A 56,035-nucleotide genomic window follows, 5' to 3' on the forward strand; every position below is an offset into this window, starting at 1 on the left:
GAAGAGCATTTGCGCACGCACCTTGCGCAAACCGCGCTGCTCCAGAGTGACCAGATCCAGCGGTATTCCGCCCTGCGCGGCTACGCTGCGGGCTCAGAGCCTTCGCCCGCAACACGCCCGGTGCACAAAGGGCACCATTGAGTTCTTGCAACTCGCTCACCGCTGGTTGGCGCGAGGCATCCAAGTGTGCTGAGTTGGAAATCCACTTCATAAAGACGCCCAGAATCGCCGCCATACTGCGTAGCAAATCCTCGCGATAGCTACGGCTAGCGCTGTGGCTTGCGCCTTGCCTGGCGACGATTTCGACATCTTTATTTCATCAACGAACCTCCAACTCAGGACAAGAGCTTTCATTCACGTGGTCCTCTCGCGCTTTCGCCTTCCTTTCACGCCCCCTCCGTACAACCACAGTGGCCGGAGCCCAGCGCAGGCGGCATGATCGGGGCATGAAACTGCTGTTGGTCGAGGACGATTTTGATCTGGCCGGTGCCCTGAGCCGCAGCCTCGTGGCGCGCGGTTTTGAGGTGCTGTGCTGCGCCGACGGCAAAGAGGCCCTGGCGGCGGCGCGGCGCACGGCCTTTGATGTGATCACGCTGGACCTGTCTTTGCCGGGCCTGGACGGGCTGGAGGTGCTGCGGCGCCTGCGCGATGGCGGCAGCACCACGCCCGTGCTGGCGCTCACGGCCCGGGCGGCCGTCACCGACCGCGTGGCAGGGCTGGAGGCGGGGGCGGACGACTACCTGGCCAAGCCGTTTGACCTGGACGAGCTGGTGGCGCGCCTGCGGGCCCTGACACGCCGGGTGGGGCGCGACGGGCAGTTGCGCTGTGGTGCGCTCCACCGCGACCCGGCCAGTGGCGCGTTCTACAACGAGGCACTGCCGCTGGAGCTGTCGCAGCGTGAGGCAGAACTGCTGCGCCTCTTGATGTCGCGCATCGACCGCGTCGTGAGCAAGGAAGAGCTGCGCACCCAGGTATTTGCCAACACCGATGAGCAGGTGCAGGCCGATGCGGTGGAGGTGGTGGTGCACCGCCTGCGCAAGAAGCTGGTGGGCACCAATGCCGAGATCGTGACCCTGCGCGGCGTGGGCTACCTGCTGTGTGATGCGGACAGCATGGCTGCCCAAAAAGGCGACAAGGTCGACAAGACCGAGAAGGGCGGGGCGCTCCGGTGAACACGCCGTGGTGGCAGCGCTGGCCCTGGCGCCCGCGCGGAGGATCGCTACAGCGGCTGATTCTGGTGGGCCTGCTCGTGCCGCTGTGGGCGCTGGTGGCCCTGGTTGCCACGGTGCAGGTGGTGCAGCAGGTACGGCACAACGCAGCCGCGCAGGATGCCGTGCTGCACAGGGCGCTGACAACCTGGCCGACGGTGTTGCAGCCGCAGGCCGGTGCATCCGCCATGGAGCAAGGCCCCGCGGTCTGGTTCCGCGAAAGCAGCCTGGACGGCGAGCGCCTGGCGGGCAGCGCCGACCTGCCGCGTGTACCGCCCTCTGAGCCCGTGCAAGGGCAGGGCAGCGTGCACTTTTACCTGGCGCAGGTGGGCGACCAACTGGTGCGCGTGGCCGCTACGCTGCACCAGCCGGCGGTGGCTGGGGGCGGGCAGGGCGCCGCCCCGCCGGTGGTGCGCCAGGTGGCGCGGCCGTTCAGCGAACGCGTGCCCAGCGTGGCCCGCCTGATGGATGAAGGCGCGGGTTTGCGCCCAGTGGTTCTGCTGGCCCTGGCCATGACGGCGGTGGCGATGGTGCTGGCGCGCGTCGCGTCGGGCTGGCTGCTGCACGCGGATGTGTCGCTCACTCCGCCAACCCAGCCGGGTGCAGGCGGCACCGGCCAGGGCTACGAAGGCCCGTCAGAGCTGGCGCCTGCCGTGCAGCATTTTGGTGAGCTGCAGCAAAGCCAGAGCCGATGGATCGAGGAGCAGCGGCGTTTTCTGGCCGACGCTACGCACCAGCTGCGCACCCCCATGGCGGTACTGCGCACGCAGCTGCAGTCGGCCATTGCGGGCGATGTGCTGGTGGCTGATGCGCTGCAGCAGATGCTGCACACGGTAGACCGCGCCTCGGGCCTGGCCAACCAGCTGCTGAGCCTGAGCAAGGTGGAGCAGCTTCAGCGCATGGGCGAGCTGCCCAGCGTGGATTTGAACGCCATGGCCCGCGAGGCCGTGATGGAGCTGGCGCCACTCATCGCCGCCAAGCGGCTGGACTTTGCGCTGGAAGGCCCCGAGGATCTTTTGGCCCCAGGCGACGCGGCGCTGCTGGGCGAGCTCATGCGCAACCTGCTGGCCAACGCCATCCACCACACGCCCGTGCATGGGCGGCTGGGGGTGCTGCTGCGCAACAGCACCGGGCGGCGCGAACTGCTGGTGTGGGACGAAGGCCCTGGCATTGACGATGCCGTGCGACAACGGTTGTTCCAGCCGTTTTCGGCAGGGCAGGGCGGGGTGGGGCTGGGGTTGTCGATCTGCCGGCAGATTGCCGAGGCGATGGGCGCCCAGGTCATGCTGTTCAACCGCATGGACGCAGGGAAGGTCATCGGTGTCGATGCCGTTGTTGCCTGGGAAGGTTGAGATGTCCGTGAAGCAGTCATCTGCCGCGCATGGCATCGAGTTCCGGGATGTCAGCAAGCGGTACGGACCATTGCCCAGCGCGCCGATGGTGGTGGACCACATCAGCTTTGTGGTGCCCCGTGGCACGCTCACCACCATCCTGGGGCCCTCGGGCTGCGGCAAGACGACCACGCTACGGATGATTGCCGGGCTCGAATCGCCCACTGCAGGCCGCATCTTCATCGACGGGCAGGACGTGACAACCCTTGGCCCGGCGCAGCGCAATGTGAGCCTGGTGTTCCAGAGCTATGCACTGTTCCCGCACCTGAACGTGATCGACAACGTGTGCTACGGCCTGCACGGGCTGCACCTGCGCCCGCCGCAGGTGCGCGACAAGGCCCGCGCCATGCTCGACACCGTGGGCCTGCAGGGCCTGGACCTGCGCAGGCCCCATGAACTTTCGGGGGGGCAGCAACAGCGCGTGGCCCTGGCCCGGGCGCTGGCGCTGGAGCCCGCCGTGCTGCTGTTTGACGAGCCGCTGTCCAATCTGGACGCCCGCTTGCGGCGCGCCATGCGCGAAGAGATCCGCGCCCTGCAGCAACGCCTGCGCTTGACGGTGGTCTATGTGACCCACGACCAGAGCGAAGCCTTGGCGGTCAGCGACCAGATTGTGGTGATGGACAAAGGCACCATCGCCCAGTGCGGAGCGCCCAGCACGCTGTATGAGCAGCCCGCGTCCGAGTTTGTGGCGGGCTTCATGGGCGAGGCAATGCTGTTCGAGGGGCACATCCATGCGCTCAATCCGGCGGATGGGGAAAGCCCGGCGGCTGGCAGCCATGCCCGGCTCGGCCCTTTGCGCGTGCCATCGCCAGCATCTCTCGCCCCCGGCCCGGTCAAGATCGCCGTGCGGCCCGAAGCCTGGGTCATCGGCCCCGCAACCTCCAGCGGGCTGGCCGCCCGGCTGACCAAACGCACCTACCTGGGCAGCGTCATGGAATACACCTTTGCGAGCGCGCTGGGCGAGATCTTTGTGGTTTCGCCCCAGGTGAAGCTGCCGCTGGATGTGGGCGCACCGGTGAGCCTGACGCTGGCAGACCACGGGGTGTCGGTGGTGGCGGGGTGAGATGCCCTATGGCACGGACAATCCACCACGCACCGGCACACCGACTGCCGGGCATGAAATATTCAAGCAAAAATGGGCACTGGCGCTTGATGGATAAGCGCAAGCAGCTACAAAAACAATAGTGACCAGCGGATGCCAGCGTGGTGACCCGGGCCACAATACGGGCCTCCACCACCGCACGGCCACCGGTTTTTCACCTTGAACTCTCCCGTTTTCACCTCGCTGATCCCCGTCATCCTGTTCATCGCCATCGGCTTTTACGTGGGGCGGCGCGGCTGGATTCGGGCCGCAGCGGTAAAGGACCTGGCCAACCTCGTGTTCATGGTGCTCACGCCCGCGCTGCTGTTTCGCACCATGAGCACGGTGCACATCGAAGACCTCAACTTCGGCCCCGTGGGGATCTACTTTGTGGCGTTTGGCGTGGTGTACACGGCCACGTTGGCGGTGCTGGGCTTTACCAGCCTGGGCGCGGCGCGGGCGCTGGCCAACACCTTCAGCAACACGCTGATGATCGGCGTGCCGCTGGTGGGCCTGGTGTTTGGCGATGCGGGGCTGGTCACGCTGTTCACGCTGATCTCGGTGCACTCGCTCATCCTGCTGACCGCCGCCACCGTGGTGTTTGAACTGGCCGCCGCGCGCGAGCATGCAGGCCGGGAGGGCTCCGCGCAGCAGCCCATGTGGCGCACCGTGCTGCAGGCCGTGCGCAACGGTATCGTGCACCCGGTGCCGCTGCCCATCATTGCGGGCCTGCTGTTTGCGCAGACCGGGCTGGTGGTGCCGCAGGTGGTTGACAAACCCCTGCTGCTGCTGGGCCAGGCGCTGGGGCCGATTGCGCTGCTGCTGGTGGGGGTGACGCTGGCGTTTACCAAGGTCGGCCACCACTTCAAGGCCGCACTGCGCATTGCGCTGGTCAAGTGTGTCGTGCACCCCATCGTGCTGGCCACCCTGGGCTGGGCACTGGGCCTGTCGGGCATGCCGCTGGCGGTGATGATCGTGGCAGCATCGCTGCCGGTGGGGGCCAATGTGTTCCTGTTTGCGCAACGCTATGCGGTGGCCGAGGATGAGGTGACGGCGAGTGTGGCGGTGTCTACGGCGCTGGCGTTGGTCACGATGCCGGTGGTGATTTTGGCGGTGACGCGGTGGGTGGTGGGCTGAATTTGATGGGCTGATGATCTGCTCGGCGGTTTTCTGCTGCCGCTTGTCGGTCAGGGTACGGCGAGAAATCCGAGCGCCTTCATGACGAACTCGGCGTGGAACTGGAAAACCCCGCCATGGCCCGCGTCGGGATAGATGATCAGTTGGCTGTTGGGTAGCCGCCGTGCCAGGTCGTGCGTGTTGATCGTCGGGACCATCCGGTCGTTGTCACCGTTGACAACGAGCACCGGCTGCCTGATTTGGGAGAGATCGGCAGGCGCCTTCTTGCCCCAGGCGCTCAGGGCCTGCAACTGGGCCACGTAGGCGCTCACGGTGATGTCCTTGTCACGGTTGTCCGTGCGCTCCGAGAGCCGTTTCAGGAAAGCCTTGCCGGCTTCGATGCCGCCGGGCGTGCGGGTGAAGAACAGGAACTGCTTGGGGTCCTGGCCCGTGAAAAGGCCTCGCAAAAGGTCCAGATTGGCCACCCCTGCAACGGAGCTGATGCCCTCGCCCCCAGCCGGGCCGGTGCCAGCGAGGATCATTTTGCGAACCAGATCGGGCTCCTTCAAGGCGATCTCTTGGGCAATCATTCCACCCATCGAGAAGCCGAACAGATCCACCTGCCGGTAGCCCTTGGCCTTGATGAAAGTGATCGCGTCATCGGCCATCTGCTCCATGGAGTTGGATGGCGAGCCGCTGGATGCACCCACGCCCCGGTTGTCGAACGCGATCACGTGGCGCTGGGCGGCAAGCCCATCCACCACGCGGGGGTCCCAGTTGTCCAGCACCGCCGCCAGATGGACCAGCAGAATCAGCGGCGTCCCGCCGTGGTGCTTGCCCAGTTCACGGTAGGCAAAGTCCACCCCGCCCGCAGAGATGGACTGGGTGGGCGCAGTGGCCCAGGTTGACCGCTCTGGGCTGGCTACTGGCGCGGCGCGCATGGTGCCTCCAGACACGGCCTGTTGGGCATGTGATGGAGTGGATGCAAACGGGGCAGCCAGCGCAAGCAGCGCAGCTGCCGTTTTTTTCAGGAGGGGGTTCATGGCGGGCTTTCGGTAGGCCAAAGACACAGGGGCGGGTATCGGGGCTTACTCAGCCCATGGGGTGCAGGTAGGTCGGCGTGGGCGCGGTCATGCCGTTTTTGACCAGCATGGTGAGTTCGTCCGCCAGGACTTCGTCCAGACCCGCTTCGAGGCCATCCAGCGCACGCTGGACGATTTTTTCAGGGCTCGACTTGGGCACATCGAATCCCCGGGTAAGGTCAGTGTCCACATATGCCATGTGCAGGCCGAGCACCTGGGTTTTCTGGGCCAGCAACTCGTTGCGCAACGCGTTGGTGAGCGACCAGGCGGCAGACTTGCTGGCGGAGTAGGCGGCCAGCTCTCCGCCGTTCACCCAGGAGGCGACCGACAGCACATTCAGCAGGGCACCGCCCCCGTTGTCCTTCAGGATGGGCGCAAACGCCTTGCTCATGCGCAGCACAGAGAAGAAGTTGGTCTCGAAGATGCGGCGTGCGACTTCTTCGCTATCGTCAGCGAGAAATCCCCCTGGCTGGGCGATGCCCGCGTTGTTGATGAGCAAGGTCACATCCCCGGCCTGCGCGACGGCACTGGCGACTTCGTCGGGCTTCGTCACATCAAGTTTCAGCGCCTGCACACCGGGCAGGGTGACGGAGGCCGGATCTCGGGCGGCTGCATAGACTTTGCGGGCACCCCGGTTCAAGAGTTCACGTGCAAAGGCCAGCCCAATGCCACGGTTGGCGCCCGTCACGAGGGCTACGGCGTTTTCAATCTTCATAAAAAACTCCAGTTCAAAAATCAAGATTTCGTTGCGCAGGGCAAAGCCAAGCCAGGCGGGCCATGTCTGCCTTGTGCCCTGCTTGGCTTTGCTCTGATTGGCTTTTGGGTGACTACCGCACCTTGATCACGACCTTGCCTTTGGCGCGGCCCCCCTCGACGTACGCAAGTGCGTCATTGGTGGACTCAAACGAGAAGACCCGGTCCACCACAGGCCGTATCACCCCGGCCTCCACCAGGCGCGTGATCTCGCGCAGCTGACTTCCGTTGGCCCTCATGAAGAGGAACGAATAGCCGACCCGGCGCGCCAATGCCCTGCGCCTGACGCCTGCACTCAGCAGCCGCACGACCAGCTTCACGAACCAGGGGGCCTTGATCGCACTTGCGAAATCGGGATCTGGCGGGCCGGAAATGGAAATGAGCTTTCCACCGCCCTTGAGCACTCGCAGGGATTTTTCGAGGGTCTCGCCGTCCTGGCTGTTCAGTACGACGTCGTAGTCGCGCAATACGTCTTCAAAATCCTGCGTCTTGTAGTCCACCGCGACGTCGGCCCCCAGGGCCTTCACCAGTGCGGCATTGGCCGTGCTGGTGGTCGTGGCCACCGTGGCACCAAGATGCTTGGCCAGCTGGATGGCAAAGGTCCCCACGCCGCCAGAGCCCGCCTGGATAAAGACCTTCTGGCCCTTTTTGATTTGGGCCTTCTCGACCAACGCCTGCCAGGCCGTCAGCGCCACCAAGGGAAGGGACGCTGCTTCTTCCATGGTGATGTTCTTCGGCTTGAGCGCCAGCGAGGCCTCTTTCACCGGCACAAATTCAGCAAACGTACCGATGCGAAAGTCGTCCGGCCGTGCGTAGACCTCATCACCCACTTTGAACTGCCGCACGCGGGGGCCCACCTGGGTGACCACGCCAGCCACGTCGTGGCCCAAGACGAGGGGCAGTTTGTAAGGCAGGATGAGCTTGAACTCTCCACTGCGGATCTTCGAGTCCAGAAGATTCACACCCGCAGCGTGGACCTGGACCAGGACTTCGTCGTCGCGCAGCTCCGGGGTTGGCAGCTCGGTCAATCGAAGATCCCCTTTTTTGCTGTAGCGATCAATGACAAATGCTTTCATGGTTTTCCTTACTCCTGGCGTATCCAGGTTGGTGAACGGCCCACTGGCGACGATCAAATTGTGTCTATATGATTTTCGTCATATTTCAGATCGAGACAAGGACCGCATCACCTTCGTCAAGTTAGCGCGCGCCAGTCTCGCCAGAGGAGATCTGGCCAGTACGGACTGCATCTGCCGCCTGTGCCCGGATGGCTGCGCGGTCAGCCACAGACTTGTAAGACTCGGCTTTGGAGCCCGAAGGGATCTGGCTTCGGGTCATGGGTACTTGTGCAGCTTCTGCGGCGACCTCAGCCCGCGTGCGGTTGCCCTCAAACTGGGTGGCAAATTGCGCCGGGTCCAACTCAGCAGCCTGTGCGCCGACTGCGGTGAGCGTTGCGACTACTGCGACGGAGAGAAAGCGAGAGAAGGTGTTCATGCTGGATATCTCCTAGGGAATGAGGCTCACGCGCCTCAGAAAATGCTGAATGCCAGGCTTTTCGGCGAGTCACTCAGCGTGGTTTGCGGTGGAAGGGTTGGTGGTCAAGGCAATCAATAGGGCGTTTCAAAGTTCGACGGCTGAAAGATTTCATGATGATCATCATATTTCTGTACAAACAAGAACGTCGAAACAGGCCAGAGAACAAGCCCTCGATAGGCTGATTTTCGACTTTTCCAATTCATCTCAGTTTCTAATATGATGCTCATCATAATTTAACCCCAAAAAAATGGAAGCTATTTTTGCGACTCTTCACCACTGGAGCGGGCGTACTTGAAAGCAGCTTTGCTGAGCCTTCCAGCCAGCGAAGGATCGTCTACGGCGCGCGCCAGGGAAACGGCTCCCACCATGGTGGCAACCAGAAAAAGTGCTCGCTCGTGGGCTTCTGGTGTTCCCCAGGTGGGCAACTGTCGTGCGATCACATCCACCATTTCTTTCATTCGCCGGGTGGCTGCACGCCGCACCTCGGGGGCTTGGCGGGCCAGCTCCGAACTGAGGGCTGCCATAGGGCAACCAACATCCGGATTGTTGATATGCTGTTCCGACAAATAGGCCCCCAGCATAGCCTCCAGCGCTTGATCGGCTGGAACCGACGCAGCTGCAGACTCGGCGAGCCCAACGGTTTCTGCACCCGCTCTGTCTGTGGCTTCCGCAAGCATCGCCTCCCGAGAAGGGAAGTGGGAATAGAAGCCACCATGCGTGAGGCCTGCGTCCTTCATGATGTCCGCAACGCCCGCTCCGCTGAATCCATTGCGCCTGATGGCACGCGCCGCCGCCGCCACGATGCGCTCATGGCTTAGCTCTTTGCGTGATGGGGCTGCGTTCTTCATGCCCTCACTGTATCACGAATTATGATGGCCATCATAATTTTTATCCACCAACGGCTTTTCCAAGTCACAGGCTCTTGAGGTCAAGAGATGCTCATGGCGCCGCGACGTGAAGAAAAGATACGACGAAGTGGCTTGGACTCAGGCGTCTTGGGGGCCGTGGCACGCCACGCAGAGCTTGTTGCCGTCCGGGTCTCTGAAATATGCGCCGTAGTAGTTGGCGTGGTACTGCGGCCTCAGGCCGGGCGGCCCGTCACAATGCCCCCCGTTTGCCAGGGCCGCAGCGTGCACTGCATCCACCTGCGCGCGGGTGCTGGCGACAAAGGCAGTCATCTGGCCGTTGCCCGGTGCGTGTTCGCCTTCAAAAGGACGGCCGATGAGAAAAAGGGGGCGCGGGTTGGGGTGGCTTTGCCATCCGGCCCAAGGGTGGGCGGTATCCACAAAACGCGGCGCGATGCCCAGCGCTGCCATCACGGGCTGGTAGAACGCCAGCGCGCGGTCGAAGTCGGTGACGCCGATGAAGATGTGCGAAAACATCGTTGGCCTCTTGCAGGTCTGTTGTTGTCCCTGGGTGGGCCCCAGTCAGGGCGCCAGCCGCTCCCGTACCCACTCCCCCCCATCCATCCGATACCGCAACCGGTCATGCAACCGGCTTTTGCGCCCCTGCCAGAACTCCCACTGATCAGGCTTGAGGCGATACCCGCCCCAGTGGGGCGGGCGGGGTGGTTTCAGCATGAACTGCGCGCCGTATTTGGCGGCGTTGGCCACCAGCACGCCCCGGCCAGAAATGACCTGGCTTTGCGGGCTGGCCCAGGCGCCGATGCGCGAATCCAGCGGGCGGCTGGCAAAGTATTCGTCGCTTTCTTCGTCACTGACCTTTTCCACCACGCCCTCGATGCGCACCACACGTTCCAGCTCTACCCAGTGGAACTGCAGGGCTGCGTAGGGGTTCCCAGCAATCTGGCGGCCCTTGCGGCTGTCGTAGTTGGTAAACCAGACGATGCCGCGCTCGTCATAGCCCTTGATCAGCACGATGCGGGTGCTGGGGCGCAGGTCGCTGCCCACGGTGGCCAGGGTCATGGCGTTGGGCTCGGGCACTTCGGCACTGATGGCTTCTTTGAGCCACTGGTCAAACTGCTGCAGAGGGGCGGCGTGCGAGGCGTCTTCGTTGAGTTCGGCGCGCTCGTAGCTCTTGCGAAGGTCGGCGATGGAGGTGGTCATGGGCCAATTGTGCATGCGAGGGCAGGGTGGTTGCCAGCCACGGCGGGCACGCTCTACAGAGGGCGACGGCCGGGCGGGATCCGGGTAACGTGGGGTCTTCGGTGGCCCCGGTTGTCGTCGAATAACTATTCGCTTATATTGCCGCATCGATGAAACCCAAAGACGACGAAAAACAGCGCGCCATTGCCCAGGCCACCTTCGAGCTGGTGGCCCAGACGGGCCTGAGCGGCCTGACCTTGGCCGACATTGCCCGCGCGGCGGGCATTGCCACCAGCACGCTGTATGTGTACTACCCGTCCAAGGATGAACTCATCAGCCAGCTTTACCAAGATGCCAAGACGGTCACGGCCGCGCGCATCATGGAGGGCATCGTGCCCGGCATGCCCTACCGCGCCCGCGTGCGGCGCGCCTGGGGCAACCTGCTGCGGCATCGGCTGGACCAGTATGCCGAGGTGGTGTTTCAGGAGCAGTACTACAACTCGCCCTGGTTCACCGAGGGCAACCGCGAATTCTCAACCCGTCTGATGGCCGGTTTTTTTGCGTTGATGGAAGAAGGCCAGCAGCAAGAGATCCTGAAGGCCGTGCCCATCCCGCTGCTCACGGCCAGCCTGGTGGGGTCGGTGCGAGAGACGGGCAACCTGATCCGCACCAAGGTGCTGCCCGATGAGGAGGCCGTGCACCAGATGGCTTTTGGGCTGTGCTGGGACGCCCTGAAGGCCTGAGCAGGAGATTGCGATGAATTTGTCTACCTGAGGTTGATCTTTTAATCGAATTTATATTCTCTTAAAAATGCAACTCACCACGCTCCAACCGTTTCATGGCCGATGGCGTCGCTGACACCATCCCGCTCTGTTCAACCGCCTCCCACCACACAACAACACCTTCCCCACGGAGAACCCCACGATGCCTACCCTCAACATCAATGGCAAAGACACGGCTGTCGATGCCGATGAATCCACCCCCATCCTCTGGGCCCTGCGCGACACGCTGGGCATGACCGGCACCAAGTTTGGCTGCGGCCAGGCTTTGTGCGGGGCCTGCACGGTGCATCTGAACGGTGCGCCCATTCGTTCGTGCATCACGCCCATTTCGGCGGCGGCAGGCCAGAAGATCACCACCATCGAGGCGGTGACCACCAATGACAAGGTGGGCAAGGCCGTGCACGCCGCCTGGGTCAAGCACGACGTGGCCCAGTGTGGCTACTGCCAAAGCGGCCAGATCATGAGCGCCACCGCACTGCTGCAGGGCAAGAAAAAACCCACCGACGCCGACATTGACGCTGCCATGGCGGGCAATGTGTGCCGCTGCGGCACCTACGTGCGCATCCGCGCGGCCATCCATGACGCTGCCAAGACTCTGGCCTAAGAACACCGAGCAGGAGAACACTATGCATTTCGACGCTCAAACCGCCCGCGCCCATATGCCAAAAGGCCTGGTAGCGCTTATGAATCAGGCGCAAGGCGCTATCAATACAGAAGCAGACGTAGCCTCCCACGAAGGCGTGGCGCGCCGCACGTTCCTCAAGGTGTCTGCGGCATCCGGTTTTGCGCTGGGTGCGTTTCCGCTGATGGCCAGCGCGCAGGGCGCCGGGGCAGCGGCCGCAGGCCTCAAGCCGTTCGAGCAGCCTTCAGCCTTTGTCCGTATCGACGCCGATGGCACGGTCACCGTCACCATCAACCGCCTGGACTTTGGCCAGGGCGTGCAGACCGGCCTGCCCATGATCCTGGCCGAAGAGCTGGATGCCGACTGGAGCAAGGTGCGCAGCGTGCACGGCGATGCCAACCAGGCCTATGCCGACCCGATGATGGGCATGCACCTCACGGGTGGCTCCAACTCCATCAAAAACTCCTACACCCAGTACCGCGAACTGGGCGCGCGCACCCGAGCCATGCTGGTCTCGGCCGCTGCCGCGCAGTGGGGCGTGGATGCCTCGGCACTGCGCACCAGCAACGGTTTCGTCGTCGGCCCCGGGGGCAAGAAGCTGGGCTACGGCGCGCTGGCCGAAGCGGCCATGAAGCAGCCCGTGCCTGAAAAGGTCACATTGAAAGACCCCAAGCAGTTCCGCCTCATCGGCAAGCCCACGGGCCGACTCGACGCCAAGGCCAAGTCGAGTGGCCAGCAGGACTACGGCATTGACGTGCGCTTGCCTGGCATGCTGACGGCCGTGGTGGCGCGCCCGCCGGTGTTTGGCGCCAAGCTGAAGTCGATGGACGACAGCGCCGCCAAAGCCATCAAGGGCGTGAAAGCCGTGCTGCGCGTGCCCACCGACCGGGGCGGCGAGGGCGTGGCCATCGTGGCCGATGGTTACTGGCCCGCCAAGCAGGGCCGCGATGCGCTGAAGGTGGAATGGGACACCAGCGCGGTGGGCAAGCCAGACACCACGGCACTGCTGGCGCAGTACCGCGAGCTGGCCACCAAGCCCGGCAACGTGGCCATGCAGGCCGACATGGCGCCGCTGGCTGGCGCTGCGCACAAGATCAGCGCCGAGTTCGTCTTCCCCTACCTGGCACACGCACCGATGGAGCCCCTCAACTGCACGGTGAAGCTCGATGGTGACAAGGCCGAACTCTGGATGGGCACGCAGATGCCCGGCCTGGATGCGATGGCCGCCGCCAAAACGCTGGGCCTGCAGCCGCAAAACGTGAAGGTGAACACCCAGATGGCCGGTGGCGGCTTTGGCCGCCGCGCCATCCCCACCAGCGACTACGTGGTGGAAGCCTGCGGCGTGGCCAAGGCGGCGCGCACGGCGGGCATCACCGCACCGGTGCGCACGCTGTGGAGCCGCGAGGACGACATCAAGGGCGGCTACTACCGCCCCATGCACGTGCACCGCGCCGAGATCGGGTTCGACGCACAAGGGAAGATCCTGGCGTGGGACCACACCATCGTCGGCCAATCCATCACCAAGGGATCGCCGTTCGAGGCCTTCATGGTCAAAAACGGTATCGATGCCACGGCCGTGGAGGGCATGAAGGAGCCGTACAACGTGCCCATGAAACTGTCGGTGCACCACCCCGATGTGAACGTGCCTGTGCTGTGGTGGCGCAGTGTGGGGTCTACCCACACCGCCTACGCCATGGAAACCCTCATCGACGAAGTGGCGCGCACCACCAAGCAAGACCCCGTGGCCTACCGCATGGCCCTGATGGGCGACAAACACCCACGTCACAAGGCCGCATTGCAACTGGCGGTGGCCCAGTCGGGCTATGGCAAGAAGAAGCTGGCTGCTGGCCGCGCCTGGGGCGTGGCGGTGCACGAGTCGTTCGAGTCGGTGGTGGCCTATGTGGTCGAGGCGTCCGTCAAGGACGGCGCGCCCAAGCTGCACAGCATCACGGCCGGCGTGCATTGCAATCTGGTGGTCAACCCCAAAAGCGTGGAAGCCCAGGTGCAGGGCGCGGCGCTGATGGGCCTGTCGATGTGCCTGCCCGGCGGCGCCATCACGCTGAAGGACGGCGTGGTGGAGCAAAGCAACTTTGGCGACTTCGCCGTGCCGCGCATCACCGACATGCCCCAGGTGACGGTGCACATTGTGCCGAGCGCTGATCCACCGAAGGGCATGGGCGAGCCTGGGTTGCCGCCGCTGGCACCTGCGTTTGCGAATGCCATTGCCCAACTAACGGGCAAAACGCCGCGCGAGCTGCCGTTCAAGCTGGCTTGAGTGCAGCGTGCATCCGGGGGGCGGGTGCCTCACCCCCCGGGTGCTCCTGATGCAGCGGCCATCTTGACCAGCTCCAGAAACGCCCGCAGGGTGGCCGTGGGCTGCCTGCGGCTGGGGTAGTACAGGTAGAAGCCCGGGATGGGTGGGCACCAGTCGTCCAGCACGCTCACCAGCGCGCCGCTGGCCAGGGCCTCGCGGGCGTAGGGTTCGTACAGGTACGCAAACCCCACGCCCGCCAAGGCCGCCTGCAGGATGAGCGGCATGTCGCCCACGGTCAGGCGGCCTTGCACATCCACCGCGATCTTTTCGCCGGCCTTTTCAAACTCCCACGCATAGCGCGCTCCGCTCGGAAAGCGGATGCGCACGCAGGGCATCTGCATCAGATCGCGCGGGTTGCGCGGCGCACCCACCCCCGCGAGCAGGGCAGGGGACGCCACCACCATCAGCTGCTGCTGCGGCCCCAATGGCAGGGCCACCATGTCCTGCTGCAGGCGTTCTCCGTAGCGGACGCCTGCGTCAAAGCCACCTTCGACAATGTCGACCAACCCGTCGTCCAGCACCAACTCGACCTCGGCCTGCGGGTGCTGCGCCAGAAACTGTGCAACCAGCGGCCCCAGCACCAAATCGCCCGCCGAGCGCGGTGCATTGATGCGCAGCAGGCCCTGCGGGGTGTCGCGGAACACGTTGATGTCGTCAATGGCAGCAGCAATATCCTGCAAGGCGGGCCCCACACGATCGAGCAACTGGCGCCCGGCTGGCGTCAGCGCCACGCTGCGCGTGGTGCGGCTGAACATGCGAACACCCAGCCGCTCCTCCAGCGAACGCACGGCATGGCTGATGGCCGAGGCCGACAGGCCCAGCTCTTGCGCGGCGGCCCGAAAGCTCAGGTGGCGCGCGATGGTGCTCAGGAGTTTGAGATCTGCAAGGTCCAGGCTCATTATTGAAATCAGTTCATTGATGTGTGCATTTTCAGGCCATTTATATATTCCATTTTCAACAATAAGCTTCCCGCTGATTTGCTACACCACAGGAGAGAACATGCAAAACAGCGAGTGGAATCTGGCCGGAAAAACTTATCTGGTGAGCGGAGCGTCTTCGGGCATTGGTGCCGAAACCGCCGTGGCGCTTGGGCGCCACAAAGCCAATGTGGTGCTGGCCGCGCGCCGCACGGCCGAATGCGAAGCGGTGGCCGAGCGGGTGCGTGCCGCCGGTGGACAGGCCTGGGTGATGGCCCTGGATGTGACCGATGAGGCCAGCGTACAGCGCAGTGTCGAGGCCACAGTGCAGCACTTTGACCGCCTGGACGGCGCCTTCAACAACGCAGGCGCCCTGGGGGTCGCGGGCCCTTTGCACACCCTGAATGCAGCGGATGTGCAGGCGGTGCTGCAGGCCAACACATTGGGCATCTTCTATGCAATGAAGCACCAGATTGCCGCAATGCTGAAGACGGGTGGCGGGGCCATCGTGAACAACCTGTCCATCTCGTCCCAGGTGGGGTTCAATGGCATCAGCGCCTATACCGCTAGCAAACACGCGGCCCTGGGCCTCACGCGCAATGCGGCGATGGAGTATTTTCAGCAAGGCATCCGCGTGAACGCCGTGAGTCCGGGGCCCACCGTCACTCCCATGGCACTGGCCGCCTTTGGCAACGAGGATGCAATGCGCAGTACCTTGCAGGCATCAGTGTCTGGCCGCCCGGCAGCCCCAGCCGAGATGGTCGGGCCGGTGCTGTTTTTGCTGTCGGATGCAGCCAGCTTTGTGAGCGGGCACAACCTAGTGGTGGATGGCGGATATACGCTGGCTTGAGTCCCGTCGCAGTGCGGCGGACGGCCTAGAATCTCGCCCGCTGTGCGCCGCACGGTTCATTGTCCAACGCAGGTCCTATCTCCATGTCTCTCGATCCCTCGTCTCCCGTGGTCCTGGTGCTGGCCTCCGGCCGGGGCGATCGGTTTGTGGCATCGGGCGGGCAGGTGCACAAGCTGCGCGCATTGCTGGCGGGGGTACCGGTGCTGGAGCACACGCTGGCCGCCGTGCGCGCCAGCGGGCTGGCATGGCACCTGGAGGATGTGGGCCATCCGGGCATGGGCGATTCGATTGCGGCGGCGGTGCGGGCCACGTTCCATGCGGCAGGCTGGCTGGTGTTGCCGGGAGATCTGCCTCTGGTGCGGCCTGACACCCTGCAAATGCTGGCCCAGGCCGTGGCGAAGAGGGCGGTGACGGTGCCGTTCTTTCACGGCGAGCGCGGCCACCCCGTGGGATTTGCTGCGCAGTGCTTGCCGGATCTGCTGGCCCTGTCGGGCGAGCAAGGTGCCGCCCGCGTGGTGCGCAAGTTTGCTGAGCAAGGGCAGGTGCAAAACCTGGCGGTGGAGGACGAGGGCACGGTGACGGACATTGACACCGTGCAGGATCTGGCGCGCGCCGAACGCCTCCTTGCCAGCCGTCCACCGGCCTGATCTGCCAAAAACCAAACCCGCCGGCCATCTCTGGCGGGCGGGTTGCGGGGGAGGGGCGGTTCAGGCCCAGGAGCCCGTAGCAGCCTCTTTGTTTATGACTTGGCGGCAATGACCGCACAGGCCAGACGGGGACCGGCATTGCCAGTGGGCTGGGTCTTGTAGTCGTCCGGGTCGCGGTGCACGATCAGGCCCTTGCCGACGATGTCATTGGCCGTGCTGCCGACGCGGATCGTGCGTGACTCAAAGCTGAAACTGGCCACGCCATTGGCATCGGCCTTGAGGCTGGGCAGGTCGCCCGTGTGGTGGTCGCCCATGCCGTGGTGGCCGTGGGATTTGCCGCCGGGGTTGAAGTGGCCGCCGGTGCTCATGCCGTCGCCGCTGCTGCAGTCGCCTTTTTCATGCACATGAAAGCCGTGCTCGGCATTGGGCTTGAGACCGCTGATGGAGCCAGACACCTTCACCACGTCGCCCGACTGCACGAACGTGACCGTGCCAGCGGTGGTGTTGCCGCGCGTGGGTTCGAGTTTGGCGGTGGCGCTGGGCCCTGAGGTATAGGCTGCACAGCCCGCCAAGGCCAGCGCCGTAACGGATGACAGGACAAAAGCGAAACGGATCTTCATGACTCAAACTCCTTAGAACAATGAAACCACCCGGTATTTAACCTGGCACCGAGGCGCAGTCTCCCCGTCGGGCCCATGCGCGTCCAGCAAAGATGTGCACTATGCCTCTTTTTGGGCCAGCGCAATCAAACGGGCCAGGGCCCGGTCATGGATGCCGTGCCTGCGCAGCTCGTCATACGTGGCCTGGGCGTAGTCCCGCGTGGTGCCATAGCGCCCACAGGCCTGCTCAAAAATACGGCAGTACTCGTGGTCGGGCAGCTCGCCCGTGTGGTTGGGGCTTTTGCGCGACAGGGTGAAGGCCAGCGCGCGCACCGGGCCGTGCGGGGTGTGGCAGGTGAGCCAGCGCGGGTCGTACACGGCGGTGATCATCTCTCGCTGCCACAGGTTGATCATGACCTGCCGCGCATGCGCCTTGTCCACACGGAACACCATGCCCCGGCAACTGCCGCCCGACAACATGCCGAACACCAGGCCCGGGCATTCGGGCGTGCCCCGGTTGATGCGGCTCCACATCTTGAGCGCCCGGTGCCAGCCATGCACCTTGGCCGGGCGGCGCTCGGCATAGTCGAAGTCCGGGCGCCAGATGAGCGAGCCGTAGCCAAAGATCCACAGGTCTTCGTGACCACCCCATTCGTTCAGGGCGCGCTCCAGCATGGGGGCCGGATCTCGCAGCGGGGCGGGCAGGTTCGTCATGGGTTCACTCTACAATCGAAAGCTTCGCTTTAACGCTCTGGGGACTTGTGTTTACGGGTTTCGCTACGGCCCCAGCATCCATTCTTTTTCTTAATCACTGCAGGAATCTCCAATGTCTAGTTCTGACGACGATAGCCAACAACGTTTTGCCCTGGGTTTCCTGTTCGCACTCATTGCGCTGGTAATCTCGGTGGTGGTCGGCACCGTGGTGGTCAAGCGCGTGGGCGCTTCGGGTGCCGCCAAGCCTGCTGCAACGGCCGTTGCAAGCAGCACGCCAGCTGCAACAGCGGCCGCAGTTGCTGACGACGCTGCCAGCGTGCGGGTTGAAAACGGCGTGGTGAAGTTCTACTTTGCCACTGCCAAGGCCGAGCTGGCGGCTGGCGCCAACGAAGCCCTGGCCGACGTGGTCAAGGGTGTGACCGAGGGCAAGAAGGCTGTGATCTCGGGCTTTCACGACGCCACGGGTGACGCAGCCCTGAACGCGGAGCTGGCCAAGCAACGCGCCTTTGCAGTGCGCGATGCGCTCAAGGCCCTGGGCGTGGCGGAAGACAAGATCGAGCTGAAGAAGCCTGAAGAAACCACCGCCACCGGCAGCAACGCCGAAGCGCGCCGCGTGGAAGTGGCACTGGGCGCTTGATGCCTGCGTAATGACCTGCAGCAGGTCGCTCCATAAAAAAACCCGGCAGTGCCGGGTTTTTTATTGAGTCAAATTTGCATCTAGCGCTTATCCATCATGCGCTAGCAGCTATACATTTGATAGTGATGGTTAACGCAAGCCTGCGCCACCAGCCCCCTCGGTGCGCTGGATCAATTCAATCTTGTAGCCATCCGGGTCGGTCACAAACGCGATCACCGTCGCGCCGCCTTTGACCGGGCCCGCTTCGCGCGTCACGTTGCCGCCCGAGGCCTTGATCTTCTCGCACGCCGCGTAAGCATCCGGAACACCGAGGGCGATGTGGCCATAGGCAGTGCCCATCTCGTAGCTTTCCACGCCCCAGTTGTAGGTCAGCTCGATCTCGGCCTGGCCGGGGTTGCCACCTTCGAAACCGAGGAAGGCTAGCGAGTATTTGTACTCGGGGTTCTCGGACTGGCGCAGCAGTTGCATGCCCAGGACGTTGGTGTAGAAATCAATCGAGCGTTGAAGGTTGCCAACGCGCAGCATCGTGTGGAGGAATCTCATCCCTTCGATTGTGCAGGCAAGTCGAAAACCAGGCAGGTGGTGGTGGCGTGGGCGTACAGCGTACCGTCCGGCCCCACCAAGCGCGCTTCGGCCGTGGCCAACTGGCGCCCGCTGTGGATCACCCGGCCTTCGGCGCGCACACGCTGCACCTTGGGCGTGATGGCCTTGACCAGGTTGATGCCCAGCTCGGCCGTGGTGTAGCCGCGCCCGGGTTCCATGCGCGTATGGATGGAGCAGCCCAGGGCCGAGTCGAGCAGGGTGGCAAACCAGCCGCCGTGCACGGTGCCCATGGGGTTGAGGTGCTCAGCGCGGGGCGTTCCCTGGAAGATGGCCGTGCCTTCGCCCACTTCCACGATCAAGAAGTCCAGCGTCTTGGCGATGGCGGCGTAGGGCAGTTCGCCGCGCAGCATGGCCTGCATCTGCTGCAGGCCGTTCAGATGGGCGATCTGCTCGCGCCGGGCCACGCCAGGGCCGGGTCCTGCATCCAAGGTGGCGAGGATGTCGCGCTCTTGTGCAAGCCAGTGTTCCAGTTGGTTGTGCTGTGTCATGGGGGTGTCCGGGTTGTTAGCGGGGTTGAATTGCATGAGTTGCATATGCAATTATTGCAGATACAATTAAATCCATGCAAGCCGAACCAACCACCCTGGCCCCCGTGCTGCCACGGGGATGCACCAACTTCAAGCTGCGCCAGCTGATGCGCCGCATAGCCACGCACTACGACGCCGAAATGGCGAAGTGCGGGCTCAAGACCACGCAGTATTCGCTGCTGTCGCATGTGCTCACGCTGGGGCCTATCCGCCCGGGCGACCTGGCGGTGGCCATGAAGATGGATGCGTCCACGCTGACGCGTAACCTGCGCCCTCTGGTGGATGCAGGATGGGTCACGTTGGAGGCGGGCGCCGATGCTCGCAGCCGCCTGGCCCACATCACCGACGCAGGTCGCGAAAAACGTGCCGAGGCGCAGCGCCACTGGAAGGCTGCGCAACTCGCGCTGAATGAAACGCTGGGCGTGGAGCGCGTGATGGCCCTGCATGCGCTGGTGGACGACTCTCTCGATTTGCTGGCAGCACTGCCAGTGCAGGAGGCTGGGCATGACGAATAACGACACCCCTCCGGTCGTCGCAGCCAAGTCCACCGCGCCACTGGCACTGTGGCTCGTGCTGCTGGCCGCCGCTGGCGCCTTTGCGCTCACCATGGGCACGCGCCAGACCATGGGCCTGTTCCTGTCGGCGCTCAACACCTCCACGGCATTGGGCATTGGCAGCATCAGTCTGGCCTTTGCGTTTGGCCAGCTGTGGTGGGGGCTGACGCAGCCGTTTGCAGGGGCTGTGGCCGACCGCATTGGCACGGGCCGTGTGATCCTGCTGGGCGTGGCGCTGGTGGCGCTGGGCACTTTCATCACGCCGTACATGACGACCACGGCCGGGCTGATTTTTGCGATTGGCGTGCTGGCCGCAGGCGGCGCGGGCATGGCCGGGCCGTCGGTGCTGATGGCGGCCACGGCGCGGCTGGTGCCCGCCAGCAAGCGCGGGCTGGCCAGTGGCATCGTGAACGCGGGGGGATCGTTCGGGCAGTTTGTGATGGCGCCCATTGCCATCAGCCTGACCGCTGCCGTGGGCTGGGCCAGTGCCATGCAGTGGCTGGGCGTGCTGGTGCTGCTGGCGCTGCCTGCGGTGTGGGTGCTCAAGGGCAATTCCAATGCGCTGGCGGCACAGGCTGCCGCTGCATCGGGCCAGAAGGCACTGACCGCGCGCGAGGCCATTGCCCAGGCGCTGGCAACGCCCAGCTACCGGTACCTTGCGGTGGGCTTCTTGGTGTGCGGGTTTCACGTTGCCTTCCTGGCCACGCACCTGCCAGGGGTGATTGCTGCCTGTGGATTGGCGCCCGAGGTGGGCGGCTGGGCACTGGCGGTCATCGGGCTGTTCAACATTGTCGGCAGCCTGGCCATGGGCTGGGCCGTGGGGCGCTGGCGCATGAAGTCGCTGTTGGCACTGCTGTATGCCACGCGGGGCCTGGCGGTGCTGGTCTTCTTGTTCGCGCCCAAGACACCCATGGTGGTGCTGATCTTCGCCGCCGTGATGGGCGTGACGTTCCTCTCCACCGTGCCGCCCACCGCCGGGCTGGTGGCCAAGATGTTCGGCACGGCCAACATGGCCATGCTGTTCGGCATCGTGATGCTGTCGCACCAGGTTGGCGGCTTTTTTGGCGCCTACCTGGGCGGCAGCGTGTTCCAGGCCACGGGCAGCTATGACTGGGTCTGGTACATCGACATCGTGCTGGCCGTGGGCGCGGCACTGATCAATCTGCCCATCCGCGAGGCGCGATTGGCGCGCCGGGCCGCCTCCGCCGCCTGAGCCCACAAGGCATCCATCCCCTTGAATGAAAGCCAATGACATGACGGACATCCACGCCCGCAGCGCCTCCATGGCAGGAAAATCTCCGATCTATCTGGACGACCTGGCCGTGGGCGACCTGTTCAAAAGTGGCGAACACGCCATGGATGAAGCGCAGATCACCAGCTTTGCCGCCCAGTTCGACCCGCAGCCGTTTCATCTGGATGACGCCGCCGCGCGTGACACGCTGTTTGGCGGCTTGGCCGCCAGCGGCTGGCACACGGCGGCCGTGACCATGCGCCTGCAGGTGACCAGCGGACTGCCCATTGCGGGCGGCATCATCGGGGCAGGGGGCGAGCTGAGCTGGCCCCGGCCCACGCGCGCCCACGATGTGCTGCATGTGGTGAGCGAAGTGGTGCAGATACAGCCCTCCAAGTCCAAGCCCGATCGCGGCATGGTCACCGTGCGCAGCGAAACCCGCAACCAGCACGGCGATGTGCTGCAGCTGTCTACCGTGCGCATCGTGGTGCCGCGCAGGCCTGCGGCCGATGGGGCAGGGGCTTGATGTGACCGATGCCCTGAACCCCCGCACCCGCATGCTGCTGGAGGCGCCCATAGCGCCCACCTTGTTGCGGCTGGCCGCACCCAACGTGCTGGTGATGCTGGCGCAAGCGGGCGTCGGGCTCATCGAGACCTACTTTGTCGGCAAGCTGGGCACCGATGCGCTGGCGGGCATGGCGCTGGTATTCCCGGTCGTCATGCTGATGCAGATGACTTCCGCCGGTGCCATGGGCGGCGGCATTGCGTCGGCCATCGCGCGTGCCTTGGGCGCTCGGCGACGGGACGATGCCGACGCCCTGGTGCTGCACTCCTTGGTCATCGCGGCGGTGTTCTCGCTGATCTTTACGGTCGGCGTGATGGGAGGAGGGCGCTGGCTTTACACCCGGATGGGCGGCACGGGTGGCGCGCTCGATGCGGCGCTGGTCTATTCCAACTGGGTGTTCGCGGGCGCGTTTCTGGTGTGGCTGTTCAACACCCTTTCGGCGGTCATTCGGGGCACGGGCAACATGGCCGTGCCTGCCTATGTCACGGTGCTGGGCGCCTTCGTGCTGGTGCCGCTGTCACCGTTGTTGATCTTTGGCTGGGGCCCCGTGCCCGGCCTGGGCATTGCCGGCGGGGCCATTGCGCTGATGGCGTACTACCTGATCGGCAGCGTGGTGCTGGCCGCCTATCTGTGGTCGCCGCGCAGCCTGCTGCGGCCGTCGTTGGCGCACATCCGGTTTCGCTGGGTGCTGTTCAAGGACATCCTGCGGGTCGGGTTGGTGGGCACCGTGTCGACCGTGGCCACCAATGTAGCGATTGGGGCGACCACCGCGCTGGTCGGCGGTTTTGGCACGGCGGCCATTGCCGGGTATGGAACCGCATCGCGGCTTGAGTACCTGCTGGTGCCCCTGGTATTTGGCCTGGGCGCGCCGCTGGTGGCCATGGTCGGCACCTGCATCGGCGCGGGCCAGCGTGAGCGCGCCCTGCGCGCCACCTGGATCGGCGCGGCCATGGCGTTTGTAATGGCCGAGGCGATTGGTCTGTGGGCGGCGGCCTTTCCCCATACGTGGCTGTCGCTTTTCAACAGCGACCCCGCCATGCTGGAGGCGGGCGCGCTGTATCTGCGTACCGTCGGGCCTGTGTATGGCTTTTTCGGCCTGGGCCTGGTGCTGTACTTTGCCTCGCAAGGGGCAGGGCGCCTGCTCTGGCCCGTCATCGGCAACATCACGCGCCTGGCGGTGGCCGTGACTGGCGGCTGGCTGGCGCTGCGCTGGGGTGGTGGTTTGGCGGCGGTGTTTGCCGCACAAGCCGTGGCGCTGGTGCTGTACGGCGTGGTCAACGCCTGGGCGATTGCAGGTGGCGCCTGGTTCGGTCCGGTCGGTTGGCCACGCAGCATGGCGGGCCTGCTGCGGCGCATGCCACAGGCGTAGAAATATAGCCAGAATTGCTGCTAGCGCTTACCCATCAAGCGCTAGCAGCTATCAATTTAGTAGTATTTCGTTGAATCAGACCGGAACGGTGTAGTTCAGAGTCATGCGGCCACCATCCACGGTCACGATCTCGCCGGTCACATAGCTGGCGGCGTCGCTGGCCAGCCAGGCCACCACGTCGGCAATCTCGGACGGCTCGCCCAGCCGCTTCATGGGCGTGCGGCTCATGATTTTGTTCTTGGCCTCATCGCTGGTCAGCACGGCCTTGGCGGCCAGCTCGGTGGCGATGGTGCCGGGCGCCACGGCGTTCACGCGGATGTTCCTGTCGGCCAGCGCCAGCGCCATCACGCGTGTTAGCTGGTTCACGCCGCCTTTGCTCACGTTGTAGCTCGCGATATTGGGGATGGTCAGCACACCGTTGACCGAGCTCATGTTGACAATGGAGCCGCCACCCGATGCCACCATGGCCCGGGCCACGGCCTGGCCGACGAGGAACGAGCCCTTGAGGTTGACCCGCAGCACGGCATCAAAGTCGGCTTCGGTCACCTCCAGAAAATCCGCAGCACGGAAGATGCCAGCGTTGTTCACCAGCACGTTGATGCGCCCGTGGGTGGCCAGCACCTGGGCGACCAGCGCATCCACCTGCGCCTTGTCGCCTACGTCGCAGCGCACATACAGCGCGCCCAGTTCCGCAGCCAGGGCCTGGCCGCGTGCATCGTCCACATCCACGATCACCGGTTTGGCACCTTCAACTGCAAACCGGCGGACGCAGGCTTCACCAATGCCTTGCGCGCCACCGGTAACGATGCAGACGCGGCCTGTGTGGCCAAAGTGGATGGAAGACCGGAGGGATGGGGCAGGGCTTGTAGGATTCATGGGCGTGGATGGTAGCGGGTGGGGGAGGAGGGTGGAGCCGGAAACCTGCATTAGCTTCGAGTTACCGCCAGTGCGCGGGCCCAAGGGCGATCAATGCCTGTTCTCGCTTTCTGCGGGGTTTGCAAGGAAGCCCCGCATACCGTCAGCGCACCGGCTGCGGGGCACCGACCCACTCCGGCGGCGGCTGCCACGCCCGGATCCAGCGGATCAGATCCGGCAGCGGCATCGGCCTGGCAATGCCATAGCCCTGCAGGCCATCGCACCCCAGATCGCGCAGTGCCCCGGCATGGGCCGTGGTCTCCACACCTTCCGCCACCACGGTGCGGTTGAACGCATGGGCCAGGCTCACGATGCCGCGCACCAGGGCACGATCGCGCTCGTTGTCGAGCATCTCGCGCACGAAGGACTGGTCGATCTTCACGATCTGTGCGGGCAGGCGTTGCAGATAGGTGAGCGATGAGTAGCCCGTGCCGAAGTCGTCGATGGAGCATTGCACACCCAGCTCGTCCAGCCCCTGGATGACATAGGCCACGGCCGAGAGGTCGTTGAAAGTTTCGGTTTCCAGCAACTCGACCTCCAGAAAGGGCTGGGGCAAGGATGGGTGCCGCTTGAGCAGTCGCGCGACTTCTTGCTGAAACCGGCTGTCGATCAGCGTGGGCACTGCGATGTTGATGCTCAAGGGCAGGGGGCATCCCTGGGTGACGAGCGTGTGCCCGGCTTTGAATGCAGCGTCCAGCACCCAATAGTCCAGTTTGCCGGAAGCAGGGGTGCCCACAATGTCATCCATAAACGCACCCGGCGCCAGCAGCCCCCTCTCGGGATGGTGCCACCGGATCAAGGATTCGGCACCAATCACCTGCCCATCCGAGATTCTGACCTTGGGCTGAAAAAACAGCTCCATCTCGCCTTGCAGCAGGGCGTCCTCGACCAGCTTCGCCGTGTGCCTGCGCGCTTGCAGCCGCTGGCCCTGCTGGATGTCGAACACCGCGATCCGGTCCTTGCCTTGTTCCTTGGCCGCATACAGCGCCAGGTCTGCATGGCGTAGCAGACCGTCAGCGTCCCCCAGATCATCGGGATAGAACGTGACCCCGGCGCTGCAGGTCAGGCGCAGTTGCACATTGTCCAGAACGGCCGTCCGCGCGAGCGACTGGCGCAGGCCCTCGAGCCGCTGCAGGGCGGCTTCGGTGTGCGCGCAGTCTTTCAGTGCCACGGCGAATTCATCGCCGCCAATGCGGCCAATGAGGTTGTCTGGTCCCGCCTCGGCCCGCAGGCGCTGCGCAAATACCCGAAGGAACTGGTCCGCCAGGGGCTGCCCCCATTGCTCGTTGAGGTCCTTGAACTGGTCGATGTCCAGCAAACACAGGGCCAGGATGCCATTGGTTTCGATGCGTTTCTGGAGGGTCGCATTCAGCTCCTTGGCAAAAAGACGGCGGCTGGACAGGCCGGTGAGGGCGTCGTAGTTGCCAAACTGCTGCAGGGCCTGCTCCAGGCGGCGCTGCTCGGTCACATCCTTACCCACAGAGACCCATTTGCGCACGACGCCGTCCGGGTCCTTGATGCCTTCGATGGTGACCTCCGAGACAAAGGCTTCGCCATTTTTGCGGCGCCTGACCAGTTCGCCATGCCATCGGCCGTCTCGCTCGATGGCCTGTGCGACGCGGCGCAGGAATGTGGATTCGCCCCCTTCGTCGAGGCGCAGGACGGCAGATGACTTGCCAATCAGCTCCTCGCGCGAGTAGCCCAGCACGTTGCTGTAGGTCGGGTTGACATCCAGCACGGTGCCGTCTGGTTGCACGATGGCAATCGTGTCCTTGCTGTTGACGAAAACGCTGGCGGCCTGCCGCGCTTCGGCCAGCATGGTCTTCAAGGTCTCGGCTGTCTGCTCCAGGGTCTCTTCGCGCTGGTTGAGTTTTTGCGTGTTGTCCAGTAGGAACCCCAGCAGCACCGTGCCGATGGGGTAGATCACCACCACAGCCATCCAGGAGCGCGTCGTGACTGCTCGCGCAATCTCTGGCGGCAAGGTCTGTATCGCCAGCATGCCGCCGGCCGCCAGGCTCAAGCCGAGTCCGATTAGCCAGACCCCATCGGAAAAGGCTCCAAAACGCTGCGGAGAAAAGTAAGGCCTGTGGCGCTGCCAAAGCCACCCGATGCCCGTGGTCAAAACAATACCGACCATGGCCGGGCCGCTGCCGATGCCGCCCAGGCTGAGCCGGTAGGCGCCGAGCACCACAGCGCACAGCACAGCACCCAGCGGCGACAGATAGGCGCCGGCCAGGCCCGCCATCACCAACCTGGCGTCAACGATCACGCCTTCGGCCAGCCGCAAAGGCACGAGCATGGTCAGGATACCGATGACTCCAAACATGAGCCCTGTGATCCAGGGCAACCATCGTTGCCGCGCCTTCCTGATGCCCAGGTCGGGATGGCGCAGGCCACTCAGGACAATGCTGTACAACGCGGCCAGAAAACACAGCAGGCCCGCGTTCATTCCCATGTCCCGAATCAAAGACGTGGTGTCGATGTTCATGGCGCCTTCTCGTGCGATTGGTGGGCCATCATAAGGAATGGCACGGTCCGATGTGACGCTATCTTCTTCAGTAGATACGATGTATATTATGTTAAATAACAAACATTCTATCCACGGTCTTTTGGCAGACTTCCCGGTTATGCAATCCAGCGTCCTGGCACCACGACGCTGCCCAGCACAAAAGGCGTAACGCTAGTTCTCGGGGCCCAAAACCTCTCCATTGGGGCCCCACGTTACCTGCGTCAATCCGGGTTCCATGGCTTCCAATCGACGGCGCTCCAACTCCGTCGCACTGAGTTGCCCCAATTCATGCCGCCCCACGTCGGCAAGTTCACTTTCATGGCGCAGTTGATCCGCTCTCTCCAGGGCTGAGCGGACGTGACCAAGCAGGTCTTTTTCATCCCAGGGTTTCAACAGATAACGAAAGACTTCTGCGTCATTGACGGCTCGCATCAGGTTCTCCGAATCGGACGACGCGCTTAAAACCATCCGGACTGCCTTGGGCTGAATGGTTCGCACCAGACCCAGAAACTCCACGCCAGTCATGAGCGGCATCCTAAAGTCCGAGATCACCACGTCGAAGACGGTCTCTCTCAGTCTGGCCAAGGCAACTTCCGGATCCACGGTCTCTTCAATGCGGAGCTCAGAACCGAGTCCCGCCCGCAGACTGCGCTTGATTGCAGCCAAGACGTGGTGTTCATCATCGAGCAAGAGAATTCTCTGCATGGCTGGCTCCCTCTCCGTTACGGTTTTATGGGCAAGATCATTTCCACATCGTCCCGCCCTTCGCGCAATCGCAACCGCTTGATCAATTCGGCGGTGAGCACGTGATCGGAGGCAAGCAACACGGCGCCTTCGCTGGACAAAAGATCGCGCGCCAGAATCATGCCGGGTCGAAGTTGTGCCGTTCGCAGCATGCGCGGCGGAGCGTCTGCAACGGGCGCAGCCTTCAGGAGCATCTGCAGGAACACATCCACCACTTCGGGATGAAACTGGGTTCCCCTGCCCCTGGCAATCATTGATCGTGCGTCTGCAGCACTCAGGGGAGTGGAGCTGAGATGTCCGATCTGCAGATCATCGTAGGTATCTGCCACAGCGAGGATGCAGGCCCCCATTGGAATCATCTCCCCGACCAGGCCATCAGGATATCCGAGCCCATCGTGCCGCTCGTGGTGGCTGCGGATGATGTTGGACACCGTCTGCATGTCATCCAGCGCCATCAATGCCTGCTCTCCCAGAACGGCATGCCGTCGGTATTGCGCAGTTTCTTCATCGGAAAGCTTGGGGACCGGTTTGGCCAACAAGGTGTCAGGCAAGGCAATCTGCCCAATGTCATGCATGAGCCCTGCGATGAACGCGTCCTGTTGATCCGCTTCCGCCATGTTCATGGCCCGTGCGGTGCGACGGGCCAGATCCGCCACACGGCGCGAGTGGCCGGAGAGTTGCCCACCTCGCCACTCCATGAGGTTGGAAAACACCTTGATGGAGGTAAGGTAGTTTTTCTTGATTTTTTGACTGAGCTGGAGCAACTCGCTGGTGCGCGCCGCAACCTTTTCCTCCAGGGTTTCATTCAATTCCATCAAGGCCTGGTTTTTGGCCCTGAGCAGTTCTTCCAACCGGGTTTTTTCGTCTTCCAGGGCATGCCGCTCAAAAATCTGGTGAGCCGTGGCAAGCACCTCACCGTCATCCCACGGCTTGGTGATGTACCGATAGACTTCCCCGCTGTTGATGGCCGCGATGGTTGACCCAATGTCAGCGTAGCCTGTGAGCAGTACGCGTGTCGTTTTGGGCCACCGCACCCGTATCTGCTCCAGCAACTGGGCCCCGCTCATGCCGGGCATTCTCATATCGGAGAAGACCAGATCCACAGGCTCTTGCTCCAGGTGCGCAATGGCTTGGGCACCACTCGTGGCCGTTGTCACCTGGTATCCGCTGCCACGAAACAGCCGCCTGAGCGAGGCCACAATGTTAGGCTCGTCGTCCACGCACAGAATGCGCCAGACGCGCTGACCACCGCCCTGCAGGCTGGCGCCCTCCTCTTGCAAAGCCGCCCCTGACAAGGCGGTGACGTCGATAGGGGAATTCACACCTCAAGCCTCCTGCGGGTGCTGAATCGGCAGCGTGACACGAAAACGAGTCCCAACCCCCTGCTCGCTGAACACGTCAATGCTGCCAAAGTGCTTCTTGACGATGCCATAGGAAAGAGACAGTCCAAGCCCGGTCCCTTTGCCCACCGCTTTGGTGGTAAAGAACGGGTCGAAAATTCTTCCCAGATTCTCTTTGGCAATGCCTTCGCCGGTATCCTGTATTTCCACCCACACCCGGCTGTCGTCAGCGCCGGTGCTGATGGTGATGACGCCCCTGTCTGCCTGGATGGCGTGCGCAGCGTTGACCAGGAGGTTCATGAAAACTTGATTGAGTTCAGAGGGAAGGCACTCGATATCCGGGAGTTCCCCATACACCTTGACGACCTCCGCCTTGTATTTGATTTCGTTGTTGACAATGTTCAGTGTGGAATCAATGCCATGGTGCAAATCGGCCAGGACCCACTTTTGCGAGGTGTCCACCCGGGAGAAGTCCTTCAGGTTCTGGACAATATTGCGCACCCGCGTGATGCCGTCTTTCGACTCTGCCATCAACGAGGGGATGTCCTCCTTCAGAAAGTCCAGTTCTATCTTTTCGCGCAGAGCCCTCAGACGGGCTGCTGCCGGAGTGCCTGCCAATGCGGACTCGGCCTCTTCATAGGCAGCGAGCATCTGAAAAAGATCACCCAGATAGCGTTCAAGAGTCCCGAAATTAGAGAATATGAAGCCAATCGGATTGTTGATTTCGTGGGCCACCCCGGCAGCCAGTTGCCCGATGGAGGCCATTTTTTCCGACTGCATGAGCTTGTCCTGTGCATCCGAAAGTTTGGCATTCAGTTGCATCAGCTCCTCATTGGAGCGCAGCAGTTCCTTAACCCGGTCTGCCGTGACATCGGCGATAGAGAGCGGCGAAGATGTCGTGTTTGCGGACTCAGCCAACTGCGGATCGTGAGAACTCATGTCAACCCTCCTTCAGGCCAGCAACGCGTGACAGACGACGTCATGTTGTTCAGCAACGGTGTCAAAAACTTCCCTGTAGTCCTTCTCACCCAGTGCGAGCCTGCCCCAGGCATCCAGTGACAGCAACGGCACCATGTCATCTTCCTGGTGCGAAAGATCGAGGCCATGGGCAATGTTGTCAGCAACATGGACGAGATCCATGAGCCCTTTGCCAGCATGGGACCGAGGCCGGTGATGGCATGCGATGGCTGCGACGATTTCTGGGGCAAAGTGCCAATGCTCAGCGATGAGGCCGCCGACCTCTGCGTGGTCAACACCAAATTGATGCTGTTCTGCAACGTGCATGAAACAGTCATGTTCTGTCCGATATGCAATGGCCTGGGCATATTCCTCCTCATAGGAGCTGACCAGAACCAAGCGCCCAATGTCATGCAACAGCCCCAACGTAAACGCGGCGTCTTCGTCCAATCGGGTGCGCTGCGCCAGGGCCCGGCAGGTAAGCGCCGTACCGATGGAATGGCACCAGAACGCATCGAAGTCGAAGCCTTGGCAGCGCGACTTGGCAAACCCGCTGACAAGGCCTGCGGCCGTTGCCACGCCGCGCAATGTGCGCAGCCCCAGGATTGCCGTAGCCTCAGTGATAGAAGTGACCTGACGCGGCAACCCGTAGAAGGAAGAATTCGCAAGTCGAAGGGTTTTCGCGGCAATGGCCTGGTCGTGCGATATCTTTATGGCCAGTTGCTCCGCCGAAACATCGCTGTCGCCAAAGGACTGGATCAACTCCAGCACGACTGCTGGCAAGGCAGGCAATCCGTGCACGCTGTGCAAGATTGCATCCGCAGTGAGTTGCTTCATGGCCTCTCCTCAAGCCGGTGCCTCAAAATCATGTGCAGCAAAGGGTTGAGCTGCCCTGCCCGCAGGGCAGGCCTGAACAAATGCAGCAAACGCTGTTCCGTCAGTACCCGTTGCTCAACCGGATCCATTTTTCCATTGCGCTGTGCTAGCTCCTCGGGGGCATTCACAAAAATCGTGTCGATACCTCGATGCTGCAAGTTGTTGAGAATTTCGCGCGTGACAGGCGTCCCCTCTGGCAACAGAAGTTGCGCATGGGCATCCAGTACGGGCTGCGCTAAAAGTAGTCCCTCCGGAACCCGTTCAGTGGTGGTAGCAAGAGCTTGCATGGGCGCGCATAGAGTTCAAGCCGCACTGCCTGGCACCAAGACCAGCAATCGACCTCGTGAATGATTTTCTCCTCCGATGGAGCGGCATACAACGCGAAACGTCTCTCCCGCGAGTTGCACATCGTGGTAGCTCTGATCGGCGGCTCGCCATACATGGCGCAGATCTGCCGGTAGCACGTCGTCCGCATCCTGTCCCAACAACGCGGTGGTCCTTCCAAACAGTGCTTCGGCATCTGCATTCACAAATGCCACCATGCCCTCCAGGTCCACCCCAATGACCGCCGCAGGAATATGATCCAAGACCTCCCGTGCGACGCTCAGGCTACTCTCTTCGCGGTGAATCTGCTCACGTTGATTCGTTAGCAACTGTTGCAAACGGTCATTCACTGCAGTGAGTTCATCGTTGGCTCGCAGAACTGCGCTCGCCAGCCGCCGATTCTCATCGGCCATTCCCTTTTGAGAGAACGCTTCCGCCACATGCCCGCGAAGCCGCTCGTCATCCCATGGTTTCGTGAGGAACTTGTAGATGGCCCCTTCATTGATCGCATCGGTGATGGACTGAAGCTCCGTGTAGCCAGACAGCACCATTCGTACGGTGTCTGGATACAGCTCCTTGGCCCGGCGCAGGAACTCCACCCCCGTCATACCGGGCATCCGCTGGTCCGAGACAATCACATCCACCGAGTTTTCGGCCAGCCTTTGCAAACCTTGCGCCCCGCTGTTGGCCGTCACGATGTGATAGCCATCCCGACGCAGCAATCTGCGCAACGCAGAAACAATGCTGTCCTCGTCATCAACGAGCAACAAGGTACGTTGTTGGGCGCGGCGCAATAACAAGTGCTCAGGCAAGGCCTTGCTTTCACGCAACAGGGAACCCATGGCGTCGGCCGTTAGCAGCCCGCTGAAATAGTGCCCTTGCATCTGGTCACAGCCGTTGGCGATGAGCAACGCCAGTTGCCCCTCGGTCTCAACACCTTCTGCCAACACTCTCATCTGCAGGCTGTGCGCCATGTTGATGATCGCGCGCGTGATGGACACGTCTTGAGAAGCTGCCGTGACGTCGTGGACAAACGAGCGGTCTACCTTCACCACGTCAATGGGCAGTGTGCGCAGGTAGCTCAGGCTGGAATAGCCGGTGCCAAAATCATCCAGCGAAATCTCGATGCCCAGGGTCTTGAGGTCGCCCAGAATCCGCGCGATGCGAGTGCTTTCCCCCATGAGCGCACCCTCGGTGATCTCCAGCCCCAGCAGCCTTGGATCAAGGCCGGTTTCGATGAGGATCTTTTCTATCTTCTGAGCCAGATCGGGTTGTTGAAGCTGGCGAGCCGACAGGTTGACGGCAACCCGGCACATGGGATGACCAGCGCGCTGCCATTCCAGCGCCTGGAGGCAGGCAGTGCGCAGAACCCATTCACCGATCGGCACGATCAGGCCGGTTTCTTCAGCGGCCCGGATATAGCTGGACCGGGAAATTAATGCGCCATCGGGGGATTTCCATTCAAGGAATGCCTCGGCACCAATGATGGCCCCGCTGACCAATTCGAGTTTGGGCTGAAAATGCAGTTCAAACTCGTTGCGCTCCAAAGCTCGACGCAGTCCCGACTCCATGACAAGCCTGGAGATCGCCTTGGAATGCATGCCCGAACTGAAAACGCAGATGTGGTTCTTGCCCAGCTCATGGGCGCGATACATCGCCGCTTGCGCTTGCTGGAGCAATTTTTCAGGATCATCCCCGTGCACGGGGTAAAGGGATATTCCGATATCGCAGGTCACCTTGATCTCGTTGTCGCCAATGGCAACTGGAAGGGACAGCGCATCTACCAATGAGGCGGCGGTGCCCCGCGCCATGGCTTCATCCACAGACTCTTCCCGAGCCAGCACCAAGGAAAACTCGCCGCTTCCAAAGTGCGCCAGCAGATCGTCCTGGGAAACCTGGGGCTGGAGCCGTCTGCCGACCTCCATGAGCAACTGATCCCCAGCTGCGTGGCCCAGTGATTCACTGACAAGCTTGAGTCTGTCAATCTCAACGCTCAGGACCGCAATGTGCCGCCCTCCCCGCGCGGCCTCGCGCATTTTGGTATCAAGGTATTCCGTCAGCGCGTTGCGGTTCGGCAGCCCGGTGATTTCGTCGGTATTCGCGAGCTTGTCCAGTTTCTGTTCAGCCGCCCGCTGTAGCGTGATGTCCTGCAGGAGTGTGACCGTCCTGATCACCTTTCCGCCTTCATCGGCCTCGGCAAGGACCCGGTGCAGCACCGTGCGCAAGCTGCCGTCGGTGTGAACAATACGGTGCTGAAACTCACAGACGTCGTCGGGGGAAACGCCCTCGCTGATGGCCTGAACATAGGGGCGCTCTACCGGAGGTACGCGCGCCAGCAGCCAGTCTGTGCCGGGGGGCGTCTCGGTGAGCGGGATTCCCAAGATGGCATGCATGCCCGACGACAGGGTGACCGTGCCAGACACCAGGTCCACCTCCGCAGAGCCAATGCGTGCAAGCTCTTCAGCATTGCGAAACAGCTGAACACGCTGCTGCGCGTACCGCGTGGCCGCCTGGATTGCACTGACGTCATGCAAGGTGACCAGGTCCGCTGCTTGCGCCGACAGAAAAATGCGCACGCCCCAGACCTGGGCGCTGAACCGCTCGCCGTTCTTGCGCAGGCATTCGACCTCATAGGCTTTGCCTGGGACCCCCGCTACCCGGGCGTTCGTCTGCTCCCGCACCATGTCCCGGTGCTCGGGCACGCACAGCAGCATGGGATCCATGCCTCTGAGCATCTCTTCCTTGGAGTATCCGAAAAGCTCCAGGAGCTTGGGATTCACAAAAAGGAACCGCCCCTTCTGAATCACAAAGACGGCCGCCTGCACCTGATCTACCAACAGCCGGTAGTCGGGTTCAGAAAGTGCCATTTCCTGTTCAAACGGCCGGTCTTCAGTATCGAAACTACCCATGGTGAGATGCCTTGCCAACACGGAAATGATGCGACCACGTTATGCGATGCAGGGCTGTGCGGCGCATTGAGGACCTCTGTGGCCTCACTACCGACGGCGCTGCATAGCGCAGATAGGAGGCCAACGCTTGCAGAGCTTTCGTGAGCCCATGCACCTCCCTCCCGAATAATTGGCGCAGGCTACAAACCTGCTTTGGAATATCGGACCTGCTACCCACTGTACTTATCCCCTTTGAGCTTGTCACGGCCTTGCAGCGAGTGCACAGGCAGGGTATGTCCTGCTATGCCGTGTGAGCGCAGCCCTGGTATGGGTACTCATCTGCGTCGCTGGTGCATCACAAGACCCATGCTGCTAGAAAACGATTTACATTTTGGGCAACTGTCTGCAAGACTGTTGCAAAAGGGGGAGCGTTATGCATACGAGTCTTTCAGGGGCACGCGTTGCCTTGTGGCTGGGCATCGCAGTGTTTGTAGTCGCTGCGGCGACGCTGCCCCAGGCCCGCGCTTTGGACAAACCCACCGGCACGGTCGTTCTGACCATCGACGGCGCGATCAGCCAGACCAACAACGGCTCGCAAGCCCAGTTCGACATGGCCATGCTAGAGAAGCTGCCCCAGCACAGCTTCTCCACCCAGACCCCCTGGTACCCCAGCGCCGTCACTTTCACTGGCCCCCTGCTGCGCGATGTGCTGGCGGCCGTGGGCGCAAAGGGCAAGAACATCACAGCGGTGGCGCTCAACGACTACAAGACGGAAATCCCCATCGACGATGCCACGCGCCACGACGTGGTCGTTGCCCGGCTCATGAACAACCGCCCCATGCGTGTGCGCGAAAAGGGGCCGCTTTTCATTGTCTATCCGTTTGACACCAAGGCAGAGCTGCGCAGCGAGCTGTACTACAACCGCGCCGCCTGGCAGCTCCATATCCTGCGAATTCGCTAGTCCACCCCCTCCTCCCAACTTCCCAGGAACCACACCATGATCCGGGGCAAGCACTTTCTGCGGCTGATCATCGCGGGCCTGGTGGTGGCGTATGTGGCCATTGCCGGGGTGCAGTACCACCAGTACCGCAGCGTCGAGGCGGTCATGCGCCGGGGCGACGTCAATGCCCTGTGGTCATTCCTGCAGCTCAATGTGGAGTACGAAAAACTCGACCACGCCCTGCACCAGTTCGAGCTGGACCCGCCCAGCCTGCCCATGGACCGGCTGGAGCTGCGTTATGACCTGTTCCTGAGCCGCTTCAGCGCGCTGGAGAGCGGCACCGCCCGCACGCTGATGCAGGAGGAACCGATCTACGCCACAGCCCTGGAAGCACTGCAGAAGTTTGTCGCCGCAGGGGACAACCATTTCGGGCAGAGTGTGGACGCGGCATCGAGCCAGACAAACATGCGTCTGTTGCGGGCCGAGCTGAACAAGCTGCGCGACATCGTTCAAGAGCTGTCGCTGCAGGCATCGCGCATCTCCGCCTTGCTGGGCGACCGGCGCAACGAAGAGGTCAAGCACCAGACCCTGCTGACCACCGGGCTGACCGCGTTCCAGGCCATCCTGACCTTTTTGCTGGCCATTGCCATGGCGCGCCAGTTCCTCCAGCGTGAAAAGGCCACCTCCCAGGCCCTGGAGGCCCAGGCCGAGCTGGTGGAAGCCCTCAAGCGCAACGAGGAAGCCCTGGAGGCCCGGGTAGCCCTGCGCACCACGGAGCTGCAGCGAGCCAACGCCGCGCTGCAGGAACATGAAGATGAACTGGAGGTGGCCCGCGCCAAGGCAGAGGACGCATCGCGCATGAAATCAGACTTCCTGGCCAACATGAGCCACGAGATCCGCACGCCCATGAACGCCGTGATTGGCATGAGCCACCTGGCGCTGGCCACCGAGCTGACCGCGCGCCAGCGCGACTACGTCGAAAAGATCCAGCGGTCGGGACAGCACCTGCTGGGCCTGATCAATGACATCCTGGATTTCAGCAAGATCGAGGCGGGCAAGCTCGAAGTCGAGGTGGTGGATTTCGACCTGCATGCCGTGCTCGACAACGTGGCCAACCTGCTGGGCGAGAAATGCGCCAGCAAAGGCCTGGAGCTGATGTTCGACGTGGACTCCCACCTGCCCGCCGACTTGCGTGGAGACCCCCTGCGGCTGGGGCAGATCCTTGTGAACTACGCCAACAATGCCGTCAAGTTCACGGACGATGGCGAGATCATCGTGCGGGTACGCGAAGCAGCGCGGGATGCCCAGGGCGTGCTGCTGCGCTTTGAAGTGCAGGACACGGGCATCGGCCTGACCGAAGAACAGCAGGCGCGCCTGTTTCGCTCATTTGAGCAGGCCGACACCTCGACCACGCGCAAGTACGGCGGCACCGGCCTGGGCCTGGCGATTTCCAAGAAACTGGCCAGCCTGATGGGCGGCGAGGTGGGCGTGCACAGCGCGCCGGGCAAGGGCAGCACCTTCTGGTTCACGGCGCGACTGGGTTTGGGCGCGGCCGTGCAGCGGCCACTGCTGCCGGAACCCGACCTGCGTGGCCGCCGCGTGCTGGTGGTGGACGACAGCGAACAGGCCCGGCAGATCCTGGCCGAGCTGCTGTCCAGCATGAGTTTTTCGGTCACGCTGGCCAGTTCGGGGGCGCAGGCCGTGGACCTGGCACGCGCCGCGGACCTGGCAGGCAGGCCCTGCGAAATCGCCTTTCTGGACTGGAAGATGCCTGGTATAGACGGTTTTGAAACCGCCCGCCAGCTGGCCCAACTGCCCCACCCTCCGCGCCCGGTCATCGTCACCGCGCATGGGCGTGACGACGTTCTGGCCGAACTCACACGCACCGGCATCGGGCTGATGCTGACCAAGCCCGTCAACCCATCTCAGCTTTTTGATGCCGCCATGCGGGCACTGGGGGGCGCGCAGCGGGTGGACGACGGGCGGCGCCTGCCAGCCTCAGCGGCACGGGGCGCCAACCTGGCATCGATCCAGGGGGCGCGCGTGCTGCTGGTGGACGACAACGACCTGAACCAGCAGGTGGGCAGCGAACTGCTGGCCAGCGCCGGGCTGGTGGTGGATGTGGCCGACAACGGCCAGGCCGCACTCGACATGTTGGCCCGAGGCACCTATGACATCGTGCTCATGGACATGCAGATGCCGGTGATGGACGGCCTCACCGCCACGCGCCAATTGCGCCAGAACCCCGCCTGGGCGCGCCTGCCGGTGCTGGCGATGACCGCCAACGCGATGAGCGGCGACCGCGAGCAATGCCTGGAAGCGGGCATGAACGGCCACATAGCCAAGCCCATTGACCCCGACGCGCTGTTCGCCGCCCTGCTGCAATGGATTGCACTGCCGCACACTGGGGGCGCCAGCGGTAAGACTGTTGCCCTGCAACCTGCGGTGCCTGGCGCTCCTTCCTTGGCGCCGGCGGACACCCCCGACCCGCTGACACACGTCGAAGGCCTGGACACCGCCGCCGGGCTGCGGCGTGTACTCGGCAAACGTACGGCCTATGAGAGCCTGCTGCGCAAATTCGTGGCCGGACAAGGCAGCGCAGTGAAAGAAGCGCGCGCGCACCTCGCGGCCGTCCAGCCAGAGGCGGCGCAGCGCGCCATGCACACGCTCAAAGGTACCGCTGCCACCATAGGCGCGGTGGGCCTAGCCGAACTGGCAGGCGCGGCGGAGCAAGCCATTGCACACAACGCGACCGCCGACGTCCTCGAAGCCCTGCTCCCGCCCGTAGACACCGCCTGCCAGACCCTGGTGGCTGCGCTGCAGAGCGCCCTGCCCCCTGAGGCAGACACGCCCGGCACGGCGAGCGCTGCCAGAACCCCGTTGGATGGCGCGCAGGCCCGCGCATTGGTGGAACGCCTTGGCGCCCTGCTGGAAGACAGTGATTCCGACGCCATCGAATTGTTCAAGGACTCCGGCACCAGTCTTCAGGCCCTGCTGGGCCCCGCCTACGCCGACATGAAGCGGCTGCTCGACAACTACCTCTTTGCCGATGCGCTCGACGTGCTGCGCAAGGCGGGGAACGATATGCAACACAAGGAGGACCCAGTTCATGAATAGCCCATTGGAATTGAGCGGCAAATGCACGGTGCTGGTGGTGGATGACACCCCGGGCAATCTGTCGCTGATGAGCGACCTCCTGCGCCCCGACTACAAGGTCAAGCTGGCACCCACCGGCGAACGCGCGCTGCAGATCGTGGCGGCCGAAAAGCCCGACCTGATCCTGCTCGACATCATGATGCCGGACATGGATGGCTACGAGGTGCTGCGGCGCCTGCAATTCAACCCCGAGACCGAAGACATTCCGGTGATTTTCCTCACCGCCATGAGCGCCACCGACGACGAAACGGTGGGGCTGGAGCTGGGCGCAGTGGACTACATCACCAAGCCCGTCAACCCCGCCATCACCATGGCGCGCGTGCGCAACCACCTGCAGCTCAAGCGAGCGCGGGATTTGCTCGCCCACCACAACCACTTTCTGGAGCAGGAGGTGGCCAACCGCACGCGCGCCCTGGCGGAGCTACAGGACGCCACCATCCGCGCCATGGCATCGCTGGCCGAAACGCGGGACAACGAGACCGGCAACCATATCCGCCGCACGCAGCACTATGTGGAAGCGCTGGCCCGCAAGCTGCAGGACCACCCGCGCTTTCGCGACGAACTCACGGAAGACGCCATCCAGGTGATCTTCAAGTCCGCCCCGCTGCACGACATTGGCAAGGTGGGCATCCCCGACCGCATCCTGCTCAAGCCGGGCAAGCTGACGCCTGAAGAGTTCGAGATCATGAAGACCCACACCACACTGGGCCGGGACGCCATCGTGGCGGCAGAAACCGAAACCACGCAAAACAACCCGTTTTTTCGCTACGCCAAGGAAATCGCCTACAGCCACCAGGAAAAGTGGGACGGCTCAGGCTACCCCGAAGGGCTGGTGGGCAACACCATCCCCCTGTCGGCACGGCTCATGGCGGTGGCCGATGTGTATGACGCGCTGATCTCCGAGCGCGTGTACAAGGCCGCCTTCTCCCACGAGACGGCGGTAGAAATCATCCGCGACGGCCGAGGTAGCCACTTCGACCCCGACATGGTGGACGCCTTCCTCTCGCTCTCCGAAGAGTTCCGGCGCATTGCTCAGCAGTTTGCCGACAGCGAACATGCGCTGCAGGCGCAGCGCGACCGCATTGCCCAGGACCTCTCTACCGAGGGTGTGGTCATCGGCGAAGGCAGCGTCAGCAGCAGCGGCGGCTAACCGCCACGCTCTCAGCAGCAGGCGCCTGCGGCGCTTTCCTCTGCCCCACTTTCAGAGGAAGTGGTGGTGCGGTGTCCGTTGAGGCCCAGCTTGGCCAGCAGTTGCACGTCGGCCTCGACATCGGGGTTGCCGGTCACCAGCAGCTTGTCGCCATAAAAGATGGAGTTGGCGCCCGCCATGAAACACAGCGCCTGCACGGCTTCGCCCATCTGCTGGCGCCCTGCGGACAGGCGCACCCGGGCCCTGGGCATGGTGATGCGGGCCACGGCGATCATGCGCACAAAATCGAACGGGTCGATGGGCTCGCTGTCAGCCAGAGGCGTGCCGGGCACGCGCACCAGGCTGTTGATGGGCACCGACTCGGGGTACGGCTGCAGGTTGGCCAGCTGGGCGATCAGGCCAGCGCGGTGCACGGGCGCCTCGCCCATGCCCACAATCCCACCGCAGCACACGCTGATTCCCGCGCTGCGCACATGCGCCAGTGTGTCCAGCCGGTCCTGGTAGGCGCGGGTGCTCACCACATCGGTGTAGTACTCAGGGGCGGTGTCCAGGTTGTGGTTGTAGTAGTCCAGCCCCGCATCCTTGAGGGCCTGCGCCTGGTGCGATTCGAGCATGCCCAGGGTGGCGCAGGTCTGCAGGCCCAGGCCCTTCACGGCACCGATCAGGGCGCTGACTTTTTCGATGTCGCGGTCCTTGGGCGCGCGCCAGGCGGCGCCCATGCAAAAACGCGTGGCCCCCGCATCCTTGGCAGCCTGGGCAGCGCGCACCACTTCGTCCACTTCCATCAGCTTGTCGGCTTTCACGCCCGTATCGAACTCGGCCGCCTGCGGGCAGTAGCCACAGTTTTCGGGGCAGCCGCCGGTTTTGACGGACAGCAGGGTGGCCAGCTCGATGTCGCCCGCAGGCCAGTGCTGGCGGTGCACGGTCTGCGCCTCGAACAGCAGGTCCATCAAGGGCTTGTCGAGCAACGCCTGGATGGCTTCCACGCTCCACGGGCCTTGTGGGTTGGCATTGGCTGGGCGCCGGTGCACCTGGACGTTTTGTACGGTGGGTGCCGGCGGCACAGGCTGGGCGGCGGGCATGGCAAGGGTCGTGGAGGACATGGCGATCAATTCCCTTCAAGGCATTTGCCCCACCGTGGCACGGAGCCACCCGAGGCTTAAGAAGTTGTTTAGCGACACCGCGCGCACGGCACACCACGGATGATTTGGCATGGCGCGCTGCGAGGTGGGCGGATTCTGGACGAGAAAACGGCACAAAAGCACGCCACAGGGTCACAAAAGATGCCAAGAAAAACGAGGCATCAACAACCGTCAAATTGTGAACTTTTTAGGAGCAGAAGACCGCAGGTTGATCGAACTTGCCGGGCCTTTGGGGCAGCCGACTTCTTGGCGCCTTCAACAGCCCCGTTGTGGTGGTTATCTGCTCCCATCTGGCACTCTGTGCAGCCGAGCAGCGCCGGGAGATGGCCGACGTTGGTGCGCTTTGGAGAACGATTTTTCGCAACTATGAACCCAGTGCAGCAATCACGTCGGCCGGGGCCTGCACCAGTTCGATCAAGACGCCCTCGCCCGCAATCGGAAACTCGTCATTGCTCTTGGGGTGCAAAAACGTGATGTCGTAGCCCGCCGCGCCCTTGCGGATACCGCCGGGCGCAAAACGCACGCCCTGGGCCGTGAGCCATTCCACGGCCTTGGGCAAATCGTCGATCCACAGCCCAATGTGGTTGAGCGGCGTGGTGTGCACGGCGGGTTTTTTGTCGATGTCGAGCGGCTGCATGATGTCCACCTCGACCTTGTAGGCACCCTGCCCCATGGCCAGGATGTCTTCGTCCACGTTTTCGCGCTCGCTCTGGAAGGTGCCGGTTTGGGTGAGGCCCAGCATGTCCACCCACAGGGTTTTCATGCGCTGCTTGTCGGTGCCGCCAATGGCGACCTGCTGGATGCCCAGGACTTTGAACGGGCGACGAAGGGATGTGGTCATTGAATATGCTCCTTAATTGATAGCTGCTTGCGCTTATGAATAAAGCGCTACAAGCCAATTTGATCTAAAAACACCTTACTCCCGACTACCCTTCACTCAGCACCCAACTGCTCAGCGTGGCGAAGTACTCGCGCAGCCAGGCGTTGTAGCGCGTGGTCAGGGGCGTGGGTGCCGCTACCGGCACCATGTGGGTAAAGCCATGGCGCTGGGCAATGCGCAGAGCACGCGGCAGGTGGAAGTCGCTGGTCACCAGCGCGAGCGGGGCCGTGGCGGCAACACCGCGCGCCTCCAGCAAGGGGCGACTTAACGCCAGGTTCAGCTCGGTGCTGGTGCTGTCCTTCTCCAGCACCAGGCGTTCCGGCGCGATACCGTGGCGTTCTTGCAGATAGCGCGCCATCACCTCCGCCTCGGTATCTGTAGTGCCCCAGACCTGCCCACCACACACAGCGATCAGCGCCTCAGGCTGCAAGCGGGCCAGCGCGGCCGCTGTGTCCAGCCGCGCCGCAAGTGCCGGGCGGGGCTGTCCGTTCTGGATGCCCGCTCCCAGCACCACAATGGCCTGCACAGGCGTTGCCTCTGCCGGAGACACGCCGGCGCCCCGCAAGAAGAACACCCAGAAAACCACCACGCTGAGCATCCACGCAGCCAGCCCCCACCAGCCCACGCGCCACCACTGCTGACGCCGCCGGTCATGGTGCCGCCAGCGCGTGAGGGGTGACCACCACACCGCGATGGCCAGAAACAACGCCCCCAGCGCAACGGGCAACATGGTGCCCAGGTTGAAGTGCCCCAGAACCATCAGCACCGCGCCGTCCAGAAACAGCACCCCGCCAGCCAGCGCCAGCAGCGTGCGCACAGCCACCGCTGTCATCGCAGGCTGCAGGATGGAGCGCGAGGCACGGGCACCATCAGACGAATTCCAGAATGACCTGGTCCACCGCCAGCGATTCGCCCTTGCCCGCAGTGATCTTGCCCACCACGCCGTCTTGCGCGGCAAAGAGGATGTTCTCCATCTTCATGGCTTCGATCACGGCCAGCTTTTCACCGGCCTGCACCTTCTGCCCTGGCTGCACCGCCACATCGACCAGCAGGCCCGGCATGGGCGAGAGCAGAAACTTGGACAGGTCCGGCGGCGCCTTGAACGGCATGAGCTTGTGCAAGCGCGCGCCCAGCGGCGACAGCACCAGCGCGTCGATCTGCGTGCCGTTGTGCGCAATGCGCAGCGCCAGCGGGTTCTTGCCCACGCCGCGCTCCACCTGGGCCGTAAAGCCCTGGCCGTTGCAGGCGCCCTGCACGCGAATCTGGCCCAGCGTGGCGTTGCTACTGATCTGATAGCTGGTACCGCCCACCAATACTGCGCTGGAGCCCGATTTGTCTTCAAAGTCGGACACCGTCACCTCATGGTGCTGGTTCTGCCCTTCGGCGCCCAGCGTGACCACCACAAACTGCTCGCCCACCTTCACCTCGTGCCCGGCCAGTTGGCCGCTGATGCCAGAGGCACGGGCGCGGTAGCGGCGGTGCATGAACGCGGCCAGCGCCACCAGGAACAGCGGGTCCGCGTGCGGCACGTCTTCAGCGTGAAAGCCCTTGCCGTAGTTCTCGGCGATGAAGCCGGTGTTGAAGTCGCCCGTCACGAACTTGGGGTGTGCCAGCAACGCGGCCTGGAACGGGATGTTGCTGCTGATGCCACGAATCACAAAGCCGTTCAGCGCAGCGCGCATCTTGGCAATCGCATCATTGCGGTCGGTGCCATGCACGATGAGCTTGGCGATCATCGAGTCGTAGTACATGGGGATCTCGCCGCCCTCGTACACGCCCGTGTCCACCCGCACGCCCAATTTTTTGGTCGTATCGGACTGGAACATCGACTCCTCCGGCGGCTGAAAACGCACCAGGCGGCCGGTGGACGGCAGGAAGTTGCGGAACGGGTCTTCCGCGTTGATGCGGCACTCAATCGCCCAGCCGTCGCGCTTCACATCGGCTTGCGTGAGGGGCAGCTTCTCGCCCGCCGCCACGCGGATCATCAGCTCCACCAGGTCCAGGCCCGTGATGCACTCCGTCACCGGGTGCTCCACCTGCAGGCGGGTGTTCATTTCGAGGAAGTAGAAGTCTTGGTCCTTACCGACCACGAACTCCACCGTGCCCGCGCTCTGGTATTTGACGGCCTTGGCCAGTTGCACCGCCTGCTCGCCCATGGCCTTGCGCGTGGCGTCGCTGATGAAGGGCGATGGCGCCTCTTCAATCACCTTCTGGTGGCGGCGCTGGATGGAGCACTCGCGCTCGTTCAGATAAATCACGTTGCCGTGGCTGTCGCCCAGCACCTGGATCTCGATGTGGCGCGGCTCCTGCACAAACTTCTCGATGAAGATGCGGTCGTCGCCAAAGCTGTTGCGGGCCTCATTCTGGCAGCTGGCAAAGCCTTCAAACGCTTCCTTGTCGTTGAACGCCACGCGTAGGCCTTTGCCGCCGCCACCTGCCGAGGCCTTGATCATCACGGGGTAGCCAATGCCTTTGGCGATCTCCACCGCCTGCTCGGGGCCCGAGATGGCGTCGTTGTAGCCAGGAATCGTGTTGACCTTGGCTTCGTTGGCCAGCTTCTTGGACGCGATCTTGTCGCCCATGGCCGCAATCGAATGCGCCTTGGGGCCGATGAAGGCAATACCTTCGTCTTCGCAGCGCTTGGCAAAAGCTTCGTTTTCCGAGAGGAAGCCGTAGCCGGGGTGCACGGCCTGCGCGCCAGTCTGCTTGCAGGCAGCGATGATTTTGTCGGCCAGCAGGTACGACTCGCGCGAGGGCGCGGCGCCAATGTGCACGGCCTCGTCGGCCAGCTTGACGTGGCGGGCTTCCTTGTCGGCGTCGGAGTAGACGGCGACGGTGGCGATGCCCATTTTCTTGGCCGTTGCAATCACTCGGCAGGCGATTTCGCCACGGTTGGCGATCAGGATTTTCGTAAACATGTTCTTATGCTCCTTGTCCGCTCACAGTGGGATGTTGCCGTGTTTGCGCCATGGGTTTTCGAGCTTCTTATCGCGCAACATCACCAGCGACCGGCAGATGCGCTTGCGCGTCTCATGCGGCAGGATCACGTCGTCGATAAAGCCGCGTGCACCGGCCACAAACGGGTTGGCAAAACGCTGCTTGTATTCGGCCTCGCGCGCGGCCAGCTTCACCGGGTCGTTCTTGTCCTCGCGGAAGATGATCTCCACCGCGCCCTTGGCGCCCATCACCGCAATCTCGGCGTTGGGCCAGGCCAGATTCACGTCGCCGCGCAGGTGCTTGGAGCTCATCACGTCGTATGCGCCGCCGTAGGCCTTGCGCGTGATGACGGTGATCTTGGGCACGGTGCACTCGGCATAGGCATACAGCAGTTTGGCGCCGTGTTTGATGATGCCTCCGTACTCTTGAGAAGTGCCAGGCATGAAGCCGGGCACGTCCACAAACGTGACCACGGGGATGTTGAACGCATCGCAGAAGCGCACAAAGCGCGCGGCCTTGATGCTCGACTTGATATCCAGGCACCCTGCCAGCACCAGCGGCTGATTGGCCACGATGCCCACGGTCTGGCCTTCCATGCGGGCGAAGCCGATCAGGATGTTCTTGGCGTACTCGGGCTGCAGCTCAAAGAAGTCCCCGTCGTCCACGGTCTTGAGGATCAACTCCTTCATGTCGTAGGGCTTGTTGGGGTTCTCGGGCACCAGGGTGTCCAGGCTCAGGTCCATGCGGTCGGCCGGGTCGTTGCTGGGGCGCACCGGGGCTTTTTCGCGGTTGTTGAGCGGCAGGTAGTTGTACAGGCGGCGCAGCATCATCAGCGCCTCCACGTCGTTCTCAAACGCCATGTCGGCCACACCGCTCTTGGTGGTGTGGGTGATGGCGCCGCCCAGTTCTTCGGCCGTGACTTCTTCGTGCGTCACGGTTTTGACCACTTCGGGGCCGGTCACGAACATGTAGCTCGAATCCTTGACCATGAAGATGAAGTCCGTCATGGCGGGCGAATACACGGCGCCACCGGCGCTGGGGCCCATGATCATGCTGATCTGCGGAATCACGCCGCTGGCCAGCACGTTCTTCTGGAACACGTCGGCATAGCCACCGAGGGACGCCACGCCTTCCTGGATGCGGGCGCCGCCCGAGTCGTTCAGGCCGATGACCGGTGCGCCGACCTTCATGGCCTGGTCCATCACCTTGCAGATCTTCTCGGCATGGGTTTCAGACAGCGCACCGCCGAACACCGTGAAGTCCTGGCTGAACACAAACACCAGGCGGCCGTTGATCATGCCGTAGCCCGTCACCACACCGTCGCCGGGGATCTTGTTGTCCTCCATGCCAAAGTCGGTGCAGCGGTGCTCGACAAACATGTCCCATTCTTCGAACGTGCCGTCGTCCAGCAGCAGCTCGATGCGCTCGCGCGCCGTGAGCTTGCCCTTGGCGTGCTGCGCATCGATGCGCTTTTGCCCGCCGCCCAGGCGTGCCAGCGCACGCTTTTTCTCCAGTTGATCCAGGATGTCTTGCATGGTCGTCCTTTGGTGAATGGGTTGGTGTTTACTATTTATTTGATAGCTGCTTGCGCTGGATGGGATTGCGCTAGCAGCAGATTTCTTGCTGCAGTCGATGCCGCAATGCGTCCTGCGGCCACATCGGCCTGCATTTGCGGCAGCAGCTCGCGCACCTGCGGGTGCTGGCGAAACGCGAGCTTGAGGCCTGCGTCGATGCGCTCCCACATCCAAGACAGCGCCTGCTTCTCGCGCCGCGTGGCCAGGCGTCCGTTGGCGGTTTGCAGCTGGCGGAACTGCGTGACGGCGGCCCAGAAGCTGTCTACGCCCTGCCCCAGCAGCGCGCTGATTTGCACTACCTTCGGGTGCCACAGCGTTTCGTCGTGGTGCGCGTTTTCCGGGTTGCCGTGCTGGCTCAAGAGGCGCAGGCTGGAGGTGATTTGTGCCTCGGCCCGTGTGGCGGCGTTCTTGTCGATGTCGGCCTTGTTGATGACCACCAGGTCGGCAATCTCCATCACGCCCTTCTTGATGGCCTGCAGGTCGTCGCCCGCGTTGGGCAGCTGCATCAGCACAAACATGTCCGTCATGCCCGCCACAGCGATCTCGCTCTGGCCCACGCCCACGGTTTCGACAATGACCACGTCGTAGCCTGCGGCCTCGCAGACCAGCATGGCCTCACGGGTCTTCTCGGCCACACCGCCCAGCGTGCCGCTGGATGGGCTGGGGCGGATGTAGGCTTTTTCGTGCACCGACAGGTGTTCCATGCGCGTCTTGTCGCCCAGGATGGAGCCGCCCGATACGGTGCTGGACGGGTCGATGGTGAGCACGGCCACGCGGTGGCCTTGGCCGATGAGGTACAGGCCCAAGGCTTCGATGAAGGTGGATTTGCCCACGCCGGGTACACCGCTGATGCCGAGGCGGAAGGACTTTCCGGTGTGGGGGAGCAGCTGGGTGAGCAGCTCATCGGCCTGCGCGCGATGGTCTGCGCGTGTCGATTCGAGCAGGGTGATGGCTTTGGACATGGCGCGGCGTTGCACCGCCGCCGTGCCCTGCACCACCCCGTCAAGAAGCGCCGCAGGTGTCACGCCACCGCCTTGCGAATCTGCTCCAGCACATCCTTGGCGCTGGCGGGGATTGGTGTGCCGGGGCCGTACACGCCCTTCACGCCCGACTCGTACAAGAAGTCGTAGTCCTGCGCCGGGATCACACCACCCACAAACACGATGATGTCGTCCGCACCCTGGTCCTTGAGCGACTGGATGATGGCGGGCACCAGCGTCTTGTGGCCTGCAGCCAGCGTGCTCACGCCCACGGCGTGCACGTCGTTTTCGATGGCCTGGCGGGCACATTCCTCGGGGGTCTGGAAGAGCGGGCCCATGTCCACATCAAAGCCCAGGTCAGCAAAGGCGGTGGCCACCACCTTGGCGCCCCGGTCGTGGCCGTCCTGGCCCAGTTTGGCGATCATCACGCGGGGGCGGCGGCCTTGTTCTTCGGCAAAGGCGTTGATTTCGGTCTTGAGTTTGTCCCAGCCTTCGGCCGAGTCATAGGCAGCTGCGTACACACCGGTCACCTTTTGCGTATCGGCGCGGTGGCGCCCAAAAACCTTCTCCAGCGCATCGCTGATCTCGCCCACTGTGGCACGCAGACGCACAGCCTGGATGGACAGGTCGAGCAGGTTGCCCTCGCCGCTTTCTGCTGCGGAAGTGAGAGCATCCAGCGCTGCCTGCACCTTGGCGGCATCGCGCGTTGCACGGATCTTTTGCAGGCGAGCGATCTGGCCGTCACGCACCTTCATGTTGTCGATCTGCAGGATGTCGACCGGGTCTTCCTTCGCCAGCTTGTATTTGTTGACGCCCACGATCACGTCCTTGCCGCTGTCGATGCGCGCCTGCTTCTCGGCGGCAGCAGCTTCGATCTTGAGCTTCGCCCAGCCGCTGTCCACGGCCTGGGTCATGCCACCCATTGCCTCGACCTCTTCGATGATCTTCCAGGCCGCGTCGGCCATGTCCTGGGTCAGCTTTTCCATCATGTAGCTGCCAGCCCAGGGGTCGATCACGTTGGTGATGTGGGTCTCTTCCTGGATGATGAGCTGCGTGTTGCGCGCAATGCGAGCGCTGAACTCGGTGGGCAGCGCAATGGCTTCGTCAAAGCTGTTGGTGTGCAGGCTTTGGGTGCCGCCAAACACGGCGGCCATGGCCTCGATGGTGGTGCGCACCACGTTGTTGTAGGGGTCCTGCTCGGTGAGGCTCCAGCCCGAGGTCTGGCAGTGCGTGCGCAGCATGAGGCTCTTGGGGTTCTTGGCCCCCGTGGCCTTCATGATGCGGCACCACAGCAGGCGCGCGGCGCGCATCTTGGCGACTTCGAGGTAAAAGTTCATGCCGATGGCCCAGAAGAAACTCAGGCGCCCGGCGAATTCGTCCACGTCCATGCCCTTGGCGATGGCGGTCTTCACATACTCCTTGCCGTCGGCCAGGGTGAAGGCCAGTTCCAGCGCCTGGTTGGCCCCGGCTTCCTGCATGTGGTAGCCGCTGATCGAGATCGAGTTGAACTTCGGCATGTTCTTGGCCGTGTACTCGATGATGTCGCCAATGATCTTCATCGACGGCTTGGGCGGGTAGATGTAGGTGTTGCGCACCATAAACTCTTTCAGAATGTCGTTCTGAATGGTTCCGGAGAGCTTGTCTTGCGAGACGCCCTGCTCTTCTGCCGCCACCACATAGCCCGCCAGCACGGGCAGCACCGCGCCGTTCATGGTCATCGACACAGACACCTTGTCGAGCGGGATCTGGTCGAACAGGATCTTCATGTCCTCGACCGAGTCGATCGCCACCCCGGCCTTGCCCACGTCGCCCGTCACGCGGGGGTGGTCGCTGTCGTAACCCCGGTGGGTGGCCAGGTCGAACGCCACACTCACGCCCTGCCCGCCTGCGGCCAGCGCCTTGCGGTAGAAGGCGTTGGATTCTTCGGCGGTAGAGAAACCAGCGTACTGGCGGATCGTCCAGGGCCGCACGGCATACATGGTGGCCTGGGGGCCGCGCAGGTAGGGCTCAAAACCCGGAAGCGTGTTGGCGTACGGCAGGCTGGCCGTGTCTTCGGCGGTGTACAGCGGCTTGACGGTGATGCCATCGGGCGTGACCCAGTTGAGGGCGCTGACATCGCCCCCCGGCGCCGACTTGGCTGCGGCCTTGGCCCAGGCTTCCAGCGAAGACGCGGCGAACTCTGGGGCGTTGTTGGTGGGGTTGTCACTCATGGCAAAAGCTACTCCGAAGATGGCGTTGGGGCGTCCAACACAGCGCACAGGCGGCGACCGCACAGGTGCAGTGGTGTGGCGGCGAGTTTACATCATTCATAATTATTGATTCAAAATATTCCGCACAGCTTACAATCCGCCTCATGTCTGCCCTCACCCTCACTCCCCGCGCGCTCTACGAAGAAGTGGCCGAGCAATTGCGCCAGCGCATCTTCCGGCGCGAACTGGAGCCGGGCAGCTGGATTGACGAACTCAAGATTGCCGAGGAATTCGGCATCAGCCGTACGCCCCTGCGCGAGGCGCTGAAAGTGCTGGCCGCTGAAGGCCTGGTCACGATGAAGGTGCGCCGTGGCGCCTATGTGACGGAGATGAGCGAAAAAGACCTGCGCGACGTGTACCACCTGCTCAGCCTGCTGGAGAGCGATGCCGCAGGCGTGGTGGCCACCACCGCCACACCGGCTCAGCTGCAAACATTGCAAGACCTGCATGCCGAGCTGGAGGCAGCCGCCAATGAGCGTGAGCGCTTTTTTGCAGTCAACGAGCGCTTTCACATGTTGCTGCTGGAGCTGGCCGACAACCGATGGCGCAGCCAGATGGTGGCCGACCTGCGCAAGGTGATGAAGCTCAACCGCCACAACTCGCTGCTCAAGCAGGGGCGGATTGAGGATTCGCTGAAAGAGCACCGCGCCATCCTCGGCGCGATGGTGGCGCGCGATGCCAAGGCGACGGTGAAGGCGATGCAGGCGCATTTTGCGCAGGGGCTAGAAGCGGCGACCCCGGACTGAGCCACGCGCAAAGAAGCTCTCTGATTTCGAGGTCCCGAGCGCGTGAAGACCCAAAACCCCCTCACATAGCTAAGGGCTCGACCACACTATGGTTTGCGGCCCTTCATCCACCGGGTGCAAGGCTCTTTCTCGACGGCACCCGGTGTGCTTGCACAAACAAGCGCAACCCGCTCCTGCAACAGTTTGAAAGTAGCCGGGTCTTTGGCTGCCTTCGCCAGCCACTGAATCCCTTCCGTTCGGTTTTCCGGCATCCCAATTCCAGCCAGCAGCATGAAACCATAATCCATCTGGGCTTTGTGATGATCTCTCTGTGCGGCCTTTAAAACCCACTGGCCAGCAAGAACCCAATCTTTGGCTACCCCGCCGGTACCTTGGGCATAGATGTTTCCCAGGTTGTACTGAGCAGACGCATAACCCTTTTGTGCAGATATTTCGTACCACTGTATAGCCTTTTCCATATCCTGGGGAAAGTCATCGCGCCCCGTGGCATAGATATGCCCGAGGTTGAATGCAGCCACTGAGTCTCCTTGTTTTGCCAGATCCTCCAGCAGCGTTGTGGCTTTGCGGATATCTCGCGGTACACCCCGCCCTTCTTCGTAAAAATTGGACAGGTTAAATGTGGCCGCAGAGACTCCGGCGGCTGCCGCTTTTTCAAACCACTTGACTGCCAACCTGTCACTGCGGTCTCCCCCCAACCCCTCCGCGTAAAAACCAGCTAAATTGTTCTGCGCAGCCCCGTCCCCGCTGTGAGCGGCAATGAGGTACCACATTTTTGCCAGCACATAGTTCCCCCCCTTCTGCGCACGGTTGCCATAGCGTGTCGCATTACTCCAAGCAAGAAACACCAAGCTCAGCAACAGCGCGGCCAACAGAATATTTAGAATTTTTTGACGGTTCATTTTTATAGACTCTCCGCATTGGGCAATGGCTGATGGCCATTCCACCCATCGGCAGAGAAACGGCTGTATTGCGACGTTGAAAATTCTAAAGGCGGGATGACACGGCCAATTGCAGCATCGCCAGCAAACGCGCCCTCATCACCATTGCGCATACAGGAATAAACCATTTCTGACAAAGCCGCAAACCGCAGACGTGTGACAGCGCTGACGCTGGATATGATGCCCAGGGCCTCTGTCGCGCCACCTTGCAGAATGCTCCCCCGCTTACTTTCAGAGTTTGATGACCTTCGCCCCACCCGATATCGCCAGCGTGCAAACGCTGCCCCAGCTTCTCGCCTACCGCGGTGCGCGCACCCCCAACTCCGAGGCGTACCGAGCCTTCGACACCAGCTCCCAAGCCTGGACGAGCTTGACCTGGGCTGAGACAGCCCAACGCGTGGGCACATGGGCCCAGGCCCTGGCGGCCATGCAACTGCCCGCAGCGGCGCGCATCGCCATCCTGCTGCCCAACGGCCTGAACGCCATGTGCGCGGACCAGGCAACCTTGGCCACCGGCTCCGTTCCCGTGCCGCTGCATGCCATCGACAACCCCGGCAGCATTGCCTACATCCTGGCCGACTGCGAGGCGTCGATGCTCTTTGTGAGCCACGTGGAGCAGTGGGAAAAAATTCAGGCCGTCGGCACGCCATTTCCGGCCCTGCGTGCAGTGGTCATCACAGATGACGGCGCCTCGCTCACCGCAATACCTGCGTCTGGGGGCGGCACTGCGGTCGGTTCGCTGGCGCAATGGCTGGCTGGTGCGACACATGCGGGCAGCGCAACCGTTCCCAAAGCCCCGGAGGCAGACGACCTGGCGGCCATCGTCTACACCTCTGGCACCACCGGCAAGCCTAAGGGCGTGATGCTCACGCACCACAACGTGATCAGCGACGTGAAAGCCGTGCTGGAGCGCATTGCGCCCACGGTGGAGGACGTATTCCTGTCGTTCCTGCCGCTGTCGCACACCTTCGAGCGCACGGGCGGGTACTACCTGCCGATTGCGGCGGGCAGCTGCGTGGCCTATGCGCGCTCGGTGCCCCAACTGGCCGAAGACCTGAAGACGGTGCGCCCCACGGTGCTGGTATCGGTGCCGCGCATCTACGAGCGCATCCACGCCAAGCTGCTCGAAAAGTTGTCACCCACGCCCTGGAAGATGCAGCTGTATGAAGCCGCGCAGAACAAGGGCTGGGCGCGGTTTTGCGCCGCCCAAGGCTTGCCCACGCCGACGCCCGACGCCAACAGCCAGGCCGCAGGCTGGATGGCTGCCCTGCCCTGGCCGGTGCTGCAGGCCCTGGTGGCAAAGCCGCTACTGGCCCAATTTGGCGGCCGTGTGCGCGTGGCGGTGAGTGGCGGCGCACCGCTGTCGCCCACCATTGCGAAGTGTTTTCTGGGCCTGGGGCTGCCGCTGATCCAGGGCTACGGCATGACCGAGACCGCACCGGTGGTGTCGGTCAACGCACTGGACGACAACGACCCCGCCTGCGTAGGCAAGGCATTACCCGGTGTGGAAGTGCGCATTGGCGAGAACCGCGAGCTGCAAGTGCGCGGCCCCATCGTGATGAAGGGCTATTGGAAGCGCCCCGAAGACACGGCCAAGATATTGAGCGCCGACGGCTGGCTGGGCACGGGCGACCAGGCCGAGATCGTGAACGGCCGCATTTACATCAAGGGCCGCATCAAGGAAATCATCGTCACCTCCACCGGCGAAAAGATCCCACCGGGCGACCTGGAGCTAGCCTTGCTGGCCGACCCTTTGTTGGAGCAGGCCTTTGTAGTGGGCGAAAACCGCCCCTTCATCGCCTGCGTGGCCGTGCTCAAGCGTGACGAATGGCAGCGGCTGGCGGGCGATCTGGGTCTTTCGGCCCAAGACGCCGACAGCCTGAACAACCCCAGTGTGCACCGCGCCGTGCTGGCCCGCATCGAAAAGAACACCGCCAGCTTTGCCCGATACGCCGTGCCGCGTGCGGTGCACCTGACGCTGGAGCCCTGGACCATTGAAAACACCTTCATGACGCCCACGCTCAAGCTCAAGCGCAACAACCTGATGGCGCACTTTGCCGAGGCGATTGAGGGGATGTACCAGAAGCCTGGCGGACGCTAACCCCTCGGAAGTTCACCGTCAGGACACCAGCATTCCTTGGTCGAGCAGACCTCGAACGATGTCGGCCTGGCGGCGGTCCCGGTTGCGCTTGAGTGGTTCGCGCGCGGGGGCTTTTTCTGCCATCCAACGCTTGAATTTCACGAAGGTTGCCGGAGCGATGGTGCGCATCATCGCCATGTGTCCGGTGGCCGATGCCACAACGTGCTCGAAGCGCGGCGCGGTGGTCAGTACCGAAGCGCGGACGGCCTGCACAGGCCACAGATCATCCTCGTCGGAAGAGAAGCGGAAGGGGTGCGGGTCATCGCCCTCGGCCATCCTGCGCAGGAAGTCCACCTCAAAACCTTTGGCGTTGATGGCAGTCTCGTTTTGACCTTCCTTGCGCTGGAAGGTGGAGTCTGCGCGTTGCAGTACCTGAAGCATCGACACGTCTGAACGCTCCATCTCGGTGATGAACCGCACCCTGCGGCGGGCATCCCACAGCAGATCCACATCCTGCGTAGCCAATGCGCCCTGCACGATGCGTACACCCGCTGCGCTTTCGTACGCATACAGCGAATGCGTCCCAACCACGGTGAAGTGCTCCGCCAGGCCCGCGTCTTCGAGCGCCTGCAGAATGTCGATCACCATCGCAGGGGTGCGGCCGACTTTCAAGGCCTTGTTCAGCCGCTGAGCGTCAGTGAGCGCAGCGCGCAGAGTCTTGAGGCGGTCCTCCACGGCTGTCTTGCGACTTGTGAACTCTTTGTAGACCCCCTCCGTTTGTTCATTGCGCGGTCCGATGCGCTCCTGGCTGTTGTCGCGCTGGGTCTTTACAAGGTATTCGTAGGGGCCTTGTGCCTTCCAGTACATGCCGCCCGCATATTGCGATGCCTGTTTGCGGGTGCGCTGGTACTCCTCGAAGATGGTGATCGAGTCGATGAACTGCCGCGCAGCACTGTCCGGAAGGGGAAGATAGTCCATTGGCCGTATAAATTTCAATTTTTTATTTTATACGGCTAAATCGCTTTTAGGCGCTCCCCCGCATATGCCACCCCAAACCGGTTAGCCAGAAAATCCCCCAGCCCCAACGCTTCCTGACCTACAAAACCCCGCTGAGGCAACCGCCCCTGGGCCACCAGGTCGAGCGCCGTGCAGATGCCTGCGGCCGTGGTGAGTTGGATAGCGCTCAGCGTGTGCCCCGCCACCTGGGTGCCGATGATGCGGGCGGAGTACGAGTCCTGCACCAGCCGACCGCCCTTCAGGCCGGATGCGGTGGCAAACACCACAATCACATCCTGGTCGGTGGTGGGAATGGCCGTCTCCAGAATGTCCTTGAGCAGATCGCGCCGGTCACGCAGGCGCAGGTCGTTGAGCAGCAGCTTCAGGATGGCGTTGTGGCCGGGGTAGCGGATGGACTGGTAGTCCACCTGGCGCGCCTTGCCTGCCAGCGTCTCGGTCAATGTGCCCAGCCCACCCGAGGTGTTGAACGCCTCGTATTCCACACCGTCGAGCGCGAAGGTTTCCAGCCCTTCCAGCGCGGGCACTGTGGTGCGCACTCCGTCCACAATGGCCTCGCAGGGGTTGCAGTATTCGTTGATGAGCCCTTCGGTGCTCCAGGTCAGGTTGTAGCGCAGGGCGCCCTGGGGGTAGCGCGGAAGCGCGCCCACGCGCATGCGCAGCGTGTGCAGGGTGTCAAAACGGCGCGCCAAATCGTTGCCCACGATGCCGATGAAACCCGGCGCCAGGCCACATTGGGGCATGAGCACGCTGCGGGCGTTGGCCGCCAGTGCGCGGATGGCCTGGGTGCTTGCCACGTCTTCGGTCAGGTCAAAGTAGTGCACTCCGGCTGCGGCACAAAGCGTTGCCACCGGCACGGCGCGGTGAAACGGCAGCGCGTTCAGCACGGCAAAACGGCCATCGATGGCGGTCTGCAGGCTTGCGTCGTCTGTCGCCAACTGGGTAGATACGCCTAGCGCAGCCACCTCGGCCAGGCGCGCCGGGTCGCGGTCCACCACCAGGATGTCGTAGTCGCCGGCCTGCTGCAGCAGCAGCGCCATGGCAAAGCCGATGTGGCCCGCGCCCAGGATGGTGATGGCGCGGTGGGTGGCGGTGTAGGTGTTGGAAAGGGTGGTCATGGCGGCACTCCCGGTGGTGGTCACTGCGTGAAGCAGTGAGCGGTGTTGAAGATGCCTTGATGCTAGGCAAGGGTGCTGTCAATGTGTAGCGCTAATAACGTCGAAAAACGCTCTTTGTTTTGCCATAACGGCGAATATGATGGACGTTATGACTTTTTGGGTAGGAGCCCATGACACAACCCCTGGACGACACCGACCGCCAGCTGCTGAGCCTGCTGCAGGCCAATGCCCGCGAGGGCACGGCCACGCTGGCACGCAATCTGGGGCTGGCCCGCACCACCGTGGTGGCGCGCATCGCGCGGCTGGAGCGCTCGGGGGTGGTCGCGGGTTACGGGGTGCGACTGGGCACCCGGCTCGATGCCACCACCGTGCGGGCCTGGTGCAGCATCAGCGTGCTGCCCAAAACCGCGCCCACCGTGCTGCGCGCGCTGGAGGCCATGGCCGAGGTCGAAGAGGTCTCCGCCGTGAGCGGGCCGTTTGACTATCTGGTGTTCTTGCGCTGCACCAGCCATGAGCAGCTCGACGCCCTGCTCGACAAGGTGGGGCAACTGGACGGCGTGCACCAGACGCAGACCAGCATCGTGCTCAGCCGCAAGATTGATCGCCGCAGCGTGGGGGCGTGAGCACCATTAACGCCCGCATTCACTTCATTTTTGATAGCTGCTTGCGCTTTATAGATAATCGATAGAGCCAAATTTCACCAAAATTCAATGACCTGCATCAGGTCTCGAATTGCTTCGGGTTCTTCCCCTGGATCGGCGCATAAAACGCCTTGATACGCGCCATGTCGCTGTCCAGGTCACCCGTGGGCTCGAACACCGGGCCCAGGCCGCCCACCTTGCGACCATAGTCCACAAACGCGAGCACGATGGGCACACCCGCTTGCTGGGCGATGAAGTAAAAGCCTGTCTTCCAGTGCCGCGTCTTGCCGCGGGTGCCCTCGGGCGGCACGATGAGCTGCATGGGGCCATCGGCCTCCCGCATCGCCTGGGCCGACGTGGCGACCAGGTTGCCGGACTGCTCCCGGTTCACCGGAATGCCGCCCAGCCAGCGCATCACGCCACCAAACGGCGCCTTGAACAGGCTGTGTTTGCCCATCCAGTACACCCGCAAGCGCAGCGAGAACGCCAACATCAGCGTGTAAGGCAAGTCCCAGTTGCTGGTGTGGGGCGCGGCAATCAGCACACTTTTGGCGGCGTGGGTGGGCAAAGCGCCTTCAATCCTCCAGCCGGTAATGCGCAGCGTAAAGCGGGAAAAGGCGCGCAGGAGCGTGTTGACAACCGGGGTGTCAAAAATGGTGTGGTGCATGAGGGGGAGGCAGAAAACAGGCAGCGGCGGTCGTGCCACCGTCAATCGCAAGCGCCGGGAGTATCGCCGATAGCCCCTATGCCCAGTTTTGAGGCAGGGCAACCTGCCCGCGGAGAATCTCCGTTGGCGG

The 56,035-nt window shown here is 63.1% G+C and carries 52 protein-coding genes (1 of these 52 only partly in view); 21 read left to right on the forward strand and 31 right to left on the reverse strand.

Features of this window, described 5'->3' with window-relative positions; all coding sequences use genetic code 11:
* From ACT89O_RS13165 to ACT89O_RS13185, 5 genes are all read left to right on the forward strand, one after another.
* Positions 1 to 141, forward strand: partial view of a hypothetical protein gene (locus tag ACT89O_RS13165; RefSeq protein WP_487260254.1) — the 3' portion only. The gene continues 420 nt to the left of window position 1, outside the view; only the last 141 of its 561 coding nucleotides appear in the window; its start codon lies beyond the left edge, outside the window; the stop codon is at positions 139 to 141.
* Positions 142 to 446: 305 nt separating this feature from the next.
* Positions 447 to 1,172, forward strand: a complete 726-nt coding sequence (locus ACT89O_RS13170) for a response regulator transcription factor (protein ID WP_228895348.1) — start codon at positions 447 to 449, stop codon at positions 1,170 to 1,172.
* Entirely contained in the window at positions 1,169 to 2,560 is a 1,392-nt protein-coding gene (locus ACT89O_RS13175; protein WP_487260255.1) for a sensor histidine kinase, read from the forward strand. The genes ACT89O_RS13170 and ACT89O_RS13175 overlap by 4 nt, the downstream gene beginning before the upstream one ends.
* Before the next feature lies 1 nt (position 2,561).
* Complete coding sequence (locus tag ACT89O_RS13180; RefSeq protein WP_487260256.1) at positions 2,562 to 3,662, forward strand: ABC transporter ATP-binding protein; 1,101 nt, start codon at positions 2,562 to 2,564, stop codon at positions 3,660 to 3,662.
* A gap of 198 nt (positions 3,663 to 3,860) precedes the next feature.
* Complete coding sequence (locus tag ACT89O_RS13185) at positions 3,861 to 4,817, forward strand: AEC family transporter (protein ID WP_218301095.1); 957 nt, start codon at positions 3,861 to 3,863, stop codon at positions 4,815 to 4,817.
* A gap of 50 nt (positions 4,818 to 4,867) precedes the next feature.
* Here ACT89O_RS13185 and ACT89O_RS13190 read toward each other — a convergent pair whose 3' ends face one another.
* From ACT89O_RS13190 to pdxH, 7 genes are all read right to left on the reverse strand, one after another.
* Positions 4,868 to 5,839 carry an alpha/beta fold hydrolase gene (locus ACT89O_RS13190; protein WP_487260257.1) on the reverse strand — a complete coding sequence of 324 codons (972 nt, stop codon included), beginning with the start codon at positions 5,837 to 5,839 and terminating at the stop codon, positions 4,868 to 4,870.
* Between the two features lie 49 nt (positions 5,840 to 5,888).
* Positions 5,889 to 6,593: an SDR family oxidoreductase gene (locus tag ACT89O_RS13195; protein ID WP_487260258.1), complete on the reverse strand. Its 705-nt coding sequence runs from the start codon at positions 6,591 to 6,593 to the stop codon at positions 5,889 to 5,891.
* 112 nt (positions 6,594 to 6,705) lie between these two features.
* Complete coding sequence (locus ACT89O_RS13200) at positions 6,706 to 7,707, reverse strand: NADP-dependent oxidoreductase (RefSeq protein WP_487260259.1); 1,002 nt, start codon at positions 7,705 to 7,707, stop codon at positions 6,706 to 6,708.
* 121 nt (positions 7,708 to 7,828) lie between these two features.
* Positions 7,829 to 8,122 carry a hypothetical protein gene (locus tag ACT89O_RS13205; protein WP_121506402.1) on the reverse strand — a complete coding sequence of 98 codons (294 nt, stop codon included), beginning with the start codon at positions 8,120 to 8,122 and terminating at the stop codon, positions 7,829 to 7,831.
* Positions 8,123 to 8,418: 296 nt separating this feature from the next.
* Positions 8,419 to 9,012 carry a TetR/AcrR family transcriptional regulator gene (locus ACT89O_RS13210; RefSeq protein WP_121420177.1) on the reverse strand — a complete coding sequence of 198 codons (594 nt, stop codon included), beginning with the start codon at positions 9,010 to 9,012 and terminating at the stop codon, positions 8,419 to 8,421.
* A gap of 138 nt (positions 9,013 to 9,150) precedes the next feature.
* Positions 9,151 to 9,546, reverse strand: a complete 396-nt coding sequence (locus ACT89O_RS13215; protein WP_487260260.1) for a VOC family protein — start codon at positions 9,544 to 9,546, stop codon at positions 9,151 to 9,153.
* A gap of 45 nt (positions 9,547 to 9,591) precedes the next feature.
* On the reverse strand, positions 9,592 to 10,245 hold the full coding sequence (gene pdxH, locus ACT89O_RS13220) for a pyridoxamine 5'-phosphate oxidase (protein WP_121506400.1): 654 nt from the start codon (positions 10,243 to 10,245) through the stop codon (positions 9,592 to 9,594).
* 134 nt (positions 10,246 to 10,379) lie between these two features.
* Here pdxH and ACT89O_RS13225 point away from each other — a divergent pair, with 134 nt between their 5' ends.
* The 3 genes from ACT89O_RS13225 to ACT89O_RS13235 all read left to right on the forward strand — a co-directional run bounded on the left by ACT89O_RS13225 (position 10,380) and on the right by ACT89O_RS13235 (position 13,888).
* Entirely contained in the window at positions 10,380 to 10,952 is a 573-nt protein-coding gene (locus ACT89O_RS13225; RefSeq protein WP_121506399.1) for a TetR/AcrR family transcriptional regulator, read from the forward strand.
* Positions 10,953 to 11,133: 181 nt separating this feature from the next.
* Positions 11,134 to 11,595 carry a (2Fe-2S)-binding protein gene (locus ACT89O_RS13230; protein WP_055401911.1) on the forward strand — a complete coding sequence of 154 codons (462 nt, stop codon included), beginning with the start codon at positions 11,134 to 11,136 and terminating at the stop codon, positions 11,593 to 11,595.
* A 22-nt stretch (positions 11,596 to 11,617) separates the two neighbouring features.
* Positions 11,618 to 13,888: a xanthine dehydrogenase family protein molybdopterin-binding subunit gene (locus tag ACT89O_RS13235; protein WP_487260261.1), complete on the forward strand. Its 2,271-nt coding sequence runs from the start codon at positions 11,618 to 11,620 to the stop codon at positions 13,886 to 13,888.
* Between the two features lie 29 nt (positions 13,889 to 13,917).
* Here the strand turns inward: ACT89O_RS13235 and ACT89O_RS13240 are convergent, their stop codons facing one another.
* Positions 13,918 to 14,826 (reverse strand): LysR family transcriptional regulator, encoded by a 909-nt coding sequence (locus ACT89O_RS13240; protein WP_487260262.1) that lies wholly within the window; start codon positions 14,824 to 14,826, stop codon positions 13,918 to 13,920.
* Positions 14,827 to 14,926: 100 nt separating this feature from the next.
* Here ACT89O_RS13240 and ACT89O_RS13245 point away from each other — a divergent pair, with 100 nt between their 5' ends.
* Both ACT89O_RS13245 and ACT89O_RS13250 read left to right on the forward strand, forming a co-directional pair.
* Complete coding sequence (locus tag ACT89O_RS13245) at positions 14,927 to 15,694, forward strand: SDR family NAD(P)-dependent oxidoreductase (protein ID WP_487260263.1); 768 nt, start codon at positions 14,927 to 14,929, stop codon at positions 15,692 to 15,694.
* A gap of 83 nt (positions 15,695 to 15,777) precedes the next feature.
* A complete protein-coding gene (locus tag ACT89O_RS13250) occupies positions 15,778 to 16,341 on the forward strand; it encodes a nucleotidyltransferase family protein (RefSeq protein ID WP_436129283.1) in 564 nt (187 codons plus the stop codon).
* Between the two features lie 92 nt (positions 16,342 to 16,433).
* Here the strand turns inward: ACT89O_RS13250 and ACT89O_RS13255 are convergent, their stop codons facing one another.
* Together ACT89O_RS13255 and ACT89O_RS13260 are read right to left on the reverse strand one after the other, a co-directional pair.
* Positions 16,434 to 16,961 carry a superoxide dismutase family protein gene (locus ACT89O_RS13255; protein WP_176885993.1) on the reverse strand — a complete coding sequence of 176 codons (528 nt, stop codon included), beginning with the start codon at positions 16,959 to 16,961 and terminating at the stop codon, positions 16,434 to 16,436.
* A gap of 99 nt (positions 16,962 to 17,060) precedes the next feature.
* Positions 17,061 to 17,654 carry a gamma-glutamylcyclotransferase gene (locus tag ACT89O_RS13260; protein ID WP_218301106.1) on the reverse strand — a complete coding sequence of 198 codons (594 nt, stop codon included), beginning with the start codon at positions 17,652 to 17,654 and terminating at the stop codon, positions 17,061 to 17,063.
* 112 nt (positions 17,655 to 17,766) lie between these two features.
* On the opposite strand from ACT89O_RS13260, the gene ACT89O_RS13265 reads away from it, so the two are divergent.
* Entirely contained in the window at positions 17,767 to 18,291 is a 525-nt protein-coding gene (locus ACT89O_RS13265) for an OmpA family protein (protein WP_487260264.1), read from the forward strand.
* A 129-nt stretch (positions 18,292 to 18,420) separates the two neighbouring features.
* On the opposite strand, the gene gloA is transcribed toward ACT89O_RS13265, so the two are convergent.
* Both gloA and ACT89O_RS13275 read right to left on the reverse strand, forming a co-directional pair.
* Positions 18,421 to 18,834, reverse strand: a complete 414-nt coding sequence (gene gloA, locus ACT89O_RS13270; RefSeq protein WP_487260265.1) for a lactoylglutathione lyase — start codon at positions 18,832 to 18,834, stop codon at positions 18,421 to 18,423.
* Complete coding sequence (locus ACT89O_RS13275) at positions 18,831 to 19,382, reverse strand: PaaI family thioesterase (RefSeq protein WP_121422744.1); 552 nt, start codon at positions 19,380 to 19,382, stop codon at positions 18,831 to 18,833. The genes gloA and ACT89O_RS13275 overlap by 4 nt, the downstream gene beginning before the upstream one ends.
* 74 nt (positions 19,383 to 19,456) lie before the next feature.
* Between ACT89O_RS13275 and ACT89O_RS13280 the strand changes: the two genes are divergently transcribed.
* The 4 genes from ACT89O_RS13280 to ACT89O_RS13295 are packed head-to-tail and all read left to right on the forward strand — an operon-like array spanning position 19,457 to position 23,140.
* The gene (locus ACT89O_RS13280; protein WP_487260266.1) at positions 19,457 to 19,936 is read left to right on the forward strand and encodes a MarR family winged helix-turn-helix transcriptional regulator; all 480 of its coding nucleotides are present in this window, start codon (positions 19,457 to 19,459) and stop codon (positions 19,934 to 19,936) included.
* Complete coding sequence (locus ACT89O_RS13285; protein ID WP_487260267.1) at positions 19,926 to 21,188, forward strand: MFS transporter; 1,263 nt, start codon at positions 19,926 to 19,928, stop codon at positions 21,186 to 21,188. The genes ACT89O_RS13280 and ACT89O_RS13285 overlap by 11 nt, the downstream gene beginning before the upstream one ends.
* Before the next feature lie 40 nt (positions 21,189 to 21,228).
* Complete coding sequence (locus tag ACT89O_RS13290) at positions 21,229 to 21,732, forward strand: MaoC family dehydratase (RefSeq protein WP_487262859.1); 504 nt, start codon at positions 21,229 to 21,231, stop codon at positions 21,730 to 21,732.
* On the forward strand, positions 21,716 to 23,140 hold the full coding sequence (locus tag ACT89O_RS13295; protein WP_487260268.1) for an MATE family efflux transporter: 1,425 nt from the start codon (positions 21,716 to 21,718) through the stop codon (positions 23,138 to 23,140). The genes ACT89O_RS13290 and ACT89O_RS13295 overlap by 17 nt, the downstream gene beginning before the upstream one ends.
* Before the next feature lie 75 nt (positions 23,141 to 23,215).
* Here the strand turns inward: ACT89O_RS13295 and ACT89O_RS13300 are convergent, their stop codons facing one another.
* The 8 genes from ACT89O_RS13300 to ACT89O_RS13335 form a co-directional block, all read right to left on the reverse strand.
* Positions 23,216 to 24,016, reverse strand: coding sequence for an SDR family NAD(P)-dependent oxidoreductase (locus ACT89O_RS13300; protein WP_487260269.1), 801 nt, complete (start codon positions 24,014 to 24,016; stop codon positions 23,216 to 23,218).
* Positions 24,017 to 24,158: 142 nt separating this feature from the next.
* Positions 24,159 to 26,543, reverse strand: a complete 2,385-nt coding sequence (locus tag ACT89O_RS13305) for an EAL domain-containing protein (protein ID WP_487260270.1) — start codon at positions 26,541 to 26,543, stop codon at positions 24,159 to 24,161.
* Positions 26,544 to 26,735: 192 nt separating this feature from the next.
* Positions 26,736 to 27,269 (reverse strand): response regulator, encoded by a 534-nt coding sequence (locus tag ACT89O_RS13310; RefSeq protein WP_487260271.1) that lies wholly within the window; start codon positions 27,267 to 27,269, stop codon positions 26,736 to 26,738.
* A 17-nt stretch (positions 27,270 to 27,286) separates the two neighbouring features.
* Positions 27,287 to 28,630 (reverse strand): response regulator c-di-GMP phosphodiesterase, NosR family, encoded by a 1,344-nt coding sequence (nosR, locus tag ACT89O_RS13315; RefSeq protein ID WP_487260272.1) that lies wholly within the window; start codon positions 28,628 to 28,630, stop codon positions 27,287 to 27,289.
* Positions 28,631 to 28,633: 3 nt separating this feature from the next.
* Positions 28,634 to 29,587 carry an ATP-binding protein gene (locus ACT89O_RS13320; RefSeq protein WP_487260273.1) on the reverse strand — a complete coding sequence of 318 codons (954 nt, stop codon included), beginning with the start codon at positions 29,585 to 29,587 and terminating at the stop codon, positions 28,634 to 28,636.
* A gap of 12 nt (positions 29,588 to 29,599) precedes the next feature.
* Positions 29,600 to 30,442, reverse strand: a complete 843-nt coding sequence (locus ACT89O_RS13325; protein ID WP_055397893.1) for an HDOD domain-containing protein — start codon at positions 30,440 to 30,442, stop codon at positions 29,600 to 29,602.
* Positions 30,439 to 30,768 (reverse strand): hypothetical protein, encoded by a 330-nt coding sequence (locus tag ACT89O_RS13330; protein WP_487260274.1) that lies wholly within the window; start codon positions 30,766 to 30,768, stop codon positions 30,439 to 30,441. The genes ACT89O_RS13325 and ACT89O_RS13330 overlap by 4 nt, the downstream gene beginning before the upstream one ends.
* Before the next feature lie 15 nt (positions 30,769 to 30,783).
* The gene (locus tag ACT89O_RS13335) at positions 30,784 to 33,714 is read right to left on the reverse strand and encodes an EAL domain-containing protein (protein ID WP_487260275.1); all 2,931 of its coding nucleotides are present in this window, start codon (positions 33,712 to 33,714) and stop codon (positions 30,784 to 30,786) included.
* Between the two features lie 412 nt (positions 33,715 to 34,126).
* Here ACT89O_RS13335 and ACT89O_RS13340 point away from each other — a divergent pair, with 412 nt between their 5' ends.
* Genes ACT89O_RS13340 through ACT89O_RS13350 form a run of 3 tightly spaced genes read left to right on the forward strand, consistent with a single transcriptional unit; the run spans position 34,127 to position 38,939 of the window.
* The gene (locus ACT89O_RS13340) at positions 34,127 to 34,654 is read left to right on the forward strand and encodes a putative pterin-binding protein (RefSeq protein ID WP_487260276.1); all 528 of its coding nucleotides are present in this window, start codon (positions 34,127 to 34,129) and stop codon (positions 34,652 to 34,654) included.
* Between the two features lie 36 nt (positions 34,655 to 34,690).
* Positions 34,691 to 37,750: a hybrid sensor histidine kinase/response regulator gene (locus tag ACT89O_RS13345; RefSeq protein WP_487260277.1), complete on the forward strand. Its 3,060-nt coding sequence runs from the start codon at positions 34,691 to 34,693 to the stop codon at positions 37,748 to 37,750.
* Entirely contained in the window at positions 37,743 to 38,939 is a 1,197-nt protein-coding gene (locus ACT89O_RS13350; protein ID WP_121506326.1) for a response regulator, read from the forward strand. Before ACT89O_RS13345 ends, ACT89O_RS13350 begins: the two co-directional genes overlap by 8 nt.
* Positions 38,940 to 38,950: 11 nt before the next feature.
* Here ACT89O_RS13350 and bioB read toward each other — a convergent pair whose 3' ends face one another.
* The 7 genes from bioB to scpA form a co-directional block, all read right to left on the reverse strand.
* On the reverse strand, positions 38,951 to 40,051 hold the full coding sequence (gene bioB / locus ACT89O_RS13355) for a biotin synthase BioB (protein ID WP_431149289.1): 1,101 nt from the start codon (positions 40,049 to 40,051) through the stop codon (positions 38,951 to 38,953).
* Positions 40,052 to 40,445: 394 nt separating this feature from the next.
* On the reverse strand, positions 40,446 to 40,922 hold the full coding sequence (locus ACT89O_RS13360; protein WP_487255115.1) for a VOC family protein: 477 nt from the start codon (positions 40,920 to 40,922) through the stop codon (positions 40,446 to 40,448).
* 85 nt (positions 40,923 to 41,007) lie between these two features.
* Positions 41,008 to 41,793: a YdcF family protein gene (locus ACT89O_RS13365; protein ID WP_487260278.1), complete on the reverse strand. Its 786-nt coding sequence runs from the start codon at positions 41,791 to 41,793 to the stop codon at positions 41,008 to 41,010.
* 37 nt (positions 41,794 to 41,830) lie between these two features.
* Positions 41,831 to 43,879 (reverse strand): acetyl-CoA carboxylase biotin carboxylase subunit, encoded by a 2,049-nt coding sequence (locus tag ACT89O_RS13370; protein ID WP_487260279.1) that lies wholly within the window; start codon positions 43,877 to 43,879, stop codon positions 41,831 to 41,833.
* 21 nt (positions 43,880 to 43,900) lie between these two features.
* Positions 43,901 to 45,433, reverse strand: a complete 1,533-nt coding sequence (locus ACT89O_RS13375; protein ID WP_436129263.1) for an acyl-CoA carboxylase subunit beta — start codon at positions 45,431 to 45,433, stop codon at positions 43,901 to 43,903.
* Positions 45,434 to 45,468: 35 nt separating this feature from the next.
* A complete protein-coding gene (gene meaB / locus ACT89O_RS13380; RefSeq protein ID WP_487260280.1) occupies positions 45,469 to 46,497 on the reverse strand; it encodes a methylmalonyl Co-A mutase-associated GTPase MeaB in 1,029 nt (342 codons plus the stop codon).
* A complete protein-coding gene (gene scpA, locus ACT89O_RS13385; RefSeq protein WP_055397868.1) occupies positions 46,494 to 48,662 on the reverse strand; it encodes a methylmalonyl-CoA mutase in 2,169 nt (722 codons plus the stop codon). Before scpA ends, meaB begins: the two co-directional genes overlap by 4 nt.
* A gap of 143 nt (positions 48,663 to 48,805) precedes the next feature.
* Between scpA and ACT89O_RS13390 the strand changes: the two genes are divergently transcribed.
* A complete protein-coding gene (locus tag ACT89O_RS13390; protein WP_487260281.1) occupies positions 48,806 to 49,447 on the forward strand; it encodes a GntR family transcriptional regulator in 642 nt (213 codons plus the stop codon).
* Positions 49,448 to 49,533: 86 nt separating this feature from the next.
* Here the strand turns inward: ACT89O_RS13390 and ACT89O_RS13395 are convergent, their stop codons facing one another.
* A complete protein-coding gene (locus ACT89O_RS13395; protein WP_487260282.1) occupies positions 49,534 to 50,346 on the reverse strand; it encodes a tetratricopeptide repeat protein in 813 nt (270 codons plus the stop codon).
* A 280-nt stretch (positions 50,347 to 50,626) separates the two neighbouring features.
* On the opposite strand from ACT89O_RS13395, the gene ACT89O_RS13400 reads away from it, so the two are divergent.
* Positions 50,627 to 52,486 (forward strand): AMP-dependent synthetase/ligase, encoded by a 1,860-nt coding sequence (locus ACT89O_RS13400; protein ID WP_487260283.1) that lies wholly within the window; start codon positions 50,627 to 50,629, stop codon positions 52,484 to 52,486.
* 18 nt (positions 52,487 to 52,504) lie between these two features.
* On the opposite strand, the gene ACT89O_RS13405 is transcribed toward ACT89O_RS13400, so the two are convergent.
* A complete protein-coding gene (locus ACT89O_RS13405) occupies positions 52,505 to 53,443 on the reverse strand; it encodes a GSU2403 family nucleotidyltransferase fold protein (protein WP_228895424.1) in 939 nt (312 codons plus the stop codon).
* 35 nt (positions 53,444 to 53,478) lie between these two features.
* On the reverse strand, positions 53,479 to 54,597 hold the full coding sequence (locus ACT89O_RS13410) for a saccharopine dehydrogenase family protein (RefSeq protein WP_487260284.1): 1,119 nt from the start codon (positions 54,595 to 54,597) through the stop codon (positions 53,479 to 53,481).
* Positions 54,598 to 54,767: 170 nt separating this feature from the next.
* Here ACT89O_RS13410 and ACT89O_RS13415 point away from each other — a divergent pair, with 170 nt between their 5' ends.
* A complete protein-coding gene (locus ACT89O_RS13415; protein WP_487260285.1) occupies positions 54,768 to 55,220 on the forward strand; it encodes an Lrp/AsnC family transcriptional regulator in 453 nt (150 codons plus the stop codon).
* A 97-nt stretch (positions 55,221 to 55,317) separates the two neighbouring features.
* Here the strand turns inward: ACT89O_RS13415 and ACT89O_RS13420 are convergent, their stop codons facing one another.
* Positions 55,318 to 55,905, reverse strand: coding sequence for a lysophospholipid acyltransferase family protein (locus tag ACT89O_RS13420; RefSeq protein ID WP_487260286.1), 588 nt, complete (start codon positions 55,903 to 55,905; stop codon positions 55,318 to 55,320).
* Between the last annotated feature and the right edge of the window lie 130 nt (positions 55,906 to 56,035).

This window comes from Acidovorax sp. NN32, from assembly GCF_057597245.1.

What these genes read in the sequence shown, in the direction of transcription:
- ACT89O_RS13170 (WP_228895348.1), top strand. Translation starts at nt 447, where the DNA reads ATGAAACTGCTGTTGGTCGAGGACGATTTTGATCTGGCCGGTGCCCTG.
- ACT89O_RS13180 (WP_487260256.1), top strand. Translation starts at nt 2,562, where the DNA reads ATGTCCGTGAAGCAGTCATCTGCCGCGCATGGCATCGAGTTCCGGGAT.
- ACT89O_RS13190 (WP_487260257.1), bottom strand. Translation starts at nt 5,839, where the DNA reads ATGAACCCCCTCCTGAAAAAAACGGCAGCTGCGCTGCTTGCGCTGGCT.
- ACT89O_RS13195 (WP_487260258.1), bottom strand. Translation starts at nt 6,593, where the DNA reads ATGAAGATTGAAAACGCCGTAGCCCTCGTGACGGGCGCCAACCGTGGC.
- ACT89O_RS13200 (WP_487260259.1), bottom strand. Translation starts at nt 7,707, where the DNA reads ATGAAAGCATTTGTCATTGATCGCTACAGCAAAAAAGGGGATCTTCGA.
- ACT89O_RS13205 (WP_121506402.1), bottom strand. Translation starts at nt 8,122, where the DNA reads ATGAACACCTTCTCTCGCTTTCTCTCCGTCGCAGTAGTCGCAACGCTC.
- ACT89O_RS13210 (WP_121420177.1), bottom strand. Translation starts at nt 9,012, where the DNA reads ATGAAGAACGCAGCCCCATCACGCAAAGAGCTAAGCCATGAGCGCATC.
- ACT89O_RS13215 (WP_487260260.1), bottom strand. Translation starts at nt 9,546, where the DNA reads ATGTTTTCGCACATCTTCATCGGCGTCACCGACTTCGACCGCGCGCTG.
- pdxH (WP_121506400.1), bottom strand. Translation starts at nt 10,245, where the DNA reads ATGCACAATTGGCCCATGACCACCTCCATCGCCGACCTTCGCAAGAGC.
- ACT89O_RS13225 (WP_121506399.1), top strand. Translation starts at nt 10,380, where the DNA reads ATGAAACCCAAAGACGACGAAAAACAGCGCGCCATTGCCCAGGCCACC.
- ACT89O_RS13230 (WP_055401911.1), top strand. Translation starts at nt 11,134, where the DNA reads ATGCCTACCCTCAACATCAATGGCAAAGACACGGCTGTCGATGCCGAT.
- ACT89O_RS13235 (WP_487260261.1), top strand. Translation starts at nt 11,618, where the DNA reads ATGCATTTCGACGCTCAAACCGCCCGCGCCCATATGCCAAAAGGCCTG.
- ACT89O_RS13240 (WP_487260262.1), bottom strand. Translation starts at nt 14,826, where the DNA reads ATGAGCCTGGACCTTGCAGATCTCAAACTCCTGAGCACCATCGCGCGC.
- ACT89O_RS13245 (WP_487260263.1), top strand. Translation starts at nt 14,927, where the DNA reads ATGCAAAACAGCGAGTGGAATCTGGCCGGAAAAACTTATCTGGTGAGC.
- ACT89O_RS13250 (WP_436129283.1), top strand. Translation starts at nt 15,778, where the DNA reads ATGTCTCTCGATCCCTCGTCTCCCGTGGTCCTGGTGCTGGCCTCCGGC.
- ACT89O_RS13255 (WP_176885993.1), bottom strand. Translation starts at nt 16,961, where the DNA reads ATGAAGATCCGTTTCGCTTTTGTCCTGTCATCCGTTACGGCGCTGGCC.
- ACT89O_RS13260 (WP_218301106.1), bottom strand. Translation starts at nt 17,654, where the DNA reads ATGACGAACCTGCCCGCCCCGCTGCGAGATCCGGCCCCCATGCTGGAG.
- ACT89O_RS13265 (WP_487260264.1), top strand. Translation starts at nt 17,767, where the DNA reads ATGTCTAGTTCTGACGACGATAGCCAACAACGTTTTGCCCTGGGTTTC.
- gloA (WP_487260265.1), bottom strand. Translation starts at nt 18,834, where the DNA reads ATGAGATTCCTCCACACGATGCTGCGCGTTGGCAACCTTCAACGCTCG.
- ACT89O_RS13275 (WP_121422744.1), bottom strand. Translation starts at nt 19,382, where the DNA reads ATGACACAGCACAACCAACTGGAACACTGGCTTGCACAAGAGCGCGAC.
- ACT89O_RS13280 (WP_487260266.1), top strand. Translation starts at nt 19,457, where the DNA reads ATGCAAGCCGAACCAACCACCCTGGCCCCCGTGCTGCCACGGGGATGC.
- ACT89O_RS13285 (WP_487260267.1), top strand. Translation starts at nt 19,926, where the DNA reads ATGACGAATAACGACACCCCTCCGGTCGTCGCAGCCAAGTCCACCGCG.
- ACT89O_RS13290 (WP_487262859.1), top strand. Translation starts at nt 21,229, where the DNA reads ATGACGGACATCCACGCCCGCAGCGCCTCCATGGCAGGAAAATCTCCG.
- ACT89O_RS13295 (WP_487260268.1), top strand. Translation starts at nt 21,716, where the DNA reads ATGGGGCAGGGGCTTGATGTGACCGATGCCCTGAACCCCCGCACCCGC.
- ACT89O_RS13300 (WP_487260269.1), bottom strand. Translation starts at nt 24,016, where the DNA reads ATGAATCCTACAAGCCCTGCCCCATCCCTCCGGTCTTCCATCCACTTT.
- ACT89O_RS13305 (WP_487260270.1), bottom strand. Translation starts at nt 26,543, where the DNA reads ATGAACATCGACACCACGTCTTTGATTCGGGACATGGGAATGAACGCG.
- ACT89O_RS13310 (WP_487260271.1), bottom strand. Translation starts at nt 27,269, where the DNA reads ATGCAGAGAATTCTCTTGCTCGATGATGAACACCACGTCTTGGCTGCA.
- ACT89O_RS13320 (WP_487260273.1), bottom strand. Translation starts at nt 29,587, where the DNA reads ATGAGTTCTCACGATCCGCAGTTGGCTGAGTCCGCAAACACGACATCT.
- ACT89O_RS13325 (WP_055397893.1), bottom strand. Translation starts at nt 30,442, where the DNA reads ATGAAGCAACTCACTGCGGATGCAATCTTGCACAGCGTGCACGGATTG.
- ACT89O_RS13330 (WP_487260274.1), bottom strand. Translation starts at nt 30,768, where the DNA reads ATGCAAGCTCTTGCTACCACCACTGAACGGGTTCCGGAGGGACTACTT.
- ACT89O_RS13335 (WP_487260275.1), bottom strand. Translation starts at nt 33,714, where the DNA reads ATGGGTAGTTTCGATACTGAAGACCGGCCGTTTGAACAGGAAATGGCA.
- ACT89O_RS13340 (WP_487260276.1), top strand. Translation starts at nt 34,127, where the DNA reads ATGCATACGAGTCTTTCAGGGGCACGCGTTGCCTTGTGGCTGGGCATC.
- ACT89O_RS13345 (WP_487260277.1), top strand. Translation starts at nt 34,691, where the DNA reads ATGATCCGGGGCAAGCACTTTCTGCGGCTGATCATCGCGGGCCTGGTG.
- ACT89O_RS13350 (WP_121506326.1), top strand. Translation starts at nt 37,743, where the DNA reads ATGAATAGCCCATTGGAATTGAGCGGCAAATGCACGGTGCTGGTGGTG.
- ACT89O_RS13360 (WP_487255115.1), bottom strand. Translation starts at nt 40,922, where the DNA reads ATGACCACATCCCTTCGTCGCCCGTTCAAAGTCCTGGGCATCCAGCAG.
- ACT89O_RS13365 (WP_487260278.1), bottom strand. Translation starts at nt 41,793, where the DNA reads ATGACAGCGGTGGCTGTGCGCACGCTGCTGGCGCTGGCTGGCGGGGTG.
- ACT89O_RS13370 (WP_487260279.1), bottom strand. Translation starts at nt 43,879, where the DNA reads ATGTTTACGAAAATCCTGATCGCCAACCGTGGCGAAATCGCCTGCCGA.
- ACT89O_RS13375 (WP_436129263.1), bottom strand. Translation starts at nt 45,433, where the DNA reads ATGCAAGACATCCTGGATCAACTGGAGAAAAAGCGTGCGCTGGCACGC.
- scpA (WP_055397868.1), bottom strand. Translation starts at nt 48,662, where the DNA reads ATGAGTGACAACCCCACCAACAACGCCCCAGAGTTCGCCGCGTCTTCG.
- ACT89O_RS13390 (WP_487260281.1), top strand. Translation starts at nt 48,806, where the DNA reads ATGTCTGCCCTCACCCTCACTCCCCGCGCGCTCTACGAAGAAGTGGCC.
- ACT89O_RS13395 (WP_487260282.1), bottom strand. Translation starts at nt 50,346, where the DNA reads ATGAACCGTCAAAAAATTCTAAATATTCTGTTGGCCGCGCTGTTGCTG.
- ACT89O_RS13400 (WP_487260283.1), top strand. Translation starts at nt 50,627, where the DNA reads ATGACCTTCGCCCCACCCGATATCGCCAGCGTGCAAACGCTGCCCCAG.
- ACT89O_RS13405 (WP_228895424.1), bottom strand. Translation starts at nt 53,443, where the DNA reads ATGGACTATCTTCCCCTTCCGGACAGTGCTGCGCGGCAGTTCATCGAC.
- ACT89O_RS13410 (WP_487260284.1), bottom strand. Translation starts at nt 54,597, where the DNA reads ATGACCACCCTTTCCAACACCTACACCGCCACCCACCGCGCCATCACC.
- ACT89O_RS13415 (WP_487260285.1), top strand. Translation starts at nt 54,768, where the DNA reads ATGACACAACCCCTGGACGACACCGACCGCCAGCTGCTGAGCCTGCTG.
- ACT89O_RS13420 (WP_487260286.1), bottom strand. Translation starts at nt 55,905, where the DNA reads ATGCACCACACCATTTTTGACACCCCGGTTGTCAACACGCTCCTGCGC.